42 protein-coding genes, 2 pseudogenes and 1 riboswitch are annotated in these 41,296 nt (G+C 75.6%); of the genes and pseudogenes, 25 read left to right on the top strand and 19 right to left on the bottom strand.

Translation table 11 applies throughout. From position 1 onward, the window contains the following. Both ACI8AF_RS23815 and ACI8AF_RS23820 read left to right on the top strand, forming a co-directional pair. Positions 1–193, top strand: a pseudogene (locus ACI8AF_RS23815) (NADPH-dependent F420 reductase); the annotation flags it as partial. An 11-nt stretch (positions 194–204) separates the two neighbouring features. Continuing rightward, positions 205–750 (top strand): gluconokinase, encoded by a 546-nt coding sequence (locus tag ACI8AF_RS23820; protein ID WP_456542249.1) that lies wholly within the window; start codon positions 205–207, stop codon positions 748–750. Here ACI8AF_RS23820 and ACI8AF_RS23825 read toward each other — a convergent pair. The 6 genes from ACI8AF_RS23825 to ACI8AF_RS23850 form a co-directional block, all read right to left on the bottom strand. Beyond that, complete coding sequence (locus ACI8AF_RS23825; protein WP_456542250.1) at positions 734–3,337, bottom strand: ATP-binding protein; 2,604 nt, start codon at positions 3,335–3,337, stop codon at positions 734–736. The two genes, ACI8AF_RS23820 and ACI8AF_RS23825, sit on opposite strands and share 17 nt — an antisense overlap. 91 nt (positions 3,338–3,428) lie before the next feature. Then, the gene (locus ACI8AF_RS23830) at positions 3,429–3,860 is read right to left on the bottom strand and encodes a hypothetical protein (protein WP_456542251.1); all 432 of its coding nucleotides are present in this window, start codon (positions 3,858–3,860) and stop codon (positions 3,429–3,431) included. Between the two features lie 52 nt (positions 3,861–3,912). Further along, positions 3,913–4,227 carry a DMT family transporter gene (locus ACI8AF_RS23835; protein ID WP_456542252.1) on the bottom strand — a complete coding sequence of 105 codons (315 nt, stop codon included), beginning with the start codon at positions 4,225–4,227 and terminating at the stop codon, positions 3,913–3,915. An 11-nt stretch (positions 4,228–4,238) separates the two neighbouring features. After that, positions 4,239–4,304: riboswitch (guanidine-III (ykkC-III) riboswitch) on the bottom strand. Between the two features lie 24 nt (positions 4,305–4,328). Continuing rightward, a complete protein-coding gene (locus ACI8AF_RS23840) occupies positions 4,329–5,207 on the bottom strand; it encodes a nucleoside hydrolase (protein WP_456542253.1) in 879 nt (292 codons plus the stop codon). A 2-nt stretch (positions 5,208–5,209) separates the two neighbouring features. After that, positions 5,210–6,382, bottom strand: a complete 1,173-nt coding sequence (locus ACI8AF_RS23845; protein WP_456542254.1) for a 4-hydroxybenzoate 3-monooxygenase — start codon at positions 6,380–6,382, stop codon at positions 5,210–5,212. A 50-nt stretch (positions 6,383–6,432) separates the two neighbouring features. After that, entirely contained in the window at positions 6,433–7,209 is a 777-nt protein-coding gene (locus ACI8AF_RS23850; RefSeq protein WP_456542255.1) for an IclR family transcriptional regulator, read from the bottom strand. A gap of 72 nt (positions 7,210–7,281) precedes the next feature. Between ACI8AF_RS23850 and pcaH the strand changes: the two genes are divergently transcribed. From pcaH to ACI8AF_RS23905, 11 genes and pseudogenes are all read left to right on the top strand, one after another. Further along, positions 7,282–8,028: a protocatechuate 3,4-dioxygenase subunit beta gene (gene pcaH / locus ACI8AF_RS23855; protein WP_456542256.1), complete on the top strand. Its 747-nt coding sequence runs from the start codon at positions 7,282–7,284 to the stop codon at positions 8,026–8,028. Beyond that, positions 8,025–8,678: a protocatechuate 3,4-dioxygenase subunit alpha gene (gene pcaG, locus ACI8AF_RS23860; RefSeq protein ID WP_456542257.1), complete on the top strand. Its 654-nt coding sequence runs from the start codon at positions 8,025–8,027 to the stop codon at positions 8,676–8,678. Before pcaH ends, pcaG begins: the two co-directional genes overlap by 4 nt. Before the next feature lie 22 nt (positions 8,679–8,700). After that, a complete protein-coding gene (gene pcaB / locus ACI8AF_RS23865; protein ID WP_456542258.1) occupies positions 8,701–10,026 on the top strand; it encodes a 3-carboxy-cis,cis-muconate cycloisomerase in 1,326 nt (441 codons plus the stop codon). Then, positions 10,023–10,796, top strand: a complete 774-nt coding sequence (pcaD, locus tag ACI8AF_RS23870) for a 3-oxoadipate enol-lactonase (protein WP_456542259.1) — start codon at positions 10,023–10,025, stop codon at positions 10,794–10,796. The genes pcaB and pcaD overlap by 4 nt, the downstream gene beginning before the upstream one ends. Continuing rightward, positions 10,793–11,179 carry a 4-carboxymuconolactone decarboxylase gene (gene pcaC, locus ACI8AF_RS23875; RefSeq protein WP_456542260.1) on the top strand — a complete coding sequence of 129 codons (387 nt, stop codon included), beginning with the start codon at positions 10,793–10,795 and terminating at the stop codon, positions 11,177–11,179. The genes pcaD and pcaC overlap by 4 nt, the downstream gene beginning before the upstream one ends. After that, positions 11,176–12,381: an MFS transporter gene (locus ACI8AF_RS23880; RefSeq protein ID WP_456542261.1), complete on the top strand. Its 1,206-nt coding sequence runs from the start codon at positions 11,176–11,178 to the stop codon at positions 12,379–12,381. The genes pcaC and ACI8AF_RS23880 overlap by 4 nt, the downstream gene beginning before the upstream one ends. A 49-nt stretch (positions 12,382–12,430) precedes the next feature. Continuing rightward, on the top strand, positions 12,431–13,486 hold the full coding sequence (locus ACI8AF_RS23885) for a Rieske 2Fe-2S domain-containing protein (protein WP_456542262.1): 1,056 nt from the start codon (positions 12,431–12,433) through the stop codon (positions 13,484–13,486). Further along, positions 13,483–13,719 carry a hypothetical protein gene (locus ACI8AF_RS23890; protein ID WP_456542263.1) on the top strand — a complete coding sequence of 79 codons (237 nt, stop codon included), beginning with the start codon at positions 13,483–13,485 and terminating at the stop codon, positions 13,717–13,719. Before ACI8AF_RS23885 ends, ACI8AF_RS23890 begins: the two co-directional genes overlap by 4 nt. A gap of 70 nt (positions 13,720–13,789) precedes the next feature. Next, positions 13,790–14,689, top strand: a pseudogene (locus ACI8AF_RS23895) (PDR/VanB family oxidoreductase); the annotation flags it as partial. Next, a complete protein-coding gene (locus ACI8AF_RS23900; protein WP_456542264.1) occupies positions 14,662–15,453 on the top strand; it encodes an IclR family transcriptional regulator in 792 nt (263 codons plus the stop codon). The pseudogene ACI8AF_RS23895 and the gene ACI8AF_RS23900, both read left to right, overlap by 28 nt. Positions 15,454–15,470: 17 nt before the next feature. Continuing rightward, entirely contained in the window at positions 15,471–16,931 is a 1,461-nt protein-coding gene (locus ACI8AF_RS23905) for a benzaldehyde dehydrogenase (protein WP_456542265.1), read from the top strand. Between the two features lie 172 nt (positions 16,932–17,103). Here the strand turns inward: ACI8AF_RS23905 and ACI8AF_RS23910 are convergent, their stop codons facing one another. Beyond that, positions 17,104–17,979, bottom strand: coding sequence for an alpha/beta fold hydrolase (locus ACI8AF_RS23910; RefSeq protein ID WP_456542266.1), 876 nt, complete (start codon positions 17,977–17,979; stop codon positions 17,104–17,106). Between the two features lie 70 nt (positions 17,980–18,049). Here ACI8AF_RS23910 and ACI8AF_RS23915 point away from each other — a divergent pair, with 70 nt between their 5' ends. After that, the gene (locus tag ACI8AF_RS23915) at positions 18,050–18,550 is read left to right on the top strand and encodes a DUF4334 domain-containing protein (RefSeq protein WP_456542267.1); all 501 of its coding nucleotides are present in this window, start codon (positions 18,050–18,052) and stop codon (positions 18,548–18,550) included. Positions 18,551–18,558: 8 nt separating this feature from the next. Here the strand turns inward: ACI8AF_RS23915 and ACI8AF_RS23920 are convergent, their stop codons facing one another. From ACI8AF_RS23920 to ACI8AF_RS23930, 3 genes are read right to left on the bottom strand one after another with little or no spacing between them, the layout of a single operon-like run. Beyond that, complete coding sequence (locus ACI8AF_RS23920; protein WP_456542268.1) at positions 18,559–19,470, bottom strand: anti-sigma factor RsbA family regulatory protein; 912 nt, start codon at positions 19,468–19,470, stop codon at positions 18,559–18,561. Further along, on the bottom strand, positions 19,467–20,330 hold the full coding sequence (locus ACI8AF_RS23925; RefSeq protein WP_456542269.1) for an MEDS domain-containing protein: 864 nt from the start codon (positions 20,328–20,330) through the stop codon (positions 19,467–19,469). Before ACI8AF_RS23925 ends, ACI8AF_RS23920 begins: the two co-directional genes overlap by 4 nt. A 49-nt stretch (positions 20,331–20,379) precedes the next feature. Beyond that, positions 20,380–20,958: a TetR/AcrR family transcriptional regulator gene (locus tag ACI8AF_RS23930; RefSeq protein WP_456542270.1), complete on the bottom strand. Its 579-nt coding sequence runs from the start codon at positions 20,956–20,958 to the stop codon at positions 20,380–20,382. 137 nt (positions 20,959–21,095) lie between these two features. Here ACI8AF_RS23930 and ACI8AF_RS23935 point away from each other — a divergent pair, with 137 nt between their 5' ends. Further along, the gene (locus ACI8AF_RS23935; RefSeq protein WP_456542271.1) at positions 21,096–22,040 is read left to right on the top strand and encodes an SDR family NAD(P)-dependent oxidoreductase; all 945 of its coding nucleotides are present in this window, start codon (positions 21,096–21,098) and stop codon (positions 22,038–22,040) included. A gap of 4 nt (positions 22,041–22,044) precedes the next feature. Here the strand turns inward: ACI8AF_RS23935 and ACI8AF_RS23940 are convergent, their stop codons facing one another. Genes ACI8AF_RS23940 through folE form a run of 3 tightly spaced genes read right to left on the bottom strand, consistent with a single transcriptional unit; the run spans position 22,045 to position 24,394 of the window. After that, positions 22,045–22,617 (bottom strand): GNAT family N-acetyltransferase, encoded by a 573-nt coding sequence (locus ACI8AF_RS23940; protein ID WP_456542272.1) that lies wholly within the window; start codon positions 22,615–22,617, stop codon positions 22,045–22,047. Beyond that, complete coding sequence (locus tag ACI8AF_RS23945; RefSeq protein WP_456542273.1) at positions 22,614–23,819, bottom strand: NAD(P)/FAD-dependent oxidoreductase; 1,206 nt, start codon at positions 23,817–23,819, stop codon at positions 22,614–22,616. Before ACI8AF_RS23945 ends, ACI8AF_RS23940 begins: the two co-directional genes overlap by 4 nt. Further along, positions 23,816–24,394, bottom strand: a complete 579-nt coding sequence (gene folE / locus ACI8AF_RS23950; RefSeq protein ID WP_456542274.1) for a GTP cyclohydrolase I FolE — start codon at positions 24,392–24,394, stop codon at positions 23,816–23,818. Before folE ends, ACI8AF_RS23945 begins: the two co-directional genes overlap by 4 nt. Before the next feature lie 91 nt (positions 24,395–24,485). Between folE and ACI8AF_RS23955 the strand changes: the two genes are divergently transcribed. After that, the gene (locus ACI8AF_RS23955) at positions 24,486–25,142 is read left to right on the top strand and encodes a helix-turn-helix transcriptional regulator (RefSeq protein ID WP_456542275.1); all 657 of its coding nucleotides are present in this window, start codon (positions 24,486–24,488) and stop codon (positions 25,140–25,142) included. On the opposite strand, the gene pntB is transcribed toward ACI8AF_RS23955, so the two are convergent. Both pntB and ACI8AF_RS23965 read right to left on the bottom strand, forming a co-directional pair. Beyond that, entirely contained in the window at positions 25,129–26,535 is a 1,407-nt protein-coding gene (gene pntB, locus ACI8AF_RS23960) for a Re/Si-specific NAD(P)(+) transhydrogenase subunit beta (RefSeq protein ID WP_456542276.1), read from the bottom strand. The two genes, ACI8AF_RS23955 and pntB, sit on opposite strands and share 14 nt — an antisense overlap. 5 nt (positions 26,536–26,540) lie before the next feature. After that, on the bottom strand, positions 26,541–28,031 hold the full coding sequence (locus tag ACI8AF_RS23965) for a Re/Si-specific NAD(P)(+) transhydrogenase subunit alpha (RefSeq protein WP_456542277.1): 1,491 nt from the start codon (positions 28,029–28,031) through the stop codon (positions 26,541–26,543). A 171-nt stretch (positions 28,032–28,202) separates the two neighbouring features. Here ACI8AF_RS23965 and ACI8AF_RS23970 point away from each other — a divergent pair, with 171 nt between their 5' ends. The 4 genes from ACI8AF_RS23970 (at position 28,203) to ACI8AF_RS23985 (ending at position 33,893) form a co-directional block, all read left to right on the top strand. Further along, entirely contained in the window at positions 28,203–30,311 is a 2,109-nt protein-coding gene (locus ACI8AF_RS23970) for a putative bifunctional diguanylate cyclase/phosphodiesterase (RefSeq protein ID WP_456542278.1), read from the top strand. After that, positions 30,308–31,126, top strand: a complete 819-nt coding sequence (locus tag ACI8AF_RS23975) for an HDOD domain-containing protein (RefSeq protein ID WP_456542279.1) — start codon at positions 30,308–30,310, stop codon at positions 31,124–31,126. The genes ACI8AF_RS23970 and ACI8AF_RS23975 overlap by 4 nt, the downstream gene beginning before the upstream one ends. Before the next feature lie 38 nt (positions 31,127–31,164). Next, on the top strand, positions 31,165–32,361 hold the full coding sequence (locus tag ACI8AF_RS23980) for an acyltransferase family protein (protein WP_456542280.1): 1,197 nt from the start codon (positions 31,165–31,167) through the stop codon (positions 32,359–32,361). Between the two features lie 140 nt (positions 32,362–32,501). Next, positions 32,502–33,893: an FAD-binding oxidoreductase gene (locus ACI8AF_RS23985; RefSeq protein WP_456542281.1), complete on the top strand. Its 1,392-nt coding sequence runs from the start codon at positions 32,502–32,504 to the stop codon at positions 33,891–33,893. Positions 33,894–33,914: 21 nt separating this feature from the next. Here ACI8AF_RS23985 and ACI8AF_RS23990 read toward each other — a convergent pair whose 3' ends face one another. From ACI8AF_RS23990 to ACI8AF_RS24000, 3 genes are read right to left on the bottom strand one after another with little or no spacing between them, the layout of a single operon-like run. Further along, positions 33,915–34,310, bottom strand: a complete 396-nt coding sequence (locus ACI8AF_RS23990; RefSeq protein WP_456542282.1) for a hypothetical protein — start codon at positions 34,308–34,310, stop codon at positions 33,915–33,917. Next, positions 34,307–35,458 carry an acyl-CoA dehydrogenase family protein gene (locus tag ACI8AF_RS23995; RefSeq protein ID WP_456542283.1) on the bottom strand — a complete coding sequence of 384 codons (1,152 nt, stop codon included), beginning with the start codon at positions 35,456–35,458 and terminating at the stop codon, positions 34,307–34,309. The genes ACI8AF_RS23990 and ACI8AF_RS23995 overlap by 4 nt, the downstream gene beginning before the upstream one ends. 7 nt (positions 35,459–35,465) lie before the next feature. After that, positions 35,466–36,641 (bottom strand): acyl-CoA dehydrogenase family protein, encoded by a 1,176-nt coding sequence (locus tag ACI8AF_RS24000; protein WP_456542284.1) that lies wholly within the window; start codon positions 36,639–36,641, stop codon positions 35,466–35,468. 113 nt (positions 36,642–36,754) lie between these two features. Here ACI8AF_RS24000 and ACI8AF_RS24005 point away from each other — a divergent pair, with 113 nt between their 5' ends. Further along, positions 36,755–37,435 carry an SDR family NAD(P)-dependent oxidoreductase gene (locus ACI8AF_RS24005; RefSeq protein ID WP_456542285.1) on the top strand — a complete coding sequence of 227 codons (681 nt, stop codon included), beginning with the start codon at positions 36,755–36,757 and terminating at the stop codon, positions 37,433–37,435. A gap of 7 nt (positions 37,436–37,442) precedes the next feature. Here ACI8AF_RS24005 and ACI8AF_RS24010 read toward each other — a convergent pair whose 3' ends face one another. Continuing rightward, positions 37,443–38,060, bottom strand: coding sequence for a hypothetical protein (locus ACI8AF_RS24010; RefSeq protein WP_456542286.1), 618 nt, complete (start codon positions 38,058–38,060; stop codon positions 37,443–37,445). Positions 38,061–38,151: 91 nt separating this feature from the next. On the opposite strand from ACI8AF_RS24010, the gene ACI8AF_RS24015 reads away from it, so the two are divergent. The 4 genes from ACI8AF_RS24015 to ACI8AF_RS24030 form a co-directional block, all read left to right on the top strand. Continuing rightward, complete coding sequence (locus ACI8AF_RS24015) at positions 38,152–39,324, top strand: CaiB/BaiF CoA transferase family protein (RefSeq protein ID WP_456542287.1); 1,173 nt, start codon at positions 38,152–38,154, stop codon at positions 39,322–39,324. Next, positions 39,321–40,085 carry a crotonase/enoyl-CoA hydratase family protein gene (locus tag ACI8AF_RS24020; protein WP_456542288.1) on the top strand — a complete coding sequence of 255 codons (765 nt, stop codon included), beginning with the start codon at positions 39,321–39,323 and terminating at the stop codon, positions 40,083–40,085. The genes ACI8AF_RS24015 and ACI8AF_RS24020 overlap by 4 nt, the downstream gene beginning before the upstream one ends. Beyond that, positions 40,082–40,879 carry an acyl-CoA thioesterase gene (locus ACI8AF_RS24025; protein ID WP_456542289.1) on the top strand — a complete coding sequence of 266 codons (798 nt, stop codon included), beginning with the start codon at positions 40,082–40,084 and terminating at the stop codon, positions 40,877–40,879. Before ACI8AF_RS24020 ends, ACI8AF_RS24025 begins: the two co-directional genes overlap by 4 nt. 73 nt (positions 40,880–40,952) lie before the next feature. After that, positions 40,953–41,296: thiolase family protein (locus ACI8AF_RS24030; protein WP_456542290.1), on the top strand; the 344-nt coding region annotated here is incomplete at its 3' end.

Genomic DNA, 41,296 nt, shown 5'->3' on the forward strand with positions numbered 1-41,296 from the left:
CGTGATGGTGGTCGGGGACGACCGGGCGGCGATGGACCTGGTGCAGGCGCTGGCCGGGCGGCTGCCGGGGATGCGCGGGATCTACGCCGGGCGGCTGCGCAACGCCCGCCAGGTCGAGGCGCTGACGGTCAACCTGGTGTCGGTCAACCGCCGCTACAAGGCCCACGCCGGGATCCGCATCACCGACGTCTGAGGGGAGCAGCCGTGACGGAGTCCCCGCGGACGACCACGGTCGTGGTCATGGGCGTGTCCGGCGCCGGCAAGTCCACGGTGGCGGCCGAGCTGGTCGCCCGCCTGGGCTGGGAGTTCGCCGAGGGCGACGAGTTCCACCCGCCGGAGAACGTCGAGAAGATGCGCGCGGGCACCCCGCTGGACGACGACGACCGCCGGCCGTGGCTGCGCCGGCTGGCCGACTGGATCGGCGAGCACGAGCGCGACGGCCGCGACCTGGTGGTCACCTGCTCGGCGCTCAAGCGCGCCTACCGCGACGTGCTCTGCGACGGCCACCCCTCCGTGTGGTTCGCGCACGTCAGCGCCGATCCCGAGCTGATCCGCGGCCGGGTCGAGGCGCGCACCGGCCACTACATGCCGCCGTCCCTGCTCACCAGCCAGCTGGCGACCCTCGAGCCGCTCGAGCCCGACGAGCCGGGCGCCGTCGTGTCGGGGATCGCGCCGAAGGAGCAGGTCGCCGACGAGCTGCTGCGCCTGCTGTCGGCCGAGCGGCAGGTCCGCCCTACCGCGTCCGGATGACCACCGTCGTCCCGGCCGGGCTCGGGGTGGCGGTGATCTCGGCGACCGCGCTCATCAGCGCCGACCCGCGGCCGCGGTCCATGCTCGGCACCCGCTCGCGCCACTGGCCGTAGTCGCGCACGGCGATCTCCACCGCGCCGTCGCCCACCCGGGCCGAGACGTCGAAGAACGGCTCGGTCGGCTGCTGGGCGTGCTCGATGGCGTTGGTGGCGGCCTCGCACGCGGCCAGCACGAGGTCGTAGGCGTCGTCCTCGCCCACGCCGGCGTCGGCGAGCACGGCCCGCAGCCGCGCCCGCACGGCGGGGATGGACCGCGGGCTCGACGCGAACCGCCACGACGCCTCCGCCGTCCCGGTCACCGGGACCGGCGCCGGCCGCGGCTCGGGGACCGCGGCGGCGTCGCGCGGTTCGACGGGCCGGGGGAGGGCGACCGGGGACGCCGCCACGGTGGGCGCCGGCTCGCGGCCGGCCGCCCGCTCGACCAGCACCCGCACCCGGGCGACCAGCTCCGGCGCCTCGAACGGCTTGGCCAGGTAGTCGTCGACCCCGGCGGCGAAGCCCTCCACGGCGGCCTCCTGGCCGGCGCGGGCGGTGAGCATGAGCACCGGGATCCGCCGGGTGGCGGGGGAGCGGCGCAGCTCGCGCAGCAGCTCGAACCCGTCCATCCCCGGCATCATCACGTCGGTGACCACGAGGTCCGGCGGCTGCGCGGCCACCGAGGCCAGCGCCGACCGCCCGTCCGGGGCGGTGCGGACCGTCCAGTGCGGCGCGAGCAGCCGGGTCAGGTAGGTGCGCATGTCGGCGTTGTCGTCGACGACGAGCACGCTCGCACCGGAGACGGACGGCGGGGCGGCCGGGACGGCGGCGACGTCGTCCCACGGCACCGAGGCCGCGCCGGCCGCGTCCTCGGACGGCGCCGCGGCGGCGTGCCCGGGCGCGTCCGGGACGCCCCAGGGCACCCGCACCGTGAAGGTGCTGCCCTCGCCCGGGGTGCTCGCCACGGTGACGCTGCCGCCGTGCAGCCCGACGAGCTCGCGCACCAGGGCGAGACCCAGGCCGCTGCCCTCGCGGCTGCGCGCGGCGCTGTCGGCCACCCGGTGGAACCGCTCGAACAGCCGCGGGAGCTCCTCGGCGGGGATGCCCACGCCGGTGTCGGCGACGGTGAGCTCGAAGCCGTCGGCCCCCGCGCGCAGCGCGACGCGGATGCCCCCGACGAAGGTGTACTTCACCGCGTTGGCGACGAGGTTGACGACGACCTTCTCCCACATGCGGGGGTCGACGTGGGCGGGGCGCGGCAGCGGCGGGCAGTCGACGTCGAGCCGCAGGCCGGCCCGCTCGGCGGCCGAGCGCAGCAGGCCGGCCAGCTCGGCGGTCAGGCCCGGCACGTCGGTCTCGACCCGGACGGGGGTGGCCCGGCCGCCCTCGATGCGCACGAACTCGAGCAGGTCGTCGACCAGCCGCCGCAGCCGCCGGCCGTTGCGCAGCGCCAGCTCCAGCTGCTCGCGGGCGTCGGTGTCCAGCCCGCCCTCGCCGAGCAGGTCGGCGATCGGCGCCAGCAGCAGGGTCAGCGGCGTGCGCAGCTCGTGGCTGACGTCGGCGAAGAACGCCGTCTTGGCGCGGTCGAGCTCGGCCAGGGTCTCGGCCCGCTCCCGCTCGGCCGCGAAGGCGCGGGCGTTGACCACCGCGCCGGCGAACTGGCCGGCCAGCAGCTCGTGGAACGACCGGTACTCCGCGTCCAGCGCCCGGTTGGGGCTGACGCCGGCGACCAGCAGGCCCACCGGGTCGCCGTCCCGCCCGCCGGAGAGCGGCAGCGCCACGGCCTCGCGGACCGGGTCGCCCCAGGGACCGCCGGGGATCGCCAGCGTCCCGACGTCGCGGGGCAGCACCTCGGCGGCGGCGGCCACCGACGCCGGCAACCGCTCGGCGTCGCAGCCGCTGGTGGCGGCCAGGTGCAGCCGGCCGTCGGGGGCCGAGAGGTAGACCGCGGCGAACGGGACGTCGAGCGCCCCGCCGGCCAGGGCCGCGCACATCTGCTCGACGGTGGACCGCTCCTCGGCCAGCCGGCCCGCGGCCGCGGCCACCTCGTGCAGCAGGCTCTGCCGGCGCTCGGCCAGCACCTGCCGGGTGACCTCGGTGCACACGGCGTGCATCCCGGCGACCTCGCCGTCGTCGCCGTAGGCGGGGGCGTGCGAGACGGTGAAGTAGGTCTCCTCGCGGTACCCGGCGCGCTCGAGCAGGAGCAGCAGCTGCGGGATCCACGACGGCTCGCGGGCCGCCATCGCGTGCTCGACCGGCTCCTGCAGGGCCGCCCAGCCCTCGGCCAGGGTGATCCGCAGGTCGTCGCCGATGGCGCCGGGGTGCTTCGCGCCGATGAGCGTGGCGTAGGCGTCGTTGTAGAACTGCGTGTAGCCCGGGCCCCAGGCCAGGATCATCGGGAACCGCGAGGCCAGCACGGTCCGGACGGCGAAGCGCAGGCTGGCCGGCCAGGTCGCCACCGGGCCCACCGGGGTGGTGGCCCAGTCGAAGGCGGCCATCAGGCGGCCGTTGTCGCCCCCGTCGCGGAAGACGTCGGCAGCACCGGGCCCCACGGGTGGAACCGGGACCACAGCACCTCCAGCGGAGCACGTACGGGGGGCGACCAGCACGGTACCCGGCGCAACCGGGTGGGGCCCGACCGAGTCAGCCGTCCGGGTGCTCGCCCTCGTCCCGCCCGCGGCGGCGCAGCAGGCCGGTGACCGACCCCACCCGGGTCTGCGCCTGCCGCACCGAGGCGATCAGCGGCATGAGGTCGTCGTGGATGCGGCGGAGGGTGTCCGGGACGGTGTCGACGGCGGGGTCGTCGAGCACCCGGCCCAGCCGCTCCAGCCCGGGGCGCAGGGCGCGCACCGGTTCCTCGAGCTCCTCGACGAGGGCCTCCAGCCGCTCGGCGGTCCTCTGCGCCGAGGCGATGGTGTCCTTCGCCGTCGTCGTGGCGTCGGTCAGCTGCCGGACCGTGCCCTGCAGGTCGGCGAGCGTGCGCGGCAGCTGGGCCAGCGCCTCGGTCTGCCGCTGGAGGAGCTCCAGCAGCTCCGACAGGCCGGGGATGCGCCCGAAGCCGCGGAAGGGGTCCACGCCCAGCACCGTCGGGGACGGGACCGGCCCCCGCAACCGCACGCCCGGACGGCTACGCCGTCACCTTGAGGCCGATCACGCAGCCGACGATGCCCAGCAGCAGGAACACCCGGAGGACCGACACCGGCTCCAGGCCCGCCCACATGGCGTAGGCCGCGGTCAGGCCCGCGCCGATGCCGACCCACACCGCGTAGGCGGTGCCCAGCGGCAGCCCCCGCATGGCCCAGGCCAGGCCGACCATGCTGGCGACGACGGCCACGGCGAAGACCACGGTGGGCCCGAGCCGGCTGAAGCCCTCCGACCGGTGCAGGGCGGTGGCCCAGACGGCCTCGAGGACCCCGGAGACGACGAGGACGACCCAGTGCACGGCGCACGCTCCCGCCGCCGTCTTGTCGCGGACCGGGTACGGCGGTGCTCGTCCGGGGGCACGTCGGCGTGCCCTGCCCCCACTGTGGCACAGGTGGGCGGTCAGCCGCCCCGACGGTCCTCGTGGGCGCGCAGCTTGGCGAGCATGTCGCCGAACAGCAGCCGGGTGTCGACGTCGGTGTAGACCCGGCGGGCGGCGCCGACCGGCTCCGCCCGGGTCTCGGTCCAGCTGCTCGACTCGTCGCTCAGCGCGGTCACCAGCACGGGCGGGCTGTCGCCGAGCGGCCAGACGCCGCCGAGCCGGATCCAGTCGGGGAGCGGGAGCTCCAGGAACCGGGTCCACAGCCACCGGCCGACCGCGCCGCTGCCGGCCAGGTCGTGCTCGAGCTCGGCGACCGAGTACGCGCAGCGCCGGTAGGTCTCCAGCGGGAACTGCCAGACGGGGAGCGCCGACCGGCCGAAGACCAGGTCGGCCGCGGGCTGGTCGGTGTCCCGGTTGTACTCGGCCGCGTCGGCCCCCCGCGCCCCACCCACCCAGACCAGGGTGAGGCGGGAGGCGATGTCGGGCGCCTCGGCGAGCGCGGCCGCGACGTTGGTCAGCGGGCCCGCGCACACCAGGAACAGCGGCAGGTCGTCGTCCCGCCGCGCCTCGGCGGCGATGGCCGCCGACGCCGCCGACGCCGCCGACGCAGCCGCCGTCGTCCCGCCGTCGAACCCCGACTCGGCGCCGGCGTGCACCGGCGGCCGCACGGGGCCGCCGACCAGGTCGACCAGCTCGCGGGCCAGCGCCGCCCCCCGCTCCGCCGTCGTCCCCAGCTCGCCGAACACCGGGTTGAGGAAGGAGCTGGTGACCGCGACGACCCGGTTGGTCGGCGACAGCAGGTGGTGGGCCAGCGCGACGAGGCCGTCGGGGTCCCCGGCCCAGTCGTTGTCGACGACCACCCGGCACTGCTCCGCCAGGGGCAGCCCTCCGGCGGCCACCCTCAGTCCTCGATCGGCAGACCGGTGTAGTTCTCCGCGAGCTCGCGCGCGGCCGCCTCCGACGAGCAGACCCGCTGCAGCTGGGACAGCTGCAGCTCGGCGTCGAAGTCGTCGCCGGAGCGGTGCAGCATCGAGGTCATGAACCAGGAGAAGTGCTGGCAGCGCCAGACCCGCTCCAGCGCCTTGTCCGAGTAGGAGTCGACCAGGTCGGTCTGCTTCTCCTGCAACAGCCGCACCAGCGCCGTCGCCAGGCGGGTGACGTCGGCGACCGCCAGGTTCAGTCCCTTGGCGCCGGTGGGCGGCACGATGTGCGCGGCGTCGCCGGCGAGGAACAGCCGGCCGCGGCGCATCGGGGCGCTGACGAACGAGCGCATCGGCAGGATCGACTTGTCGGTGACCGGGCCGCGGTTGACCGACCAGCCCTCGTGCGCGAAGCGGGTGTCGAGGGCGTCCCAGATCCGCTCGTCGGACCAGTCCTCGATCTTCTCCGCGGGGTCGACCTGCAGGTACAGCCGCGAGACCTTCGGCGAGCGCATCGAGTACAGCGCGAAGCCGTCGGGGTGCCAGGCGTAGATGAGCTCGTCGGTGGCCGGAGCGGCGTCGGCCAGGATGCCCAGCCAGGCGTAGGGGTAGGTCCGCTCCCAGACCTTCTGCGCGGTGCCCTCGCCGACCACCTGCCGCGAGACGCCGTGGAAGCCGTCGGTGCCGGCGATCACGTCGCACTCGAGCACCTGCGGGGTGCCGTCGGCGTCGGTGAAGCGGATGCGCGGGCTGTCGCCGTCGACGTCCTCCGGCTGCACGTCGGAGACGTCGAAGAGCAGCGGCGGGCCGCCGTCGAGCTGGGCCTTGACGAGGTCCTTGACCACCTCGGTCTGGCCGTAGACCCAGACGGTCCGGCCGCACAGCTCCTTGAAGTCGAGCTGGTGGCGGGTGCCGGGGTACTGCAGGTGGATGCCGCGGTGCTCGAGGCCCTCCCGCTGCAGCCGGTCGCCGACGCCCGCGGCGACGAGCGTGTCGACCGAGTGCTGCTCGAGGATGCCGGCGCGGATGCGGGCCTCCACGTACTCGCGCGAGCGGTTCTCCAGGACGACGGAGTCGATGCCCTGGAGGGCCAGCAGTCGCGACAGCAGCAGGCCGGCCGGGCCGGCGCCGATGATCCCCACCTGAGTGCGCACGAGGGGAGTGTGACGGCCGCTACGCCGCGGCGGCGAGCGCCGCCTTCCGCTCAGCGGAAGGCGCCTGCTCGGGCCAGCTCCCGCCCGATGCCGCGTGCGGCCACCTCGAGCACGGGGACGAGGCGGACGACGTCGCGCCGGTGGGAGGGGACGACGAGGCCGAGGGCCCCGGCGACCACCGTGCCGGTGGAGCGCTCCACGGTGACCGGGACGGCGACGGAGGCGGTGCCCAGCGACATCTCCTCGGCGGTGCGGGCGAACCCGCGGCGGCGGATCTCGGTGAGCTCCCGGCGCAGCCGGCCGGGGTCGACGACGGTGTGCCGGGTCTCGCGGCTGAGCGTGCGCAGCACCTCCTCGACGACGTCGTCCGGGGCCGCGGCGAGCAGCACCTTGCCCACGCCGGTGGCGTGCAGCGGCAGCCGGCTGCCCACCTGGCTGACCACCGGCACCGACTCGCGCCCGGAGATCCGCTCGACGTACAACGCCCGCGTGCCCTCGCGGACGGCGAGGTGCACCGTGTCGCGGGTGGCGGTGTGCACGTCGAGCAGGAACGGCGCGGCCACCTGGCGCAGCTCGAGCTGCACGGGCGCCAGCAGGCCGAGGTCCCACAGCTTGCGCCCGATCTCGTAGCGGCCGTCGCCGCGCCGCGTGAGCGCTCCCCAGGCGGTGAGCTCGGCCAGCAGCCGGTGCGCGGTGGTCAGCGGCGTGCCGGAGCGCTCGGCGATCTCCGACAGCGACAGCCGGGGGGCCGCGCTGTCGAAGGCGTCGAGGACGGCGAGGGCGCGGCTGGTCACCGACCGCCCGGGCGCCGCGCTGCGTCCCGCCATCGCCGTCCGTTCCTTCCACTCGCCGGAAGCCTCCGCTTGGGGAGGGTACGGCCGGGCCGTACCTTTCCGGCTATGACCGGCACCACATCGCAGAGCGGGCTGATCGTGCCGCGCTACCTGCGCGAACCCGACGCGACGCGCACCCCCGTCGGCTTCCCGGACTACCGGAGCACCGCGCTGCGCGCCCCGCTGCGGACGCCGGTCGACCTGCCGCACCGGCTGACCGAGGTCACCGGCCCGGTGCTGGGCGAGGACCGCGTGCGGCCCGCCGACGCCGACCTGACCTGGCGCAACGGCGGCGAGGCCCTCGGCCAGCGGATCCTGGTGCACGGCCGCGTGCTCGACAGCGGCGGCCGCCCGGTGCCCGACGCGCTGGTCGAGGTGTGGCAGGCCAACGCGTCCGGTCGCTACCGGCACGTCGTCGACAACTGGCCCGCCCCGCTCGACCCGCACTTCGACGGCCTCGGCCGCGTGGTCACCGACAGCCTGGGCCGCTACGAGTTCATGACGATCAAGCCCGGCGCCTACCCGTGGGGCAACCACCACAACGCCTGGCGGCCGGCGCACATCCACTTCAGCCTGTTCGGGCGGGCCTTCACCCAGCGGCTGGTCACCCAGATGTACTTCCCCGACGACCCGCTGTTCGGCCAGGACCCGATCTTCAACGCCATCCCGGCCGCCGCCCGGCACCGCGCGATCAGCCGCTTCTCCCTCGAGCGCACCCAGGACAACTGGGCGCTGGCGTTCGAGTGGGACATCGTGCTGCGCGGCACCGAGCAGACGCCGTTCGAGACCGACGACGACGGAGATGTCGCGTGACGACCGTGGACCCGCTGGACGTCCCGCCGGACCCGGCCGAGCCCTTCCAGCCCCGCTCGGGGCAGCGCGGCAGCGGCTTCCTCACCGGTCCGCTGCGGCTGGGGACGACGCCGAGCGCGACCGTCGGGCCGTACCTGGCGATCGGCCTGACCTGGCCCGACGGGGTCTTCGCCGCCACCGAGGGCACCCCGGGCGGCTTCTGGATCCGCGGCCGGGTGTTCGACGGCGCCGGCGACGTGGTGCCCGACGCGATGGTGGAGACGTGGCAGGCCGACCCCGACGGCCGCTTCGCCTCCCCGGAGGACCCGCGCGGCGCCTCGGCGTACCCGGGCTTCCGCGGCTACGCCCGCGCCCAGACGATCTCCGGCGGGTTCGAGGTGTTCACGCTCAAGCCCGGCCGGGTGCCCGACGGCGAGGGCGGGCTGCAGGCGCCGCACGTCGACGTCTCGGTCTTCGCCCGCGGCCTGCTCGACCGCGTGGTCACCCGGATCTACTTCGCCGACGAGGCCGAGGCCAACGCCGAGGACGTCGTCCTGCGCGGGCTGCCCGAGGAGCGGCGGCGGACGCTGGTCGCCGAGCCGACCGGCGACGGCTACCGCTTCGACGTCCACCTGCAGGGGGACGACGAGACCGTCTTCTTCGCCGTCTGAGCCGCTCCGGTAGAACCGACCCGTGAGTGGTCTCTGGAGCGGCACGTTCGCCCGCGGGGGAGCGGCCGCGGCCGTCTCCGACGAGGCGTGGCTGCGCGCGCTGCTCGAGGTCGAGGCCGCCCTCGCTCGCGCCGCCGCGCGCACCGGCCTCGTCCCGACGACGGCCGCCGACGCGGTGACCGCGGCCTGCGCCGACCCGTCGCGGCTCGACCTGGCCGCCGTGGTCGCCCGGGCGGCCGACGCCGGCAACCCGGTGCCGCCCCTGGTGAAGGTCGTGCAGGCGGCCGTGGGCGAGCGCGACGCGGTGGCCGTGCACGTCGGCGCCACCAGCCAGGACGTCGTCGACACGGCGCTGGTGCTGCTGGCCCGCGCGGCGATCGCGGCGATCGACACCGACCTGGCCGCCGCCGCGCGGTCCGCCGCGGGCCTCGCCCGCGACCACGCCGACGACCCGGTCATGGGCCGCACCCTGATGCAGCAGGCGCTGCCGACGACGTTCGGGCTCAAGGCGGCCGGCTGGCTGGCCGGCCTCGACGGCGCGCGCGAGCGCCTGGCCGAGGTGGTCGCGTCGCTGCCGGTGCAGTACGGCGGAGCGGTCGGCACCCTGGCGGCCAGCAAGGGGTCCGGCACCGACGTGCGGGCCCGGCTGGCCGAGGAGCTCGGCCTGGTCGCGACCGCGGCCCCCTGGTTCACCGTGCGGCTGCCGGTCGCCGACCTGGCCGGCGCGCTGGGCGCGGCCGCCGGCGTGGTGGCCACGGTCGCCGTCGACGTCGTCCTGCTCGCGCAGACCGAGGTGGCCGAGGCCGCCGAGGTGGCCGAGGGGCGCGGCGGGTCGTCGGCGATGCCGCACAAGGCCAACCCGGTCGCCGCGATCTCGGCGCGGGCCTGCGCCCGCCGCGCGCCCGGCCTGGTCGCGACGCTGCTCGCGGCGATGGAGCAGGAGCACGAGCGGGCCGCCGGTGCCTGGCACAGCGAGTGGCCCGCGCTCACCGACCTGCTGACGACGGTCGGCTCGGCCGCCTCCTGGCTGGCCGAGAGCCTCGCCGTCCTCCGCGTCGACGCCGACCGCATGGCGGCGACCGTCGCGGCCGCCGCCGAGCCGGCGCTGGCGCAGCGGGTCACCGACGCGCTGGCCGAGACCCTGGGGCGGGCCGCCGCGCACGAGGCCGTGGCCGACGCCGCCCGCCGCGCGCGGGAGACCGGCCTGCCGCTGGCCGCCGTCCTGGCCGAGCGGACCGACCTGGACCGCGGCCTGCTGGAGGCGTCGGGGCCCGACCTCGGCGAGGCCGTGGCGCAGGTCGAGGCCGTGCTGGCCGAGCACGCCGCACTGACGGAGGGGACCGCATGACAGCCGTCGAGGTCGAGCACACCGCCGACGGGCCGGCCGACGCGCCGGTCGTCGTCCTGGCCAACTCCCTGGGCGCCACCCGCGCCATGTGGGAGCCGCAGGTGCCGGCGCTGGCCGAGCGGTTCCGGGTGCTCACCTACGACATGCGCGGCCACGGCACCTCGCCGGCGCCGGCCGGCCCGTACACCCTCGACGACCTGGTGGACGACCTCGTGGGCCTGCTCGACCGGGTCGGCGCCGAGCGCGCGCACGTCGCCGGGGTGTCGATCGGCGGCATGGTCGCCATGCGGCTGGCCGCCCGCGAACCGCAGCGGGTCGACCGGCTCGCCGTCCTGTTCAGCTCGGCGAAGACCGAGCCGCAGGGCTTCCTCGACCGGGCCGCGGCCGTGCGCGCCGGCGGCACCGCGCCGATCGCGCCGACCGTGGTCAGCCGCTGGCTGACGCCGGGGTACGCCGCCGAGCACCCCGACCTGGTCACCCGGCTGCAGGCGCAGATCGCCCAGGCCGACGACGAGGGCTACGCGGCGTGCGCCGAGGTGGTCGCCCGCGTGGACCTGCGCGAGGACCTGCCGCGGATCACCGCGCCCACGCTGGTGGTCTCGGCCGCCGAAGACCAGGCGCTGCCGCCGGAGCACCAGCGGGCGATCGCCGCGGGCATACCGGGCGCCGAGCTGCTCACCGTGAGCCCGGGCGCCCACCTGGCCAACCTGGAGCGGACGCTGGAGGTCACCGGCGCCCTGCTCGCCCACTTCGACGGAGGCGCCCGGTGACGAGCGACGACGACCGGCGCGCGGCCGGCATGCGCACCCGCCGGGAGGTGCTGGGCGACGCCTGGGTGGACCGGGCGGTCGCCGGCACCACCCCGTTCACCGCGGACTTCCAGGACTTCATCACCCGCACCGCCTGGGGCGACCTGTGGCAGCGGCCCGGCCTGGCCCGGCGCGACCGCAGCCTGCTCACGCTCGCCATCACCATCGCGCTGCGGCACTGGGACGAGTTCGCGCTGCACGTGCGCGCGGCGAAGAACAACGGGCTGACCGACGAGGAGATCGCCGAGGTCATCCAGCACGCCGCGATCTACGCGGGGGTGCCCGCGGCCAACCACGCCTTCAAGGTCGCGAAGACCGTCCTCGAGGAGCTGCGGGAGGCATGAGCCGGCCGGCCGGCACCGGGCTGCTCCTGGCGGCCGTGCTGCTGACCGGCCTCAACCTGCGCGGCGCGATCGCCGCGGTCTCGCCGGTGCTGCCCGAGGTCCGGGCCGACCTGGGGCTCTCCCCGACGGTGGCCGGGCTGCTCACCACCCTGCCCGTGCTGTGCTTCGCCGCGCTGGCGCCGGCCGCCGCGGATCTGGGCCGGCGGCTGGGCGCCGAGCGCGCCGTCCTCGCCGGGCTGCTCCTGCTCGCGGCGGCCACGGCGCTGCGGGTGCTGGACGGCGCGCCCGTCCTCCTGGCCGGCACGTTGCTGGTCGGTGCCGCGATGACCGTGGGCAACGTGCTGCTCCCGCCGGTCGTCAAGCGGGAGTTCGGCCCGCGGGCGGGCACGGTCACCGGCCTGTACACGACCACGCTGGCCGCGGGCGCCGCCGCCACCGCGGCGGCCACCGCCCCGCTCGCCGCGCTCTGGGGCTGGCGGGCCGCGCTGGCGAGCTGGGCGGTGCTCGCGCTGGTCGCCGCCGCCGTCTGGGCCCGCGCGACCGGCTCGGCCGGGACGGGGGAGGCCGCACCGGCGGCCCGGGGGAGCGGGGTGCCGGTGTGGCGGCTGCCGCTGGCGTGGGCGGTCGGCGCCGTCCTGGCCCTGCAGTCGGCGCTCTACTACGCGGTGACGGCGTGGCTGCCGAGCCTGCTGCTCGACGAGCTGGGCAGCATCGACGCCGGGGCGGCGGCCGCGACGACGTTCCAGCTGGTCGGCATCCCGGGCACGCTGGTCGTCCCCCTGGTGGTGCGGCGGTGGTCGGGTCAGCGGGTGCTCGGGGTCGCGGTGGCCGCGGCCTGGGCGGCCTTCGTCGTCGGGCTGCTGCTGGCCCCGGCCGCCTGGCCGGTCTGGACCGTGGTGGGCGGGCTGGCGCAGGGCGCCGGCATCGCGTTCGCCTTCACCCTCGTCGTGCTGCGCAGCGCCGACGAGGACGAGGCCCGCCGCCTGTCGGGGATGACGCAGCTGGTCGCCTACAGCACCGGGGCGCTGGGGCCCCTCGCCGTCGGCGCGCTCTACTCGGCCAGCGGCGGCTGGGTGCTGCCGCTGCTGCTGCTCACCGCGCTCGCCGTCGGGTACGGGCTCGCCGCCGTGGTCGCCGGCCGGCCCGGCACGCTTTCGGATCGTCTTCCACCACGTGGAAGTGACCTACGCGCGGACCGGTGACGGCGGTCACCCTCGTCGGGACACCGCCGTCCCGGGAGGAGACCCGCGCATGACCTCGATCGTCCGCGACCAGTGGTACGTGGCCGCCTACGGCCGCGAGGTGGGGCGCGAGCTGTTCAGCCGCACGATCTGCGGCGAGTCGATCCTCTTCTGGCGCACCGGGGCCGGCGAGGTCACGGCGATGAGCGACCGGTGCGTGCACCGCCGGTTCCCGCTGTCGCAGGCGCCCAGCCACCTCGTCGGCGACACCGTCGTCTGCGGCTACCACGGCTTCACCTACGGTGCCGACGGCGTCTGCGTCGCCGTGCCGGGGCAGACCCGCGTCCCCCGGACCGCGCGGCTGAAGCGCTACCCCGTCGTGGAGCAGGACTCCTTCGTGTGGGTGTTCATCGGCGACCCCGACCGGGCGGACTCGGTGCGCATCCCGCGGGCGCCCTGGCTGGACCAGGAGGGCTGGACCGTCGTGTCCGGCATGGAGCCGCTCGCCGCCCGCGCCAGCCTGCTGGTCGACAACCTCATGGACCTCTCGCACGAGACCTACCTGCACGGCGGCTACATCGGGACGCCGGAGGTGGCCGAGACGCCGATCACCACCGAGGTCGACGAGGAGGCCGGCGTCGTCCGGGTCTCGCGGCACATGGCCGACGCCGCCTGCCCGCCGTTCTACGCGAGGAGCACGGGCATCGAGGGTCGGATCACCCGCTGGCAGGACATCGAGTTCACGCCGCCCTGCCTGTACACGCTGCACTCGCGGATCGCGCCGGTCGGCGTGCTGCCGAACGCCGACGGCACCGACCCCGACGCGTTCCACGTCGAGGTCGTCTACGCGATCACGCCGGAGACCGAGTCCTCCACGCACGACTTCTGGGCGGTCGCTCGCGACTTCGCGCTCGACGACCAGGGGGTGTCCGACTTCCTGGCGGAGAACAACCGCACCGTCGTCCTGCAGGACGTCGAGGCGCTCGACGTGCTGGAGCGGGTGATCGCCGGCGAGCCCGACGGCTACCAGGAGCTGTCGATCAACATCGACACCGGCGGGCTGGCCGCGCGCCGGATGATCGCCGCGCTGGCGGCGGGGCCGGCGGCGGTGGAGGCGGCCCGGTGAGCGTGCTCCGGGTGGAGTGGCTGCCGGGCTCCGACCGGCTGCACGGCACCTGCCACTGCGGCGCGGCGGCCGAGGGGGAGGACCCGGTCGCGATGTGGGAGTGGCTGCAGGCCCATCCGAACCACCCCGAGGGAGGTGCCGCGGCCCCGGTGCCGTCACCATGGCCGACGCCCCCTGCCCACGTCGTCACCGACCCGGCGCGCGTCCTCGACCGCGCGCCCGTGCTCGTCTGAGGAGCCGATGGACATCCAGACAGCCGCCGAGGTCGACCTCCGGCTGCGGGTCGACCGCCGCACCACCGGCGCCGAAGGCGTCGTCGTCCTCGACCTGCGCGACCCGTCCGGCGCCGACCTGCCGCCGTGGTCGCCGGGCGCGCACGTCGACCTCCGGCTGCCGGGCGGGCTGGTCCGCCAGTACTCGCTGTGCGGCGACCCGGCCGACCGCTCGGTGTGGCGGATCGCCGTGCTGCGCGAGCAGGACGGCCGGGGCGGCTCGGCGCACGTGCACGACCGGGTCCTCGAGGGCGACCCGGTGGCGGTGCGCGGGCCGCGCAACCACTTCGAGCTGGTGCCGGCCGAGCGCTACCTGTTCGTCGCCGGCGGCATCGGGATCACGCCGATCCTGCCGATGATCACCGCCGCCGAGCGGGCCGGCGCGGCGTGGGAGCTGCACTACGGCGGCCGCAGCCGCCGGTCGATGGCGTTCCTCGAGGCGCTGGAGGAGGCCACCGGCAACACCGTCGTGCACCCGCAGGACGAGGTGGGGCTGATCGACCTCGACCGCGTGCTCGGCGAGCCCCGGCCCGGCACGCTCGTCTACTGCTGCGGGCCCGAGCCGCTGCTGCTCGCCGTCGAACAGCGCTGCGCCGGCTGGCCGGCCGGGTCGCTGCACGTCGAGCGGTTCGCGCCCAAGGACGTCGGCGAGCCGGTGCTCACCGGCGCGTTCGAGGTCGAGCTGGCGACGTCGGGGAGGACGCTGACCGTGCCGCCGGACCGCTCGGTGCTCGAGGTGGTGGAGGACGCCGGCGTCTTCGTCCTCTCCTCCTGCCAGGAGGGCACCTGCGGCACCTGCGAGACGGCGGTGCTCGCCGGCGAGGTCGACCACCGGGACTCGCTGCTGACGCCGGACGAGCAGGCCGCGAACGACACGATGTTCATCTGCGTCTCCCGCGCGGCATGCCCGAAACTGGTGCTCGACCTCTGAGCGGCCGCCGCACCGCCACCACCAAGCTGCTCGACGTCCTCGGGGCGTTCGGGCGGGAGCGGCCGGCGCTGTCGCTGTCCGAACTGGCCCGCCTGACCGGCGTCCCCCTGTCGACGGCGCACCGGCTGGTGGGGGAGCTGTGCGGCTGGGGCGCGCTGGAGCGCGGGGACGACGGCCGCTACCGGGTGGGCCTGCGGATCTGGGAGCTCGGCGCGCTGGCCCCGCGCGGGCTCGGCCTGCGCGAGGCGGCCCTGCCGTTCATGGAGGACCTGTACGAGGTCACCCACGAGAACGTGCAGCTGGCGGTCCGCGACGACGTCGAGGTGGTCTACGTGGAGCGGTTCGCCGCCCGCGACGCCGTCGCCGTCTACACGCGGGTCGGCGGCCGGTTCGCGCTGCCGCCCACCGGGGTCGGGCTGGTGCTGCTGGCGCACGCGCCGGTCGAGGTGCAGGAGCGGGTGCTGGCCGGCCCGCTGCAGCGGTACACCGCGCACACGATCACCGACCCGGGGCGGCTGCGCCGGGTGCTGGCCGAGGTGCGGCGCACCGGGGTGGCGGTGAGCGACCGCCAGGTGACCGACGACGCCGTCTCGGTGGCCGCGCCGGTGGAGCAGCGAGGCGTCGTGGTGGCGGCCCTGTCGATCGTGGTGCGCGGCAGCTCGCCGGCCGCCGTCCGCGCTTTCACGCCCGGTGTGCGGGCGGCGGCCCGGGGCATCTCTCGGGTGCTGACGGGGAGAGACTCGACCGCAGAGCAGCGGTCCTGACACGGAGGAGAGACGACATGGCACTGCTGGACGACGGCGCCTGGCACGGCAAGGTCTGGACCGGCGCCTGGACCGACGGGTCGGGCGGCACCTACGACGCGGTGGAGCCGGCGACCGGCGACGTGATCGCCCCGGTCGGCAAGGCGACGCCGGAGGACGTGTCGGCCGCCACCGAGCGCGCGGTCACCGCGCAGCGGGCGTGGGCGGCGGCGCCGTTCGAGGAGCGGGCCCGGGTGCTGCGCCGGGCCGGCGAGGTGCTCGAGGCGCACGCCGACGAGATCAGGGGCTGGCTGGCGCGGGAGTCCGGCGCGATCCAGCCGTTCGGCGACTTCCAGGTGCACACCTCGGCGGCCGAGTGCTACGAGGCCTCGGCGCTGCCGTCGCACCCGTACGGCGAGCTGCTGCGGACCGGCACCCCGCGGCTGTCCTTCGCCCGGCGGCTGCCGGCGGGCGTGGTCGGCGTGATCGCGCCGTTCAACGTGCCCACGATCCTGGCCATCCGCGCGGTCGCCCCGGCGCTGGCGCTGGGCAACGCGGTGATCCTCAAGCCGGACCCGCGCACGGCCGTCTCCGGCGGCGCGATGTTCGCCCGCGTCTTCGAGGAGGCCGGGCTGCCCGCCGGTGTGCTGCAGGTGCTGCCCGGCGGCGCCGACGTCGGCGAGGCCCTGGTGGTCGAGCCCGGGGTGCGGGTGATCGCGTTCACCGGCTCGACGCGGGCCGGGCGATCGGTCGGGGCGCTGGCCGGCCAGCACCTCAAGCGGGCGCACCTCGAGCTCGGCGGCAACTCGGCGCTGATCGTGCTGCCCGACGTCGACGTGGCCGCCGCGGCGTCGGTCGGGGCGTGGGGCACCTTTGCCCACCAGGGGCAGATCTGCATGGCGACCAGCCGGCACCTGGTGCACCGCGACATCGCCGAGGAGTACACGGCGATCCTCACCGAGAAGGTCGAGAAGCTGCCGGTCGGCGACCCGTTCCGCGAGCAGGTCGCGATGGGCCCGCTGATCGACGCCGGCCAGCGGGACCGGGTGCACGGGCTGGTCACCGCCTCGGTCGACGGCGGCGCCACGGTGCGCACCGGCGGTACCTACGACGGGCTGTTCTACCGGCCCACCGTGCTCGGCGACGTCCCGGTGGACGCCCCGGCCTACCAGGAGGAGATCTTCGGCCCGGTCGCCCCGGTGACGCCGTTCTCCACGCTCGACGAGGTGGCCGAGCTGGCCGCGGGCACCGAGTACGGGCTCAGCCTGGGCATCCTCACCCGCGATGTGTACGCGGGGCTGCAGCTGGCCGAACGCATCCCGAGCGGTCTGGTGCACATCAACGACCAGACGGTCAACGACGAGGCGGTGGCCCCGTTCGGCGGCGTCGGCGCGTCCGGTACCGGCTCCCGGCACGGCGGCCCGCAGGCCAACATCGAGGCGTTCACCGAGACGCAGTGGGTCACGCTGCGCGGCGACCTGCCCGCCTACCCGTTCTGAGCGTCCGGCCGGCGGCCGCCCTGCGGCCGCCGGCCGGTCACTCGCAGTCGTCGTGGCAGGCGCACGCGCAGTCGTGGGTGCAGAACGTGTGGTTGCCCTGATCGCAGGGGGTCTGCTGCATGGGTGGCTCCTTCGCCCTCTGTGTCGCGGACCACACCCTAAGCGACGAACGTCACACGGCCGTGGCGGCAGGCCAGAGCGCGAGCAGCGTCCGCAGGCCGGTGACGAGGGCCAGCGGCCGGTCGAGCATCGGGTGGTGGCCGGCGTCGGGCAGGTCGACGACCGGCAGCGTGCCCGGGACCAGCCGGCCCATCTCCGCCGCCATCTCGGGGCTGACCAGACCGTGCTCGCAGCGGAACAGCGCCACCGGGCAGCCCAGCTGCGGGAGGAGGTCGCGCAGCAGCAGCCGGCGGCCGAAGAAGGTCGGGTCGAACTTCCACGTCCAGCCGCCCTCCACCGGCCGCAGCGACTGCCGGGCCACGTACCGCCCGATGTAGGGCAGGACGACGTCCTGCGGCGGCAGGGTGCGGAACCGCGCCACGGCCTCGTCCAGGTCGGGGTGGGGCCGGCGGGGACGGCGCATCTCGGCCAGCCGCGCCTCCTCCGGCGGCTGGTCGTTGAGCGGCGAGTCGATGTAGGCCACCGCGGCCACGGCGTCGGGGTGCTCGACGCCGGTGGTGACGGCCACCCAGCCGCCCATGCTGTGCCCGACCACCACCGGCCGGTGCAGCGCCTCGGCCTCGCAGACGGTGACGATCTCCCGCGCCCACTGGCGCATGTCGTAGATCTCGCGGTGGCCGCTGTCGCCGTGGCCGGAGAGGTCGAGCGCGACCACCCGGTGCGAGGACAGCTGCGGGGCGACGTGGTCCCACCAGCCGGAGTGCGCCGCGCCGCCGTGCACGAGCACCAGCCCGGGCGCCCCCACCGGCCCCCACACGCGGTAGTGCACCCGCGTGCCGTCGACCTCGACGTCGCGGTGCTCGGGTGCCGCGGCCAGCGCGCGGGCGAACCACGCCGGGGCGCCGGTGCCCGCCGGGTCCTGGGTCATGCCGGTCCTCCTCGGTGCTGCGGTGCGCCCCGATCCTCTCCGGCGGCTCCCGGCGGCTAGCGTCCGGGGCATGGACGCCGGTGCCGCGCTCACGTGGTTCGACCGCTCACCGGCCGTGACGCCGGACGAGCTGACCGGCCGGTGGCGGGGGAGCGGGCTGCCCACCGGGCACCGCCTCGACGGGCTGCTCGAGGCCTACGGCTGGTACGGCAAGGAGTTCCTCGACGCCGAGACCGTGCACCCGCTGCTGTTCCGCGACCGCTCCGGGGTCCCGCACCCGGTCGACCCGGCGCACGCCCCGCTGGGCCTGCTGTTCCGGCTGCCCCAGCTGGCCCGCACGCCCGTGGCCCGGCTGGGCTTCGCCGCCGTCCGGCCGCTGCGCCGCACCCGCCGGCCGGCGGCCCGGTTGCGCGCCGTGGAGCACCGCGGTGTGACCACCGCGGCGATGGTCTACGACGCGCTGCCGGTGATCGACGTCTTCCGCCGGACCGGGCCCGGCTCCCTGCTGGGTCTCATGGACGCCCGCGGCCTCGACGACCCGTTCTTCTTCGTCCTCGAGCGCGACGCCTGACGGCCGGCTCAGAGCCAGGTCAGGACGCGCACGGTCGTGCCGGCGTCGGACGAGCGCAGCTGGACGAGGTCGGCGAGCTGGTTGACCAGGTACAGGCCGCGGCCGCCGGTGGCGTCGGGGGCCGGCCGCAGCCGGCCGGTGAGCGGTTCGGCGAGGCGGCCGGCGTCGGAGAACTCGAGGACGGCGGCGCCGTCGGCCACCCACATCCCGACGGTGCCGCCGCCCCCGGCGTGCCGGATGCCGTTGCTCGCCAGCTCCGCGGCGATCAGCTCGAGGTCCTCGACGCGGTCCCGGGGCAGGCCGCAGGAGCGGGCCCAGGAGCGCACGGTGCGCCGCACCGCGGGCAGGTCGCCGGCCCGGTAGCCGCCGCGCAGCACGGCACCCGGCGGCGGGGGCAGGGCGGCGGCGAGGGCGGCCCGGTCGCCGGCGTCGTCCGGGCCGGCGTGCGGGTGCGTGGTACGCGCGTGCGCGCACACCTCCGCGGGCAGCCGCGCCTCGTCGTACGGGCACAGCAGCCGCCAGGCGGGGCCGCTCCCGAAGGCGCGGTTGAGCAGCCGCTCGTGCAGCCCGCACTCGACGAGCTCGGCCGGGCGGCGGCCGGCGTAGGCCGGCTCGCCGACGCCGCGGAGCTGCCGCCCCTGCGCGGTGGCCCGGGCGAGGGCGTCGGCCCAGACGTCGATGATCCGCGCCGGGTTGCCGCCGACCTCCGCCATGTCCAGCCAGGTCACGGCGTCGCCGGCCGGTCCCAGCGCCGAGCGCAGCTGGTCGAGGCGGGGCCGCGGCTCGGCGACGACGACCACCTCGCCGGCGGCGAGGCCGGCGCGCACGAACTCCCCGGCGCCGGTGGTGAACCCCTCGGCGTCCCGGTAGAAGAACCCCTCGTGCGCGAACCCGGGCACGGGCTCGGCCGCCGTGGTCACGCAGGCGGCTCCACGAAGGCGACGGAGACGTGCTCGTCGAAGCCGAGCACGGCCCACATCCGCCGGAGGAGGCGGGAGGCGCCGACGAACTCGACGCGAGCCGGGCGCTCCTGCACCTGCCGGGCCCAGCGGGCCAGCGCGCGGCAGCCGCCCACGTCGACGAACTGCAGCCGGGTCAGGTCGATGCGCACCACCGCACCCTCGACGTGCGTCCCGCCGAGCACCCGGCCGAGGCGTTCCGCGCCGAAGGCGTCGACGCACCCGCCCACCGTCAGCGTGCCGCCGTCGAACCAGACGCGGAACGGCGGGCCCTCGTCGCGCGGGCGCACCTGCGGGTGGACCGAGGCGACGTCGGCCAGGGCCTCCGGCTCGAGGTCGGCGCGGTAGGCGCACAGCGCCACCATGCCGGAGCCCGAGGCCATGTACTCGTCGGCCAGGTGCTCCCAGCGCACCAGGTCGGCGCGGCGGTCGGGGTCGGCGGCCAGGTCGCTCACGTCGGCGACGACGCGCAGCCCGTGGAAGCCGTCGGCGACGGCCTGCCGCGTGGCGGCGTCGTAGAAGGCGAGCTGCTCCCCGGGGACGAAGGCCGCCGATCCCTGGTAGCCGGCGCGGACGTCGAGCACCTCGAGCTCGCCGCGGTCGATCAGGCCGGCGACGTCGGCCAGCGGACCCGACTCGGCGCGGATGAGCCGGGCGTGCCCGGGGTCGCCGATCCACAGCAGCCGGTCGCCGGCGGCCAGCCCCTCCTCGAGGTAGCGGCGCGCGGCACCGGTCAGGTCGTCGGCGTCGTCGTAGACCCAGCAGATGTGCCCGGCCGCCGCCGTCCCCGTGGGGTCGGTGAGCAGTCCCTCGGCGCGCACGCGTTCACCGTAGGAGCCCAGCGCCCGGAAGGACAGCCCCCGCGCGAGGTCAGGACCGGGGCGTGCCGTAACGCAGACCGTCGACGAGGAGGTCGAGCAACCGGCCCGCCTGCTCCCGGCGCTCGGCGTCACCGGCGGCCAGCGAGATGCCCGACAGACCGGTCAGCACGTCGGCGGGGTCGGCGTCGGCGCGCAGCGTGCCCGCCTCCGCCCCGGCGCGCAGCAGCAGTGCCAGCGCCTCGGTCATCCGGTCGCGGCTGTGCGCGAACGGGTTCCCGCCGGAGGCGATCACCGCCTTGAGGGCGTCGGCCATCCCGCGCTTGGTGGTCATGTAGTCGACGAACCGGTCCATCCACGTGCGCAGTGCGGCCTCCGGCGGCTGGGTCCGCAGCAGCTCGGCCGCGGCGTCGCAGAGGCGGGCCAGCTCGTTGCGGTAGGCGGCCTCGACCAGCGCCTCGCGGGTGGGGAAGTGCCGGTACAGCGTGCCGATGCCGACGCCGGCCTCGCGCGCGATCGCCTCGAGCGTGACGTCCTCACCCGCCGCGAAGGCGTGCGCGGCCACCTCGAGCAGACGGTCCCGGTTGCGCTGCGCGTCGGCGCGCAGCGCCCGGCCGCCGGTTGCCGTCACGACGTCGTCCTCTCGTCCCGGGTTGCGTACCGGAGGTTCCTCCGGATAGTGTTCCACACATACCGGAGGCGCCTCCGGTACCTCATCCTACGGGCTCGGCCCGTTCCCCACGTCCACCCAGTGAGGGGACATCCGGCATGACCGCCACCACCCGCGTCACCACCCCCTTCGACGCCACCTCCACCGCCGCCGAGGTCCTCGCCGGCGTCGACCTGCGCGGCCGCCGCGCGATCGTCACCGGCGGCGCCTCGGGCATCGGCACCGAGACCGCCCGCGCCCTCGCCGGCGCCGGGGCGGAGGTCACCCTCGCCGTCCGCGACCGCGCGGCCGGCGAGCGGGTCGCCCGCGACATCACCGACTCCACCGGCAACCCGTGGCTGCGCGTCCTCCCGCTCGACCTCGCCGAGCCGCGCTCGATCCGCACGTTCCTCGACATCTGGGACGGCCCGCTGCACGTGCTGGTGAACAACGCCGGCGTCATGGCCTCGCCGCTGCGCCGCACCCGGCAGGGCTGGGAGCTCCAGTTCGCCACCAACCACCTGGGGCACTTCGCCCTCGCCGCCGGGCTGCACCCGGCGATGGCCGGCGCCGACGGCGCCCGTGTGGTGGCGGTGAGCTCGAGCGCCCACCTGCGCTCCGACGTCGTCGTCGACGACGTGCACTTCCGGTCCCGCCCCTACGACCCCTGGCTGGCCTACGGGCAGTCGAAGACCGCGAACGTGCTGTTCGCCGTCGAGGCCGCGCGGCGGTGGGCCGACCACGGCATCACCGTCAACGCGCTGCACCCCGGGGGCATCCGCACCAACCTGCAGCGCCACGTGACCGAGGAGGACCTCGCCCGGCTGCGGGCGCAGATGGGCTCCGCGGCGCCGGCCTGGAAGACGCCGGAGCAGGGCGCGGCCACGTCGGCGCTGCTGGCCGCCTCACCGCTGGTCGACGGCGTCGGCGGGCGCTACTTCGAGGACTGCAACGAGGCGCTGCCGCACGAGGAGGGCACCCGCACCGGCGTGGCGCCCTACGCGCTCGACCCCGAGTCCGCCGCCCGGCTCTGGGACCTCTCGGTGCGCATGCTCGGGGAGTGACCGGTCAGCCCAGCCGCAGCCGGACGACGGGCCGCGCCGGCTGCGGCCGGGCGACCTCCCGGAAGCCCGCGCGCTCGAACACCGACAGCGTCCCGTGGAACAGCTCGGCCGAGCTCGCCCTCGGTCGCTCGGCGACGTCCACCGGGTAGCCCTCGACCTCGCCCGCCCCGCCGGCGCGGGCGAGGTCGAGCGCGCCGGCCAGCAGCTCCCCGGCCAGCCCCCGCCGCCGGGCGGCGCGGCGGACGACGAAGCACGTCACCGCCCACACGGCCGGGTCGTCGAGGCCGGCCGTGCCGCGCAGCAGCTGCCCGTTGGTCAGCCGCGTGTACGACGGTCGCGGCCCGACCGCCGCCCAGCCGCTCGGCACGCCGTCGACGTACCCGAGCACGCCGGGCGGCCGCTCACCCCGGACCTGCCCGGCCAGCGCGTCGCGGTTCGCCGCGGCCCGCTCGGGCGTCGCCGCGGCGCCGCGGTAGAACCACTGGCACCAGCAGCGCCCCGCATCGCCGGGCCCCTCGAAGACGGCGACGACGTCGTCCCACCGGTCGGCGGTGGCAGGGACGACCTGCACGCTCACGGGCGCAGGTCCGGGATCGGCACGTCCGGGTCGGCGAGCCGCTCGTGGTCGACGGGCGCTCCCTCGCGGACCAGCTCCTGGATCGGCCCGATGACGTCCCACACGTTGACGTTCATCCCGGCGACCACCCGGTCGCCGGAGAGCCAGAAGGCGACGAACTCCCGGGCCTCCAGGTCGCCGCGGACGACGACCCTGTCGTACCCGCCGGGCTCGGCCAGGCCGGTGTACTCCATGCCGAGGTCGTACTGGTCGCTGAAGAAGTAGGGCAGCCGCTCGTAGACGGTCGGCTTGCCGAGCATCGACCGCGCCGCGGTGAGCGGCTGGTTGAGCGCGTTCGCCCAGTGCTCGACGCGCAGGTGCCGGCCGTAGCGGGGGTGGAACGCCCGCGCCACGTCGCCGGCGGCGAACACCGCCGGGTCGCTGCTGCGCAGCGAGGCGTCGACCACGACGCCGTCGTCCACCTCCAGGCCGGCCGCCTGGGCCAGGGCGACGTCGGGTGCGATCCCCACCCCGGCCAGGACGACGTCGCCGGCGACCTCGCTGCCGTCCTCGAGCACCAGCGCGCCGGCCCGCGCGGAGGCGATCCGGACGCCGCAGCGCAGGTCGACGCCGTGGTCGCGGTGCAGGTCGGCGAAGACCTGCGCCATCTCGGGTCCAAGCACCCGCAGCAGCGGCAGCTCCGCGTACTCCAGCACCACGACCTCGGCCCCGGCCGCGCGCGCCGCCGCCGCGGCCTCCAGCCCGATCCACCCCGCACCCACGACCACGACGCGGGCGCCGGCGGTGAACGACGCCCTGAGCGCCTGGCTGTCCTCGATGGTGCGCAGGTACCGCGGGGCGAGCTCGTCGGCACCGGGGACGGTCAGCCGGCGCGGCACCGCGCCGGTGGCCAGCAGCACCCGGTCGTAGGGCAGCGCGTCGCCGTCGTCGAGCGCGACCCGGGAGGCGGCGCGGTCCAGCGCCGTGACCCTGGTGCCCAGCCGCAGCCGCACGTCGTTGTCGGCGTACCACTGCTCCGGGTGCACGAAGACCGAGTCGAGCTCGGCCGACCCGGTCAGGTAGCCCTTCGACAGCGGCGGCCGCTCGTAGGGCAGGTGCGGCTCGGCGGCGACCAGGGTGAGCGGCCCGTCGTGCCCCTCCTCCCGCAGCGTCGAGACGGCCCGCGCCCCGGCGAGCCCGCCCCCCACGACGACGATGTTCATCTCCGGCCTCCGTCGGTCAGTGCCAGGAACTCCGCCCGTGTCCGCGCATCCTCGCGCAGCAGCCCGCGCAGCGCCGAGGTCGTCGTCCTGGTGCCCGGTGCCTGCACCCCGCGCAGCGTCATGCACAGGTGCTCGGCCTCGATCACGACGCCGACGCCGCGGGGGCGCAGCCGCTCGGAGAGCCAGTCGGCCACCTGGACGGTGAGCCGCTCCTGCACCTGCGGCCGCCGGGCGAAGAGCTCCACCACCCGCGCCAGCTTCGACAGCCCGACGATCCGCTCGCCCGGCAGGTAGCCGACGTGCGCGACGCCGGTGAACGGCAGCACGTGGTGCTCGCAGACCGACTGCACCGGGATGCCGCGCGCCAGCACCAGCTCGTCGTAGCGCTCCTCGTTGGGGAACGTGGTCAGCTCGAACGCCCGGGGCGTGAGCAGCTCGGCGTAGGCCGCGGCCATCCGCCGGGGCGTGTCGACGAGGCCGGGAGCCGCGGTGTCGACGCCCAGCGCGGCGAGGAAGGCCGCGGCGGCGGACTCCGCGTCGGGGACGTCGTCGCGGCGGTGCAGGGAGAGCGTCATCGCTTCCTCCGCGTGCGAGGGGGATGCACCGCACCGTAGGACCGCTACGCTCTTACGGCAAGAGAAGTGTCCGTTAGAAGCGGGAGGCGCCGTGCGCGAGGACGAGCTGGCCGCCGTCGGGGCGCTCGCGGACCCGGCGCGGCGGGCGCTGTACCGCTTCGTCGTCGAGGCCGACGGCCCGGTCGGGCGCGACCAGGCCGCCGCCGGGGTGGGGCTGCCGCGGCACACCGTCCGGTTCCACCTCGACCGGCTGGTGGCCGACGGGCTGCTCGAGACCGAGTACCGCCGGCTGTCCGGGCGCCGCGGCCCCGGCGCCGGGCGCCCGGCCAAGCTCTACCGCAGGGCCGCCCGCGAGTTCGCCGTGACGCTGCCCGAACGGCACTACGACCTGGCCGGGCGGATCCTGGCCGAGGCGGTCTCCGTGGCCGCCGACGGCCCGGTCGGTCCCGCGGTCGCCGCGGCCGCGGCCACGGAGGGCCGGCGGCTCGCCGCCCCCGGGACCCCGCTGACCGACGTCCTCACCGGTCTCGGGTACGAGCCCCGGGCGGACGGCGACGGCGTGCTGCTGGCCAACTGCCCCTTCCACGCGCTCGCCGCGACGCATCCCGAGCTGGTCTGCGGGATGAACCTCGACCTGCTCGCCGCGCTGCTCGACGCGCGCGGGGACGCCGGGCTCCACGCACGCCTGGAGCCCGGCCCCGGCCGCTGCTGCGTCGTGCTCCGCGCGCCCGGGGTCACAGCGCCTTGAGGATGTCCTCGACCCGCTCCTTGGCGTCGCCGAAGAGCATGCGGGTGTTCTCGCGGAAGAACAGCGGGTTCTGCACGCCGGCGTAGCCGGTGCTCATCGACCGCTTGAAGACGACCACGCTGTCGGCCTCCCACACCCGCAGCACCGGCATGCCGGCGATCGGGCTGCCCGGGTCCTCCATCGCGGCGGGGTTGACCGTGTCGTTGGCGCCGATGACCAGCACGACCGACGTCCCGGCGAGGTCGTCGTTGATCTCGTCCATCTCCAGGACGACGTCGTAGGGCACCTTCGCCTCGGCCAGCAGCACGTTCATGTGGCCGGGCAGCCGGCCGGCGACCGGGTGGATGCCGAAGCGCACCTGCACCCCGAGCTCCTCCAGCTTGCGGGTCAGCTCGGCCACCGGGTACTGCGCGTGGGCGACGGCCATGCCGTAGCCGGGGGTGATGACGACGGACTTGGCGGTGCGCAGCAGCTCGGCGGTCTCCTCGGCGGTGATCTCGGTGTGCGTGCCGTCCTCGGTGCCCGAGGCGATGCTGCCCTCGTTGCCGAAGCCGCCGGCGATGACCGAGACGAACGAGCGGTTCATCGCCCGGCACATGATGTAGGACAGGTACGCACCGGAGGAGCCGACGAGGGCGCCGGTGATGATCAGCAGGTCGTTGCCGAGCAGGAAGCCCGACGCCGCGGCGGCCCAGCCCGAGTAGCTGTTGAGCATCGAGACGACGACCGGCATGTCGCCGCCGCCGATCGAGGCGACCAGGTGCCAGCCCAGGGCGAGCGCCAGCGCGGTGATCACGGCCAGCACGGGCAGCGCCGGGGAGACCACGAACACGACCGTCAGGACGGCGAAGGCGACCAGCGCGCCGAGGTTGAGCCAGTTGCGGCCCGGCAGCATCAGCGGGTTGCTGCGGATCCGCGCCGACAGCTTGAGGAACGCCACGATCGAGCCGGTGAGGGTCACGGCGCCGATGAACACGCCGATGGCCACCTCGGCGGAGTGGATGCCGAGCAGGTCGTCGGCCACCGCGGTCTGCCCGGCACCGGCGCCCTCGACCTCGAGGTAGCCGTTCCAGCCGACCAGCACCGCGGCCAGGCCGACGAAGCTGTGCAGCAGCGCGATGAGCTCGGGCATGCCGGTCATCGCGACCCGGCGGGCCCGCCACAGGCCGATCGCGGCGCCGGCCGCCATGGCCAGCAGGATCAGCCCGATCGCGGCGGCCTCGACGTCGCGGGCGGCCAGCGTGACGGTGGCGACCAGCGCCACGGCCATGCCGGCGATGCCGAAGGTGTTGCCGGCCTTGGCGGTCTCGTGCTTCGACAGGCCCGCCAGGGCGAGGACGAAGAGCAGGGCCGAGACGATGTACGCCCCGGCGGCGGCGGTCTGCAGCGTCACGGTGGTCAGCTCCTCGTGAACATGCCGAGCATGCGGCGGGTCACGGCGAAGCCGCCGAAGACGTTGATGCTGGCGACGAGGACCGCCACGAAGGCGAGCACGGTCACCACCGGGTCGCCGTGGCCCAGCTGCAGCAGGGCGCCGACGACGATGATCCCGGAGATCGCGTTGGTGACGCTCATCAGCGGCGTGTGCAGCGCGTGGTGCACGGAGCCGATCACGTAGAAGCCGACGACGACGGCGAGCGCGAAGACGGTCAGGTGGCCGATCAGCGCGTCGGGCGAGAACGCCGACACCAGGAACAGCGCGGCCGCGGCGAGCCCGACGAGCACGAACCGCCGCGAGGCCGGCACCGGCTGCTTCACGGGCAGCTCGAGGCGCGCGGGCGCCGCGACGGCGGGCGGGGGTGCCGCCGACACCTGCACCGGGGGTGGGGGCCAGAGCACCTCGCCGTCCTTGACGACGGTCATCGAGCGGACGACGACGTCGTCGAGGTCGAGCACCAGGCGCCCGTCGGCCTCCGGCGTCAGCAGCTTGAGCAGGTTGACCAGGTTGGTGCCGAACAGCTGCGAGGCCTGCGCCGGCAGCCGGGCGGGCAGGTCGGTGTAGCCGATGATCGTGACGCCGTTCGGCGTGACGACCACCTCGTCGGGCACCGAGCCGGCCACGTTGCCGCCCTGCGCCGCCGCCATGTCGACGACCACCGAGCCGGGCCGCATCGAGGCGACCATCTCCTCGGTGATCAGCCGCGGCGCCGGTCGGCCGGGGATGAGCGCGGTGCTGATCACGATGTCGACGTCCGCGGCCTGCTCGGCGTACATCACCGCGGCCCGCCGGTCGTAGTCCTCGCTGGTCACGCTCGCGTAGCCGGTGCCGCCGCCCTGCCCCTCGTCGGCGGGGACGCCGACGTACTCGCCGCCCAGCGACCGGATCTGGTCGGCGACCTCCGGCCGGACGTCGGTGGCGCGGACGATCGCGCCGAGGCTGCTCGCCGCGCCGATCGCGGCGAGCCCGGCCACGCCGGCGCCGACGACCAGCACCTTGGCCGGGGGCACCTTGCCGGCCGCGGTCACCTGGCCGGTGAAGAACCGGCCGAAGGCGTGCGCCGCCTCCACCACCGCCCGGTAGCCGGCGATGTTCGCCATCGACGACAGCACGTCCAGCGCCTGCGCCCGCGAGATGCGGGGGACCGCGTCGACGGCCAGCGCCGTGACCGGGCGGCGGCCGAGCTCCTCGACCAGCGCCGGGTCCAGGGCCGGCGCCAGCTGGCTGATCAGCGTCGCGCCGGGGGAGAGGCGGTCGAGCTCCTCGGGCGTCGGCGGGTTCACGTGCAGGACGACGTCGGCGGCCCAGGCCTCGCCGTCCCCGACCACGGTCGCGCCGGCCGCGGCGTACTCCTCGTCGGGGAAGCTGCTCGCCCCTCCCGCGCCGGAGGCGACCACCACCTCGTGGCCGAGGCGGCGCAGTGCCGCCACCGTCGTCGGGGTCGCCGCCACGCGCGTCTCGCGCGGGCGGGACTCCCGGGGAACTCCGATCCGCATGCGCGCCCCATCCCCTTCGGCTCCGTTGCCCTGCGGATCGTCGCACCCCTCGATGGGGTGAGAACGCACCGATCCGCGAAACCCACCGTTGCGGGCGGCCGATGGGGTCGGTGCGGGGACCGTCCGATGCGGTCCCGCACGCACGAGGACAGGAGAACAGTGGCCGCCAAGCGCAGCTCGCCGAACGACGAGCGCGTGCCGCCCGAGGTCGTCGCCGGCATCTTCTACGGCGCCGCGGTGACCGAGGCGATGGCGATCCTGGTCGCCGAGACCGTGGGTTCGACCTGCCGGGTGACCTGGGGCAACCAGGGCGCGGTCGCGCTGCTCGGGTACGACGGCGACGACCTGCGCCGGCTGCCGGTCGAGCAGCTCCTGCCCACCCTGCGCGGCGGCGAGCGCAAGCTGCTGCTGCGCCGCGAGCGCGGCGCGGAGATGCGCCTGCCGGTGCGGACGGCGCGCGGCGTGACGGTGGACGCCGTCGTCGTCTCCACCCCCATGCCGAGCGGCCGGATGTGGACCCTGCGGATCGCCTCGGTCAGCGATGCGCACGAGCGCGCGCTGCAGGCCACCGCCGACGCGCACGAGCGGCGGTTCGCCGCGCTGACGGAGCGCTCGCCGATCCCGACCCTGCTCTCGGAGCAGGGCATGCGGCTCGCGCACGTCAACGACGCGTTCTGCACGCTGGTCGGCCGCCGCGCCGAGCAGCTGCTGGGCACGGCGTGGATGGAGACGATCCACCCCGACGACCTGGAGGCCGTCGTCGACGCGGCCGCCGACGCCCTCGAGGGGGACGACGCGGAGGCGCAGGCCCGGCTGGTCCGGGAGGACGGGACCGAGCGGACGACGGTGCTCCGCTTCGCGCACCTGTTCACGCCCGGGGTCGGCGCCGGCTTCGTCGCCACCATCGAGGACATCACCGAGCGGCTGGCGTTCGAGACGCGGCTGGCCCACCAGGCCGGCCACGACCCGCTCACCGGCCTGCCCAACCGCATCCTGCTGGCGCAGTACGTGGCCGAGCGGTTCGTCCCCGGCCGCAGCGACCTGGCCTGCATCTTCCTCGACCTGGACAACTTCAAGGTCGTCAACGACTCGCTCGGGCACACCGCCGGCGACCAGCTGCTCGTCGAGGTCGCGCGGCGGCTCACCCGCACCGTCCGGCCGGGCGACCTGGTCGCGCGGTTCGGCGGCGACGAGTTCGTCGTCGTCTGCGAGGGCGTCGGCGAGGCCGCCGCGGTCACCCTGGCCCACCGGATCGGCGAGGCGCTCGGAGCCGTCGTCCGCCTGGGCGGGCTGGACATCCGGCCGCACGCGAGCGTGGGCGTGACCGTGCAGACGACCGACCACCTCGAGGCCGAGGAGCTCATCCGCGACTGCGACATCGCGATGTACCAGGCCAAGGCCGGCGGCAAGGGCCGGATCACCGTGCTGGACCAGCGGGGCCGCGCCCAGGCACGGGAGAAGCTGCGGCTGGTCGCCGACCTGCGCGACGCCATCGAGCGGCGCGAGATCTCGCTGCTGTACCAGCCGATCTTCATCGCCGGGGACGGCGCGGCGGTGGCCGTGGAGTCCCTCGCCCGCTGGGAGCACCCGGCGCGCGGCCCGATCAGCCCCGCCGACTTCGTGCCCCTCGCCGAGGAGGCGGGCCTGGTCGGCGGCCTGTGGCTGTTCGTGCTCGACGAGACCTGCCGGCAGCTGGCCGAGTGGGACCGCGACCTCGGCATGTCGGCGCCGATGCGGGCGAACGTGAACGTCTCGGCGCTGCAGCTGGACGAGAACCTGCCGGTCCAGGTGCGCGCGGCGCTGCGCCGGCACCGGCTCACGGCCTCCCGGCTGCAGCTGGAGATCACCGAGTCGGCGCTGATGACCGATCCCGGTCTGGCGCGGGCCGTGCTGCAGCAGCTGCGCGACCTCGGCGTGCAGGTGGCGATCGACGACTTCGGCACCGGCTACTCCTCGCTGGCCTACCTCCGGCACCTCCCGGTGGACTGCCTCAAGGTCGACCGCTCGTTCGTCGCCGAGCTCGCCGACGGCCACGCCGAGATCGCCTCGGCGGTCATCGCGCTGGCGCACAACCTGAACCTCTGCACGGTGGCCGAGGGGGTGGAGACCGTCGAGCAGGCCGAGGAGCTGGCCCGTCTCGGCGCGACCTACCTCCAGGGCTTCGGGCTCGGCCGGCCGATGCCCGGCCCCGAGACCGCCGCATGGTTCGCCGCCCAACGGGAAGGCCCGGCATGACCCTCGTCCCCCTGTCGGTCCCCACGTTCGACATCGAGCAGGTGCTGGCCGGCATCGACACGATGGCCGTCCAGAAGCCGGTGGCCGCGCAGATCGTCTCGGTGGCCGGCGCGGAGGACACCAGCGCCAAGCGGCTCGCCACGGTCCTGGCCACCGACGTCGCCCTCGCCGGGCGGGTCATGAAGCTGGCCAACTCGGCCTACTTCGGCATGCGCGGCCGGGTCACGTCCCTGCAGTTCGCGGTGACCGTCATCGGCTTCACCACCGTCCGCACGATGGCGGCGGTGTCGCTGACCGACCTCGACGACGAGTCGCGGCTGCCGGAGAACTTCTGGGACCTGTCCACCAGCCTGGCCCTGGCCGCCTCCACGCTGGCCGGGCGGTTCGGCGAGCGGCCGCAGGACGCGCTCTGCCTCGGCCTGCTCTCCGGGCTGGGCGCGGCGCTGCTGCACCACAACGACCGGGAGGGCTACGCCGGGTTGCTGGCCGAGGAGCCGACCTTCCTCGGCCGGCGCGCGGCGGAGGCCCGGCGCTACGGCATCCACGCCCTGCGGCTGACCGCCGTGGCGCTGGAGCAGTGGGGCTTCCCGCCGGGCATGGTCACCGCGCTCAAGACCGTCGACGACCTCACCGACCACGGCGGCAGCCTGCTGCGCGCGGCGTCGGAGATCGCGTCCCGCCTGACCACCGAGGGCTACGAGCCGGTGCCGATCAGCCGGCTCACCTGCGGAGTGCTCGGCGAGGAGTCGCTGCCCGCCGTGCTCGAGCAGGTCACCGCCGACGCGGCGGAGCTGCGCCGCGCCATGCTCGGCTGAGTGCCGCCCGCTCGCCGGACGCGGCAGGATCCTCCGGCGTGAGCACGCACCTGCGGCCCGCCGGGTCGCCGGCCCGCACCGACCGCTGGCCGCAGCTCGACGTCGCCCGCGCGGTCGTGGTGGCGGGGCTGGTCCCGTTCCACGCCGCGCTGGTCTTCGCCGCCGACGACGACTTCTACGTCAAGGACGACCGGACGACCGACGTCCTCGTGCCGCTCGCCGCGCCGGTCGTGGTCTGGGCCATGCCGCTGGTCTTCCTCATCGCCGGGGTGGGGGCCTGGACCTCCTGGCGCCGGCGCGACGGCGCCGGCTTCGTCCGGCGGCGGCTGACGCGCATCGCCGTCCCGCTGGTGCTCGGCACCGTGCTGCTGGTCCCGCTGCCCGTGTGGCTGCGGCTGCGGACCGACCCCGGCTACACCGAGTCCTACGCCGAGTTCTGGCCGCGGTTCTTCCGCGTGCGCGTGGACTGGTCGGAGTTCCCGTTCCTGCTGCAGCCCGCCGCGGACGGCCGCGGCTTCGAGACCGGGCACCTCTGGTTCCTCGTGCTGCTCCTGCTGTACTCGCTGGCGGCGGTTCCGGTGCTCCGGTTCCTCTCCGGCGACCGGGGCGGGCGCCTCCTCGACCGGCTGGGCGGGGCGGCGGAGCACCGGCCCGGGCTGGTCCTGCTGCCGGCGGTCCCGGTGGCCGCCGCCTGCGCGCTCCTCGGTCAGGACCAGGGCATCGCGGCGTCGAACGAGGTGGCCTACGGGCTGTTCTTCGCCGGCGGCCTGCTCGTGGCCGCCGACCCGCGGCTGCGGGCCGCCGCCCGGCGCAGCGTGCGCCCGGCCGCGCTGGCCGCGATCGCCGGCCTGCTCGTCGCCGGCACCCTCTTCCTGCTGCGGCGGGAGGTGCCCGGGGCCGATCCGCTGCTGGACCGGGACCTGGTCTCCTCGGTCGGCCGGGCCTGCTTCGGCGTCGCCGCCTGGTGCGCGACCCTGGCCATCGTCGGCGCGCTGGCCGGGCCGCGGGCCGAGCGGACGACGCCGGGTTCGCCGGTGGCGGCCTATGCGCGGTCCGCCGTCCTGCCCTGGTACGTGCTGCACCAGCCGGTGGTGGTCGCCGTCGCGTTCGTCGTGGTCGGGTGGTCGGTGCACCCGGCGCTGGAGTACCTCGTGATCGTCGCCGTCTCGGCCGCCGGCACGCTGGCCGCCTACGAACTGCTCCGCCGGGCGGGGCGGGTGCTGCGGCGGCGCTGACCGGCCGGAGTCCCGTCCTCCACGCAGCGCCACGCGCGGCCGGGCCGGCGCACGTTCCTGCCGCGGCGGGCTGGTCCGGACCGGGCCGCCGGGCCACACTCCCGCCCCGTCCCAGCACGGCAGGCAGCAGGGGAGGGGTCATGACCCAGACGCTCAGCGGGGACATCGGGGCACTGCGCGCCGTCGTCGGCGGAGCGGTGACCGTGCCCGGGGAGCCCGCCTACGACCTGGTGCGCGCGGTCTGGAACGGCGCGATCGACCGGCGGCCCGCGGTGGTCGTCGAGTGCGTGTCGACCGCCGACGTCAGCGCCGCGATCGGGTTCGCCCGGCGGGAGGGGCTGGAGATCGCCGTCCGCGGCGGCGGGCACAGCATGCCCGGCCTCTCCAGCACCGAGGGCGGGCTCGTCGTCGACCTGCGGCGGATGAACGCCGTCGTCGTCGACCCCGTGGCCCGGCGCGTCCGCGTCGGGGGCGGTGCCCTGCTCGGCGACGTCGACGCCGCGACCGCGCCGCACGGGCTGGCGTTGCCCTCGGGGGTGGTCAGCCACACCGGCGTCGGCGGGCTGACCCTCGGCGGCGGGATGGGGTGGCTGACCCGGCAGGGCGGGCTGTCCGCCGACCGCCTGCTGTCGGCGGAGGTCGTGGTCGCCGACGGGCGGGTGCTGCGGGCGGCGGAGGACGAGAACGCCGACCTGTTCTGGGCGCTGCGCGGCGGGGGCGGCAACTTCGGTGTCGTGACGGAGTTCGAGTTCTCGCTGGTGCAGGCCGGGCCGGTGGTGCAGTTCGGGCTGCACTTCTGGGACGCCGGGCAGAGCCGGGAGGCGTTGCGGGTCATGCGGGACGTCGTCCGGGACCTGCCGCTCTCGCTGACCGCCTTCCCGGCCGCGGCGTTCACCGCGCCGCCGGTGCCGTTCGTGCCCCCCGAGCACCAGGGGAGGGTCGGCGTCGCGCTGTTCCTGGTCGGCTTCGGCGACCCGGCCGAGCACGCCGCGGTCGCCGAGCGGGTGCGCGGCGCGCTGCCGCCGCTGTTCGAGTTCGCCGCCCCGATGCCGTTCACCGCGGTGCAGCAGATGCAGGACGAGGCCAACGCCCACGGCGTGCACGCCTACGAGAAGAGCTGCTACCTCGAGGACCTCACCGACGGGGTGATCGACGTCGTCGCCGACCTCGCCCCGCGCAAGGCCTCGCCGCTGTCGGTCATGGTCTTCTACCGGCTCGACGGCGCGTACACCCAGGTGCCGGACGACGCGACCGCCTTCGGCGGCGGCCGGAGCCCGCGGTACATGCTGGCGGTGATCGGCGAGGTGCCGGTGCCGGAGCTCCTGCCCGCCGAGCGGGAGTGGGTCCGCTCGGTGCACGGGGCGCTGCAGCGCCACGCCATGGGCAAGGCGACGTACGTCAACTCGCTGGACGCCGGTGAGACGGCCGAGGTCGTGGCGTCCTACGGCCCCAAGTACGCCCGGCTCGCGCGGATCAAGGCCGCCTACGACCCGGACAACGTCTTCCACCGCAACGCCAACATCGCGGTCTGAGGGCGCCGGGAGCGGAACTGCTCAGCCGGGGAGGACCTGCTTCCACTTCTCCCCGGCGGCGCGGCCGGTGCCGATGTCGGCCAGGCCCTGCAGCGCGGAGATGTCGTGCCAGGTGCCGGTGAGCAGGCCGAAGACGCCCGCCGCGGTCTGCAGCATCGACGGGTCGGGCTGCGGCATGCCGTTGGGCCGCACGAAGGTGATCTTGTACTTCGTGCCGGCGGCGGTGAGCTTCACCCCGCCGCCGAACCAGTGCCACGGCCAGCTGACGTCGTGCACCTCGGCCAGCGGCACGTCGAAGACCGGCGTGTCGCTGACGAAGGTGAGCCGGCCCCCGCCCGCGCCCAGGTAGCCCGGGACGTTGCGGAGCCCGCCGATGAGCCAGGCGGGGCTGACGAGGGCGGGGGCCGGTGCGCTCACCGGGTGTACGGGGCGCCGAGCGGGTCGACCGTCGGGTAGGCGTCGACGCCGGCGGCGAGCCGGGCCAGCGCCCAGTCGCCGTCGCCGAGCACGTGGTCGATCGCGGTGAGCCGGCTGGTGTAGTGGCCGACCGAGTACTCGGCGGTCACGCCGATCCCGCCGTGCAGCTGGATCGCGTCCTTGCCGATGTGCCGCGCGGCCCGGCTGGTCTGCAGCCGCACCCGCTCGGCCGCGGTGATCACGTCCCCGCCGGCGTCGAGGACCAGCGACGCCCACAGCGCGGTGCTGCGGGCGAGCTCCAGCGACACGTACATGTCGGCGGCGCGGAAGGTGAGCGCCTGGAACTTGTTGAGCGTGACCCCGAACTGCTTGCGGGTCTTGAGGTACTCCGCGGTCGTGGTCAGCGCGGTCGACATGGCGCCGACGGCCTCGTGCGCGTAGGCGATGCGGGCCTCGGCCAGCGCCCGCTCGACGACCGCCGTCTGGTCGCCCGCGGCGTCGCCGAGCGGCTCGGCCGGGGTGCCGGCGAACTCGACCTTGGCCGCGCGGCCGCCGTCGTGGGTGCGGTAGCCGGTCCGGGTCAGCCCCTCGGCGTCCCCGCGGACGACGAACAGCCGGGTGCCGCCGTCGACCACGGCGCTGACGACGAGGACGTCGGCGCGGGCCCCGTTGAGCACCGGCTCCTTGACGCCGGTCAGCCGCCACGCGTCGCCGTCCTGCACGGCCCGGACGCCGCTCGCCGTCGGGGTCCACCGGGTGCCGGGCTCGGCGTGCGCGAAGGCCGGCACCAGCGAGCCCTCGGACAGGCCGCCGATCAGCTCCTCGCGCTGGGCCGGCGTGCCGGCCGCCTGGACCAGCCCGCCGGCCAGGACGACGGCCTCGACGAACGGCTCGGGCGCGAGGACCCGGCCGACCTCCTCGGCCACGATCGCCACCTCGACCGGGCCGGCGCCCATGCCGCCGGACTCCTCGGGGAACGGCAGCCCGAGCAGGCCCATCTCGGCCAGCCGGGCCCAGGTCTTCTCGTCGAAGCCGGGGTCGGTCGCGGTGACCTTCCGGCGGGTCTCGCTGTCGCCGTACGCGCGGGCCAGCAGCCCGCTCACCGCCTCGCGGAGGGCGTTCTGCTCGTCGTCGTAGGTGAAGTCCACGGTCAGATCACAACCCCAGGATCGTGCCGGCGATGATGGTGCGCTGAACCTCGTTCGAGCCGCCGTAGATGGTGACCTTGCGGTAGTTCAGGTACTCGGGCGTGGCCACCCGTGCCCACTCCGGGACGTCGGAGCCGCCGTCGGCGTAGGACGCCAGCGACAGCGGGCCGGCGAGGTCGACGAGCAGCTCGGTGGCGGCCTGCTGCAGCTCCGAGCCGCGCAGCTTGAGCACCGACGACGCCGGGTGCGGGCGCCCGTCGGCGGAGGTGGCCACCACGCGCAGCGCGGTGAGCTCCAGCGCCAGGAGCTCGTTCTCGAGCTCGGCGATGCGGGCGGTGGTGAAGGGGTCCTCCGACAGCGGGACGCCGTTCACCACGATCGAGCGGGCGTGCTCCTTGGCGTCGGCCAGCAGGCGCTTGGTGTGGCCGACCCGGGCGATGCCGACCCGCTCGTTGCCGAGCAGGAACTTCGCGATCGTCCAGCCGGCGTTCTCCTCGCCGATCAGGTTCTCGGCGGGCACCCGGACGTCCTCGAAGAAGACCTCGTTGACCTCGTGCGTGCCGTCGAGCAGCTCGATCGGGCGCAGCGTGACGCCGGGGGAGTCCATCGGGAAGACCAGCATGGAGATGCCGCGCTGGCGCTTCTCGGCGGTCGGGTCGGTGCGCACGAGGCAGAAGATCCAGTCGGCGTGCTGGCCGAGCGTGGTCCACGTCTTCTGGCCGTTGACGATCCACTCGTCGCCGTCGCGGACGGCGGTGGTGCGCAGCGAGGCCAGGTCGGAGCCGGCGTCGGGCTCGGAGAAGCCCTGGCACCACCAGATGTCGACGTTCGCCGTCGCGGGCAGGAACCGCTCCTTCTGCTCCTGCGTGCCGAACTGGGCGAGCACCGGGCCGATCATGCTGGCGTTGAAGGCCAGCGGCTCGGGGACGGCAGCCAGCTGCATCTCCTCGCGCCAGATGTGGCGCTGCAGCGGCGTCCAGTCCTTGCCGCCCCACTCCACCGGCCAGTGCGGCACGGCCAGGCCGGCGGCGTTGAGGATCCGCTGGCTCTCGACGTACTGGTCCTTGGTCAGGTGGCGGTGGTGGGCCACCGTGTCGCGGATGGACTGCGGGATCTGGGTGGTGAAGAAGGTGCGCATCTCCTCCCGGAAGGCCTCGTCCTCCGGGGACAGCTGCAACCGCATGGGACCTCTACTCCCTGACGACAGCCTCGTCGTCGTCGTACGTGGACGCCTCCGACGATCCCACACGAGCTACCGCCCGGTAACCCGGGCGTGCCGACGGCATGATGGCGGCCGTGGACGAGGCCGGGCTGGTGGTGGTGACCGGTGCCGCGGGCGCGCTCGGGCGCGCCGTGCTGGCGGAGTTCCGGACGGCGGGGCGGCAGGTCGTCGCCCTGGACCGGGCCGGCGACGCGCTCGACGAGGTGGGCCGCGCCGACGGCGTCCACCCGGTCGCCGCCGAGCTGGCCGACCCGACGGCGACCGCCGCGGCGTGGGCGGAGATCGACCGGATCGGCCCGCCGTCGGTGCTCGTCGCGCTGGCCGGCGGCTTCCGGCCGAGCTCGCTGGCCGACCTCACGCCCGAGGTGTGGGCGCAGATGTGGGAGTCCAACGTCTCGTCCCTGCTGTGGTGCTGCCAGCAGGCCGCGGCCCGCATGCCGCCCGGCGGGTCGATCGTCGCGGTCGGGTCGAAGACGGCGGTCGGCGGCCGGGCGCCGGTCGCCCACGCGACGAGCAAGGCCGCCGTCGTCCGGATGACCGAGCTGCTGGCCGACGAGCTGCGGCCGCAGGGCATCCGGGTCAACTGCGTGCTGCCCTCGGTGATCGACACCCCCGCCAACCGCTCGTGGATGTCGCCGGAGCTGGCGGCGAGGGCCGTCGCGCCGGCGGCGATCGCCCGGGTGATCGCCTTCCTGGCCGGGCCGGACGCCGCCCCGGTCAGCGGGGCGCGGATCCCCGTCTACGGCGACGCCTGAGCCGCCGTCAGAACTCCCACTCCCAGCCGCCCTCGGGCAGGTAGAACGGCTGGTACTGGACGATCCCCGAGTTCCCCGGCACGTCGAGGACGAGCGTGCCGGTGTACCGCTGCCCGCTGCCGAGCTCGCCGGAGGGCAGCTGCTGGTCGTCGGCGGCGCAGATGAACGCGGCGAAGGTGTCGACCTCGGTGAACGTCACGCCGTCGCCGCCGATGAACGAGAACTCGTAGGCGCTGATGTCGTAGTAGGCGTCGGGCGGCAGGTTCGGCGCGGTCTCGACGGTCATCCGCAGCGCCACGAAGTGGCCGTTCTCCGCGGGCTCGGGCAGGTCACCGGTGCAGGTGTAGTCGGCGACGATCTCGTCGACGGTGAAGGTGAGCAGGGGCTCGCCGTCGTCCCCGGTCACGCCGGCGGGCTCGCCGACCTCCTTCTCGATGTTCCCGCGGGCGTTGACCTCGGCCGTGCCCGGCTCCTCGGGCTCGGGGGAGGAGGGCGCCGACGAGGACGCCTCGGGCGGGGCCATCCCGGGATCCGGGCTGGCCGTGCCGCCGACGGCGGAGGAGCACCCCACCAGCAGCAGCACCGCGCCGATCGCCGACGCGACCAGTGGCGACTTCCCGGACATGCACGGACCTCCCCGTCGGTCTGGCGGAACCCAGCGGTTCCGCACAGATGCAACCACGCCGGTCCGCGGGCGGTTCGCTAGCGTGCGGCCCGTGACGTCGCCGTCAGGTCCGCTCGCCGGGATCCGGATCGTCGAGCTCAGCGGGCTGGGGCCCGGTCCCTACGCGTGCATGCTGCTCGCCGAGCTGGGGGCCGACGTGGTCCGGGTCGACCGGCCCGGCGGGGGAGCGAAGCTGTTCCCGCCGGAGCGGGAGGCGCTGCACCGCAGCCGGCCGTGCGCCGCGGTCGACCTGAAGTCCGCCGAGGGGCGGGAGGTGGTGCTGCGGCTCGTCGAGCAGGCCGACGTCCTGGTCGAGGGACTGCGCCCCGGGGTGACCGAGCGGCTGGGCATCGGCCCGGAGGACTGCGCGGCCCGCAACCCGCGGCTGGTCTACGCCCGGATGACCGGCTGGGGGCAGGAGGGCCCGCTCGCCGCGCGCGCCGGGCACGACATCAACTACCTGGGCCTCACCGGCGCGCTGCACGCCATCGGCCCGCGGGACAAGCCGGTGCCGCCGCTCAACATCGGCGCCGACTTCGGCGGCGGGTCGATGTTCCTCGTCGTCGGGATCCTGGCCGCGCTGCTGGAGCGGGCGGCCAGCGGCCGCGGTCAGGTGGTCGACGCGGCGATGGTCGACGGCGCCAGCTCCCTGGTGACGATGGTCTACGGGATGCTCGGCGGCGGGCTGTGGCGCGACCGCCGGGAGAGCAACCTGCTCGACGGCGGCGCGCCGTTCTACGACACCTACCGCTGCGCCGACGGCGAGCACATGGCCGTGGGGGCGCTGGAGCCGCAGTTCTACGCGCTGCTCGTCGAGGGGCTGGGGCTGACCGGTCGCCTCCCGGGGAGCGGGCAGCACGACGTCGCGGCGTGGCCGGAGCACCGGCGGCTGTTCGCCGAGGCGTTCGCCTCGCGCACGCGGGCGGAGTGGACGGCGGTGTTCGAGGGGACCGACGCGTGCGTGACGCCGGTGCTGGGGCTGACCGAGGCGCCGGCGCACCCGCACCTGGCGGCGCGCGGGACGTTCGTCGACGAGGGGCTGGGCCCGCAGCCGGCGCCGGCGCCGCGGTTCTCGCGCACCCCGGCCGCCGTGCGCGGCGTCCCCCGCGCGCCGGGCCAGGACACGGTCGAGGTGCTCCGCGCGTGGGGCTTCGGGGACGACGAGGTGAGGGCGCTGCTGGACAGCGGCGCCGTGGTGCAGGCCGACAGGGAGGAGCAGCGGTGAGCGACGAGGTGCTGGTCGAGGCGCGCGACGGCGTGCAGGTCATCACGATCAACCGGCCGGAGGCGAAGAACGCGCTCGACGCCGGGGTCGCCGCCGCGGTGGCCGCCGCCGTCGACGAGCTGGACGCCTCCGACGGGCTGCGGGTGGGCGTGCTCACCGGGGCGGGCGGCACGTTCTCCGCCGGCATGGACCTCAAGGCGTTCCTGCGCGGGGAGACCCCGGCGATCGAGGGCCGCGGGCTGTGCGGGATCACCCAGACGCCGCCGCGCAAGCCGCTCATCGGCGCCGTCGAGGGCTGGGCGCTGGCCGGCGGGTTCGAGCTGCTGCTGGCCTGCGACCTGGTCGTCGCCGCCGAGACCGCCCGCTTCGGCGTGCCGGAGGTGAAGCGGTCGCTGGTGGCCGCGGGTGGCGCGGCGCTGCTGCTGACCCGGCGGGTGCCGTACGCGCTGGCGCTGGAGCTGCTGCTCACCGGCGACCCGCTGACCGCGCCGCGCGCGGCCGAGATCGGGCTGGTCAACCGGGTCACCCCCGAGGGCGGGGCGCTCGAGGGCGCGCTGGCGCTGGCGGCGACGATCGCGGCCAACGGGCCGCTGGCGGTGGCCGCGACCAAGCAGGTCGCCCGCTCGTCGGCCGAGTGGTCGTGGCAGGAGGGGTGGGCCCGGCAGGCGGAGATCGTGGAGCCGGTGTTCGCCAGCGAGGACGCCCGCGAGGGCTCGGTCGCGTTCGCCGAGAAGCGCGCGCCGGTGTGGAAGGGGCGGTGAGCGACCCGACGCTGCTCGACGTCCTCGACCTGGAGGAGGTCGACCGCGACCTCTACCGCAGCACGCTGGTCTTCGCCGACCCCTTCCCGCTCTACGGCGGGCAGGTCGCCGCCCAGGCGCTGCTCGCGGCCGGGCGCACGGTCGAGCCCGACCGGCTGCCGCACTCGCTGCACGGCTACTTCCTGCGCAGCGGGGACGCGGCCCGGCCGACGGTCTTCCGGGTGGACCGCGACCGCGACGGGCGCTCGTTCTCGGCCCGCCGGGTGGTGGCGCTGCAGGGCGGCGAGGTCGTGTTCAGCATGTCGGCGTCCTTCGCCGCGGCGGCCGAGGGCCCGGAGGTCGCCGTCGACCCGGCCCCGGACGCCGAGCCGCCCGACGGGCTGCCGGCGCACACGCTGCCGCGGCTGTTCTCGATGGAGGGCCGGCTGCCGTCGCAGCCGTACCCGGACGGGCACTGGCCGACCCGGTTCTGGGCGCGCACCTCGGTGCCGCTGCCCGACGACCGGCTCGTGCACTCCTGCGTGCTGACCTACCTGTCCGACATCGGGACGGGTCTGTCGGCGCTGCCGGACGACGAGGCGTCGCCCGGGGCGAGCATCGACCACGCGGTGTGGTTCCACCGGCCGGCGCGGCTGGACGACTGGGTGCTCATGGACCTCGTGCCGCACACCGTCTCGGCGGGGCGGGGCTGGTACAGCGGCTCGCTGACGACCGCCGACGGCACGCTGGCCGCCAGCCTCGCGCAGGAGACGCTGTTCCGCACCGGCTCGAACCCGTTCCGCCGTCGAAGTTGACATGGGTCTCACACTTCGCGGCGGAGCAGGCTTACAGTGCGGAAGTCACACCGTCGTGGGGAGAGGCAGGGACATGCGGGACGCAGTGATCGTGGAGGCCGTGCGGACGCCGGTCGGCAAGCGCAACGGCGGGCTGTCCGGGGTGCACCCGGCCGAGCTGTCGGCCCACGTGCTCAAGGCGCTCGTCGAGCGCGCCGGGGTCGAGCCCGGCGTGGTCGAGGACGTCATCTGGGGCTGCGTGTCGCAGGTGGGCGAGCAGACCTTCGACATCGCCCGCACCTCGGTGCTCACCGCCGGGTGGCCGGAGTCGGTGACCGGCGTGACCGTCGACCGGCAGTGCGGCTCCTCGCAGCAGTCGGTGCACTTCGCCGCGGCCGGGCTGATCGCCGGGCAGTACGACGTCGTCGTCGCCGGTGG

Source organism: Blastococcus sp. SYSU D00669 (genome assembly GCF_054050715.1).

What these genes read in the sequence shown, in the direction of transcription:
- ACI8AF_RS23850 (WP_456542255.1), bottom strand. Translation starts at nt 7,209, where the DNA reads ATGGCGGGACGCAGCGCGGCGCCCGGGCGGTCGGTGACCAGCCGCGCC.
- pcaH (WP_456542256.1), top strand. Translation starts at nt 7,282, where the DNA reads ATGACCGGCACCACATCGCAGAGCGGGCTGATCGTGCCGCGCTACCTG.
- pcaD (WP_456542259.1), top strand. Translation starts at nt 10,023, where the DNA reads ATGACAGCCGTCGAGGTCGAGCACACCGCCGACGGGCCGGCCGACGCG.
- ACI8AF_RS23880 (WP_456542261.1), top strand. Translation starts at nt 11,176, where the DNA reads ATGAGCCGGCCGGCCGGCACCGGGCTGCTCCTGGCGGCCGTGCTGCTG.
- ACI8AF_RS23885 (WP_456542262.1), top strand. Translation starts at nt 12,431, where the DNA reads ATGACCTCGATCGTCCGCGACCAGTGGTACGTGGCCGCCTACGGCCGC.
- ACI8AF_RS23900 (WP_456542264.1), top strand. Translation starts at nt 14,662, where the DNA reads ATGCCCGAAACTGGTGCTCGACCTCTGAGCGGCCGCCGCACCGCCACC.
- ACI8AF_RS23905 (WP_456542265.1), top strand. Translation starts at nt 15,471, where the DNA reads ATGGCACTGCTGGACGACGGCGCCTGGCACGGCAAGGTCTGGACCGGC.
- ACI8AF_RS23910 (WP_456542266.1), bottom strand. Translation starts at nt 17,979, where the DNA reads ATGACCCAGGACCCGGCGGGCACCGGCGCCCCGGCGTGGTTCGCCCGC.
- ACI8AF_RS23915 (WP_456542267.1), top strand. Translation starts at nt 18,050, where the DNA reads ATGGACGCCGGTGCCGCGCTCACGTGGTTCGACCGCTCACCGGCCGTG.
- ACI8AF_RS23935 (WP_456542271.1), top strand. Translation starts at nt 21,096, where the DNA reads ATGACCGCCACCACCCGCGTCACCACCCCCTTCGACGCCACCTCCACC.
- ACI8AF_RS23945 (WP_456542273.1), bottom strand. Translation starts at nt 23,819, where the DNA reads ATGAACATCGTCGTCGTGGGGGGCGGGCTCGCCGGGGCGCGGGCCGTC.
- folE (WP_456542274.1), bottom strand. Translation starts at nt 24,394, where the DNA reads ATGACGCTCTCCCTGCACCGCCGCGACGACGTCCCCGACGCGGAGTCC.
- ACI8AF_RS23970 (WP_456542278.1), top strand. Translation starts at nt 28,203, where the DNA reads ATGCGGTCCCGCACGCACGAGGACAGGAGAACAGTGGCCGCCAAGCGC.
- ACI8AF_RS23975 (WP_456542279.1), top strand. Translation starts at nt 30,308, where the DNA reads ATGACCCTCGTCCCCCTGTCGGTCCCCACGTTCGACATCGAGCAGGTG.
- ACI8AF_RS23985 (WP_456542281.1), top strand. Translation starts at nt 32,502, where the DNA reads ATGACCCAGACGCTCAGCGGGGACATCGGGGCACTGCGCGCCGTCGTC.
- ACI8AF_RS24000 (WP_456542284.1), bottom strand. Translation starts at nt 36,641, where the DNA reads ATGCGGTTGCAGCTGTCCCCGGAGGACGAGGCCTTCCGGGAGGAGATG.
- ACI8AF_RS24010 (WP_456542286.1), bottom strand. Translation starts at nt 38,060, where the DNA reads ATGTCCGGGAAGTCGCCACTGGTCGCGTCGGCGATCGGCGCGGTGCTG.